General features: G+C 46.2%; 59 protein-coding genes and 1 other annotated feature (2 of these 60 only partly in view). Of the genes, 35 read left to right on the top strand and 24 right to left on the bottom strand.

Going from position 1 to position 56,206, the window contains the following annotated elements:
* The 3 genes from cydD to NSQ83_RS20385 all read left to right on the top strand — a co-directional run.
* Positions 1-1,336, top strand: the 3' portion of a protein-coding gene (gene cydD / locus NSQ83_RS20395; protein WP_198878392.1) for a thiol reductant ABC exporter subunit CydD. 368 nt of this gene lie to the left of the window's left edge; the window shows 1,336 of its 1,704 coding nt (coding positions 369-1,704); the start codon falls outside the window, past its left edge; its stop codon occupies positions 1,334-1,336.
* Positions 1,333-3,060 (top strand): thiol reductant ABC exporter subunit CydC, encoded by a 1,728-nt coding sequence (gene cydC, locus NSQ83_RS20390; protein WP_038428019.1) that lies wholly within the window; start codon positions 1,333-1,335, stop codon positions 3,058-3,060. The genes cydD and cydC overlap by 4 nt, the downstream gene beginning before the upstream one ends.
* An 85-nt stretch (positions 3,061-3,145) precedes the next feature.
* Positions 3,146-3,976 (top strand): NAD(P)H-hydrate dehydratase, encoded by an 831-nt coding sequence (locus NSQ83_RS20385; protein ID WP_038428017.1) that lies wholly within the window; start codon positions 3,146-3,148, stop codon positions 3,974-3,976.
* A gap of 14 nt (positions 3,977-3,990) precedes the next feature.
* Here NSQ83_RS20385 and NSQ83_RS20380 read toward each other — a convergent pair whose 3' ends face one another.
* Positions 3,991-5,364: a cytosine permease gene (locus tag NSQ83_RS20380; protein WP_198878393.1), complete on the bottom strand. Its 1,374-nt coding sequence runs from the start codon at positions 5,362-5,364 to the stop codon at positions 3,991-3,993.
* 211 nt (positions 5,365-5,575) lie between these two features.
* Here NSQ83_RS20380 and sigY point away from each other — a divergent pair, with 211 nt between their 5' ends.
* From sigY to NSQ83_RS20350, 6 genes are read left to right on the top strand one after another with little or no spacing between them, the layout of a single operon-like run.
* A complete protein-coding gene (sigY, locus tag NSQ83_RS20375; protein WP_015250905.1) occupies positions 5,576-6,112 on the top strand; it encodes an RNA polymerase sigma factor SigY in 537 nt (178 codons plus the stop codon).
* Complete coding sequence (locus NSQ83_RS20370) at positions 6,105-6,425, top strand: YxlC family protein (RefSeq protein WP_003227289.1); 321 nt, start codon at positions 6,105-6,107, stop codon at positions 6,423-6,425. The genes sigY and NSQ83_RS20370 overlap by 8 nt, the downstream gene beginning before the upstream one ends.
* A complete protein-coding gene (gene yxlD / locus NSQ83_RS20365) occupies positions 6,422-6,628 on the top strand; it encodes a sigma Y negative regulator YxlD (protein ID WP_003227291.1) in 207 nt (68 codons plus the stop codon). Before NSQ83_RS20370 ends, yxlD begins: the two co-directional genes overlap by 4 nt.
* Entirely contained in the window at positions 6,625-6,813 is a 189-nt protein-coding gene (gene yxlE, locus NSQ83_RS20360) for a sigma Y negative regulator YxlE (protein ID WP_003227293.1), read from the top strand. The genes yxlD and yxlE overlap by 4 nt, the downstream gene beginning before the upstream one ends.
* 6 nt (positions 6,814-6,819) lie before the next feature.
* The gene (locus NSQ83_RS20355) at positions 6,820-7,707 is read left to right on the top strand and encodes an ABC transporter ATP-binding protein (RefSeq protein WP_015250906.1); all 888 of its coding nucleotides are present in this window, start codon (positions 6,820-6,822) and stop codon (positions 7,705-7,707) included.
* The gene (locus tag NSQ83_RS20350; protein ID WP_198878394.1) at positions 7,704-8,480 is read left to right on the top strand and encodes an ABC transporter permease subunit; all 777 of its coding nucleotides are present in this window, start codon (positions 7,704-7,706) and stop codon (positions 8,478-8,480) included. Before NSQ83_RS20355 ends, NSQ83_RS20350 begins: the two co-directional genes overlap by 4 nt.
* On the opposite strand, the gene NSQ83_RS20345 is transcribed toward NSQ83_RS20350, so the two are convergent.
* A complete protein-coding gene (locus tag NSQ83_RS20345) occupies positions 8,477-9,679 on the bottom strand; it encodes an MFS transporter (protein ID WP_198878395.1) in 1,203 nt (400 codons plus the stop codon). The genes NSQ83_RS20350 and NSQ83_RS20345 overlap by 4 nt on opposite strands.
* Positions 9,680-9,783: 104 nt before the next feature.
* Positions 9,784-11,427 (bottom strand): catalase KatX, encoded by a 1,644-nt coding sequence (gene katX / locus NSQ83_RS20340; RefSeq protein ID WP_198878396.1) that lies wholly within the window; start codon positions 11,425-11,427, stop codon positions 9,784-9,786.
* Between the two features lie 128 nt (positions 11,428-11,555).
* On the opposite strand from katX, the gene NSQ83_RS20335 reads away from it, so the two are divergent.
* The 7 genes from NSQ83_RS20335 to licH all read left to right on the top strand — a co-directional run bounded on the left by NSQ83_RS20335 (position 11,556) and on the right by licH (position 17,908).
* A complete protein-coding gene (locus NSQ83_RS20335; protein WP_003227303.1) occupies positions 11,556-12,146 on the top strand; it encodes a DNA-3-methyladenine glycosylase in 591 nt (196 codons plus the stop codon).
* A gap of 28 nt (positions 12,147-12,174) precedes the next feature.
* Positions 12,175-12,333, top strand: a complete 159-nt coding sequence (locus NSQ83_RS20330) for a hypothetical protein (RefSeq protein ID WP_009968374.1) — start codon at positions 12,175-12,177, stop codon at positions 12,331-12,333.
* Between the two features lie 162 nt (positions 12,334-12,495).
* Complete coding sequence (gene licR, locus NSQ83_RS20325) at positions 12,496-14,421, top strand: transcriptional regulator LicR (protein ID WP_198878397.1); 1,926 nt, start codon at positions 12,496-12,498, stop codon at positions 14,419-14,421.
* Positions 14,422-14,549: 128 nt separating this feature from the next.
* The gene (gene licB, locus NSQ83_RS20320; protein WP_003218755.1) at positions 14,550-14,858 is read left to right on the top strand and encodes a PTS lichenan transporter subunit IIB; all 309 of its coding nucleotides are present in this window, start codon (positions 14,550-14,552) and stop codon (positions 14,856-14,858) included.
* Between the two features lie 15 nt (positions 14,859-14,873).
* Positions 14,874-16,232, top strand: coding sequence for a PTS lichenan transporter subunit IIC (gene licC, locus NSQ83_RS20315; protein WP_015250911.1), 1,359 nt, complete (start codon positions 14,874-14,876; stop codon positions 16,230-16,232).
* An 18-nt stretch (positions 16,233-16,250) separates the two neighbouring features.
* The gene (gene licA / locus NSQ83_RS20310) at positions 16,251-16,583 is read left to right on the top strand and encodes a PTS lichenan transporter subunit IIA (protein ID WP_014478379.1); all 333 of its coding nucleotides are present in this window, start codon (positions 16,251-16,253) and stop codon (positions 16,581-16,583) included.
* Positions 16,580-17,908, top strand: a complete 1,329-nt coding sequence (gene licH, locus NSQ83_RS20305) for a 6-phospho-beta-glucosidase LicH (RefSeq protein ID WP_198878398.1) — start codon at positions 16,580-16,582, stop codon at positions 17,906-17,908. Before licA ends, licH begins: the two co-directional genes overlap by 4 nt.
* A 32-nt stretch (positions 17,909-17,940) precedes the next feature.
* Here licH and NSQ83_RS20300 read toward each other — a convergent pair whose 3' ends face one another.
* The 7 genes from NSQ83_RS20300 to NSQ83_RS20270 form a co-directional block, all read right to left on the bottom strand.
* On the bottom strand, positions 17,941-19,032 hold the full coding sequence (locus NSQ83_RS20300) for a branched-chain amino acid aminotransferase (RefSeq protein ID WP_106073262.1): 1,092 nt from the start codon (positions 19,030-19,032) through the stop codon (positions 17,941-17,943).
* Between the two features lie 140 nt (positions 19,033-19,172).
* Complete coding sequence (locus NSQ83_RS20295; protein WP_106073263.1) at positions 19,173-19,931, bottom strand: SDR family oxidoreductase; 759 nt, start codon at positions 19,929-19,931, stop codon at positions 19,173-19,175.
* A gap of 90 nt (positions 19,932-20,021) precedes the next feature.
* Positions 20,022-21,200, bottom strand: a complete 1,179-nt coding sequence (gene dltD / locus NSQ83_RS20290) for a D-alanyl-lipoteichoic acid biosynthesis protein DltD (protein ID WP_003227323.1) — start codon at positions 21,198-21,200, stop codon at positions 20,022-20,024.
* Positions 21,200-21,436, bottom strand: coding sequence for a D-alanine--poly(phosphoribitol) ligase subunit DltC (dltC, locus tag NSQ83_RS20285; protein ID WP_003227325.1), 237 nt, complete (start codon positions 21,434-21,436; stop codon positions 21,200-21,202). The genes dltD and dltC overlap by 1 nt, the downstream gene beginning before the upstream one ends.
* Positions 21,437-21,452: 16 nt before the next feature.
* Entirely contained in the window at positions 21,453-22,640 is a 1,188-nt protein-coding gene (dltB, locus tag NSQ83_RS20280) for a D-alanyl-lipoteichoic acid biosynthesis protein DltB (protein ID WP_003227327.1), read from the bottom strand.
* Positions 22,637-24,148, bottom strand: a complete 1,512-nt coding sequence (gene dltA / locus NSQ83_RS20275) for a D-alanine--poly(phosphoribitol) ligase subunit DltA (protein ID WP_003227329.1) — start codon at positions 24,146-24,148, stop codon at positions 22,637-22,639. The genes dltB and dltA overlap by 4 nt, the downstream gene beginning before the upstream one ends.
* Before the next feature lie 17 nt (positions 24,149-24,165).
* Positions 24,166-24,315 carry a teichoic acid D-Ala incorporation-associated protein DltX gene (locus NSQ83_RS20270; protein WP_003227330.1) on the bottom strand — a complete coding sequence of 50 codons (150 nt, stop codon included), beginning with the start codon at positions 24,313-24,315 and terminating at the stop codon, positions 24,166-24,168.
* A gap of 149 nt (positions 24,316-24,464) precedes the next feature.
* On the opposite strand from NSQ83_RS20270, the gene NSQ83_RS20265 reads away from it, so the two are divergent.
* The 3 genes from NSQ83_RS20265 (at position 24,465) to ywaC (ending at position 26,470) form a co-directional block, all read left to right on the top strand.
* Complete coding sequence (locus NSQ83_RS20265) at positions 24,465-24,599, top strand: hypothetical protein (RefSeq protein WP_003227332.1); 135 nt, start codon at positions 24,465-24,467, stop codon at positions 24,597-24,599.
* Between the two features lie 161 nt (positions 24,600-24,760).
* Positions 24,761-25,696: a 1,4-dihydroxy-2-naphthoate polyprenyltransferase gene (locus tag NSQ83_RS20260; protein WP_015250916.1), complete on the top strand. Its 936-nt coding sequence runs from the start codon at positions 24,761-24,763 to the stop codon at positions 25,694-25,696.
* Positions 25,697-25,837: 141 nt separating this feature from the next.
* Positions 25,838-26,470 (top strand): GTP pyrophosphokinase YwaC, encoded by a 633-nt coding sequence (ywaC, locus tag NSQ83_RS20255; RefSeq protein WP_003244564.1) that lies wholly within the window; start codon positions 25,838-25,840, stop codon positions 26,468-26,470.
* A 29-nt stretch (positions 26,471-26,499) separates the two neighbouring features.
* Here ywaC and ywaD read toward each other — a convergent pair whose 3' ends face one another.
* From ywaD to ywaE, 3 genes are all read right to left on the bottom strand, one after another.
* Positions 26,500-27,867 (bottom strand): aminopeptidase YwaD, encoded by a 1,368-nt coding sequence (gene ywaD, locus NSQ83_RS20250; protein ID WP_198878399.1) that lies wholly within the window; start codon positions 27,865-27,867, stop codon positions 26,500-26,502.
* A gap of 155 nt (positions 27,868-28,022) precedes the next feature.
* Positions 28,023-29,264, bottom strand: coding sequence for a tyrosine--tRNA ligase (tyrS, locus tag NSQ83_RS20245; protein WP_114523607.1), 1,242 nt, complete (start codon positions 29,262-29,264; stop codon positions 28,023-28,025).
* Positions 29,265-29,305: 41 nt separating this feature from the next.
* Positions 29,306-29,520: a binding site (T-box leader), on the bottom strand.
* Complete coding sequence (ywaE, locus tag NSQ83_RS20240) at positions 29,515-30,030, bottom strand: tyrZ transcriptional regulator YwaE (RefSeq protein ID WP_003227345.1); 516 nt, start codon at positions 30,028-30,030, stop codon at positions 29,515-29,517. Its footprint overlaps the feature before it by 6 nt.
* A gap of 150 nt (positions 30,031-30,180) precedes the next feature.
* Here ywaE and NSQ83_RS20235 point away from each other — a divergent pair, with 150 nt between their 5' ends.
* Positions 30,181-30,894, top strand: a complete 714-nt coding sequence (locus tag NSQ83_RS20235) for a TIGR02206 family membrane protein (RefSeq protein ID WP_198878400.1) — start codon at positions 30,181-30,183, stop codon at positions 30,892-30,894.
* Between the two features lie 109 nt (positions 30,895-31,003).
* Entirely contained in the window at positions 31,004-31,864 is an 861-nt protein-coding gene (locus NSQ83_RS20230; protein WP_033882896.1) for a glycosyltransferase family 8 protein, read from the top strand.
* Between the two features lie 52 nt (positions 31,865-31,916).
* On the opposite strand, the gene sacY is transcribed toward NSQ83_RS20230, so the two are convergent.
* The 3 genes from sacY to epr form a co-directional block, all read right to left on the bottom strand.
* Positions 31,917-32,759 (bottom strand): transcription antiterminator SacY, encoded by an 843-nt coding sequence (sacY, locus tag NSQ83_RS20225; protein ID WP_003244589.1) that lies wholly within the window; start codon positions 32,757-32,759, stop codon positions 31,917-31,919.
* Positions 32,760-32,812: 53 nt separating this feature from the next.
* Positions 32,813-34,192: a SacY negative regulator SacX gene (sacX, locus tag NSQ83_RS20220; RefSeq protein WP_003243800.1), complete on the bottom strand. Its 1,380-nt coding sequence runs from the start codon at positions 34,190-34,192 to the stop codon at positions 32,813-32,815.
* A gap of 432 nt (positions 34,193-34,624) precedes the next feature.
* The gene (epr, locus tag NSQ83_RS20215) at positions 34,625-36,562 is read right to left on the bottom strand and encodes a minor protease Epr (RefSeq protein ID WP_198878401.1); all 1,938 of its coding nucleotides are present in this window, start codon (positions 36,560-36,562) and stop codon (positions 34,625-34,627) included.
* Between the two features lie 226 nt (positions 36,563-36,788).
* On the opposite strand from epr, the gene celB reads away from it, so the two are divergent.
* Together celB and NSQ83_RS20205 are read left to right on the top strand one after the other, a co-directional pair.
* Entirely contained in the window at positions 36,789-38,123 is a 1,335-nt protein-coding gene (gene celB / locus NSQ83_RS20210) for a PTS cellobiose transporter subunit IIC (protein WP_198878402.1), read from the top strand.
* Between the two features lie 77 nt (positions 38,124-38,200).
* Positions 38,201-38,878 carry a DUF2711 domain-containing protein gene (locus NSQ83_RS20205; protein WP_204551396.1) on the top strand — a complete coding sequence of 226 codons (678 nt, stop codon included), beginning with the start codon at positions 38,201-38,203 and terminating at the stop codon, positions 38,876-38,878.
* Positions 38,879-38,916: 38 nt separating this feature from the next.
* Here NSQ83_RS20205 and glxA read toward each other — a convergent pair whose 3' ends face one another.
* On the bottom strand, positions 38,917-39,297 hold the full coding sequence (gene glxA / locus NSQ83_RS20200; RefSeq protein WP_003243380.1) for a glyoxalase GlxA: 381 nt from the start codon (positions 39,295-39,297) through the stop codon (positions 38,917-38,919).
* A 120-nt stretch (positions 39,298-39,417) separates the two neighbouring features.
* Here glxA and NSQ83_RS20195 point away from each other — a divergent pair, with 120 nt between their 5' ends.
* Positions 39,418-40,605: a class I SAM-dependent rRNA methyltransferase gene (locus NSQ83_RS20195; RefSeq protein ID WP_198878404.1), complete on the top strand. Its 1,188-nt coding sequence runs from the start codon at positions 39,418-39,420 to the stop codon at positions 40,603-40,605.
* Between the two features lie 34 nt (positions 40,606-40,639).
* On the opposite strand, the gene NSQ83_RS20190 is transcribed toward NSQ83_RS20195, so the two are convergent.
* The 4 genes from NSQ83_RS20190 to NSQ83_RS20175 form a co-directional block, all read right to left on the bottom strand.
* Positions 40,640-40,837 carry a YwbE family protein gene (locus tag NSQ83_RS20190; protein WP_015385004.1) on the bottom strand — a complete coding sequence of 66 codons (198 nt, stop codon included), beginning with the start codon at positions 40,835-40,837 and terminating at the stop codon, positions 40,640-40,642.
* Positions 40,838-40,870: 33 nt separating this feature from the next.
* On the bottom strand, positions 40,871-42,073 hold the full coding sequence (locus tag NSQ83_RS20185; protein ID WP_198878405.1) for a major facilitator superfamily domain-containing protein 6: 1,203 nt from the start codon (positions 42,071-42,073) through the stop codon (positions 40,871-40,873).
* Between the two features lie 103 nt (positions 42,074-42,176).
* Entirely contained in the window at positions 42,177-42,854 is a 678-nt protein-coding gene (locus NSQ83_RS20180) for a CidB/LrgB family autolysis modulator (RefSeq protein WP_198878406.1), read from the bottom strand.
* Positions 42,836-43,222 carry a CidA/LrgA family holin-like protein gene (locus tag NSQ83_RS20175; protein WP_015714922.1) on the bottom strand — a complete coding sequence of 129 codons (387 nt, stop codon included), beginning with the start codon at positions 43,220-43,222 and terminating at the stop codon, positions 42,836-42,838. Before NSQ83_RS20175 ends, NSQ83_RS20180 begins: the two co-directional genes overlap by 19 nt.
* A 105-nt stretch (positions 43,223-43,327) precedes the next feature.
* On the opposite strand from NSQ83_RS20175, the gene NSQ83_RS20170 reads away from it, so the two are divergent.
* From NSQ83_RS20170 to NSQ83_RS20140, 7 genes are all read left to right on the top strand, one after another.
* Positions 43,328-44,233: a LysR family transcriptional regulator gene (locus NSQ83_RS20170; protein ID WP_003227377.1), complete on the top strand. Its 906-nt coding sequence runs from the start codon at positions 43,328-43,330 to the stop codon at positions 44,231-44,233.
* Positions 44,234-44,240: 7 nt separating this feature from the next.
* Complete coding sequence (thiM, locus tag NSQ83_RS20165) at positions 44,241-45,059, top strand: hydroxyethylthiazole kinase (protein ID WP_088327226.1); 819 nt, start codon at positions 44,241-44,243, stop codon at positions 45,057-45,059.
* Positions 45,056-45,724: a thiamine phosphate synthase gene (thiE, locus tag NSQ83_RS20160; RefSeq protein ID WP_198878407.1), complete on the top strand. Its 669-nt coding sequence runs from the start codon at positions 45,056-45,058 to the stop codon at positions 45,722-45,724. The genes thiM and thiE overlap by 4 nt, the downstream gene beginning before the upstream one ends.
* Before the next feature lie 156 nt (positions 45,725-45,880).
* Positions 45,881-47,326, top strand: a complete 1,446-nt coding sequence (gene efeU, locus NSQ83_RS20155; protein ID WP_198878408.1) for a ferrous ion permease EfeU — start codon at positions 45,881-45,883, stop codon at positions 47,324-47,326.
* Positions 47,323-48,480 (top strand): iron uptake system lipoprotein EfeM, encoded by a 1,158-nt coding sequence (gene efeM, locus NSQ83_RS20150; RefSeq protein WP_042975377.1) that lies wholly within the window; start codon positions 47,323-47,325, stop codon positions 48,478-48,480. The genes efeU and efeM overlap by 4 nt, the downstream gene beginning before the upstream one ends.
* A gap of 18 nt (positions 48,481-48,498) precedes the next feature.
* Positions 48,499-49,749, top strand: a complete 1,251-nt coding sequence (efeB, locus tag NSQ83_RS20145) for an iron uptake transporter deferrochelatase/peroxidase subunit (RefSeq protein WP_198878409.1) — start codon at positions 48,499-48,501, stop codon at positions 49,747-49,749.
* Between the two features lie 283 nt (positions 49,750-50,032).
* Positions 50,033-50,653 carry a DsbA family protein gene (locus NSQ83_RS20140; protein ID WP_021480940.1) on the top strand — a complete coding sequence of 207 codons (621 nt, stop codon included), beginning with the start codon at positions 50,033-50,035 and terminating at the stop codon, positions 50,651-50,653.
* 12 nt (positions 50,654-50,665) lie between these two features.
* Here the strand turns inward: NSQ83_RS20140 and NSQ83_RS20135 are convergent, their stop codons facing one another.
* From NSQ83_RS20135 to slrA, 3 genes are all read right to left on the bottom strand, one after another.
* Entirely contained in the window at positions 50,666-52,207 is a 1,542-nt protein-coding gene (locus NSQ83_RS20135; protein ID WP_110109522.1) for a cation acetate symporter, read from the bottom strand.
* Positions 52,204-52,512: a DUF485 domain-containing protein gene (locus tag NSQ83_RS20130; RefSeq protein ID WP_003227392.1), complete on the bottom strand. Its 309-nt coding sequence runs from the start codon at positions 52,510-52,512 to the stop codon at positions 52,204-52,206. Before NSQ83_RS20130 ends, NSQ83_RS20135 begins: the two co-directional genes overlap by 4 nt.
* 442 nt (positions 52,513-52,954) lie before the next feature.
* Positions 52,955-53,113 carry a transcriptional regulator SlrA gene (gene slrA / locus NSQ83_RS20125; RefSeq protein WP_003243648.1) on the bottom strand — a complete coding sequence of 53 codons (159 nt, stop codon included), beginning with the start codon at positions 53,111-53,113 and terminating at the stop codon, positions 52,955-52,957.
* A 354-nt stretch (positions 53,114-53,467) separates the two neighbouring features.
* Between slrA and slrC the strand changes: the two genes are divergently transcribed.
* From slrC to galT, 4 genes are all read left to right on the top strand, one after another.
* Entirely contained in the window at positions 53,468-54,139 is a 672-nt protein-coding gene (slrC, locus tag NSQ83_RS20120) for a transcriptional regulator SlrC (protein WP_198878410.1), read from the top strand.
* Positions 54,140-54,156: 17 nt separating this feature from the next.
* Entirely contained in the window at positions 54,157-54,540 is a 384-nt protein-coding gene (locus tag NSQ83_RS20115; RefSeq protein WP_198878411.1) for a GtrA family protein, read from the top strand.
* A gap of 82 nt (positions 54,541-54,622) precedes the next feature.
* Positions 54,623-55,795, top strand: coding sequence for a galactokinase (locus tag NSQ83_RS20110; RefSeq protein WP_198878412.1), 1,173 nt, complete (start codon positions 54,623-54,625; stop codon positions 55,793-55,795).
* A 3-nt stretch (positions 55,796-55,798) separates the two neighbouring features.
* Positions 55,799-56,206: the 5' portion of a UDP-glucose--hexose-1-phosphate uridylyltransferase gene (galT, locus tag NSQ83_RS20105; protein WP_198878413.1), read on the top strand. It continues 1,134 nt past the right edge of the window; 408 of the gene's 1,542 nt are visible here — the first part of the coding sequence; the start codon lies at positions 55,799-55,801; the stop codon falls past the right edge of the window.

The raw sequence follows: 56,206 nt of genomic DNA, 5'->3' as shown, positions 1-56,206 counted from the left end.
CCGCCGCTACCTGGAGCTGTTTCTGCCGAAAATGGTCAGCATGGCGATTGTGCCTGCGGCAGTTGTCATTTATGTGTTTTTTCAGGATCGGACATCAGCCATCATTTTAGTCGCTGCTATGCCGATTCTGATCATCTTTATGATTCTCCTCGGCCTTGTCGCGCAGAGAAAAGCGGATCGTCAGTGGAAATCCTATCAGAGACTTTCCAATCATTTTGTTGATTCTCTTCGCGGGCTGGAGACATTGCGTTTCCTAGGTTTGAGCAAGTCACACAGCAAAAATATTTTCTATGTGAGTGAGCGGTATCGCAAGGCAACGATGAGCACACTCCGGGTGGCGTTTTTGTCATCATTCGCCCTCGATTTTTTCACGATGCTGTCGGTGGCGACAGTCGCAGTATTTCTGGGCCTGCGCCTCATTGACGGCGATATTTTGCTTGGCCCTGCTTTAACGGCGCTTATTCTGGCGCCTGAGTATTTTTTGCCGGTGCGGGAAGTGGGGAATGATTATCATGCAACGCTGAACGGCCAGGAAGCAGGAAAAACCATTCAAGAGATTTTGTCACAGCCTGGTTTTAAAGAAGAGACGCCGCTTCAGCTCGAGGATTGGTCCGATCAGGATGAGCTGAAGCTGTCAGGCGTGTCAGTCGGCCGTTCGGTGTTTGATATTCATCTCTCATTTAAGGGCAAGAAAAAAATCGGCATTATCGGTGCAAGCGGCGCCGGAAAATCAACATTAATTGATATTCTCGGCGGATTTTTGGAGCCGGATGGCGGGATGATTGAGGTTAATGGTACAAGCCGGTCCCATTTGCAGGACGGCAGCTGGCAGAAGAACCTTCTGTACATCCCCCAGCATCCGTACATTTTTGATGATACGTTGGGGAACAACATTCGCTTCTACCATCCAAGCGCTTCGGCAGAGGATACAGCCCGTGCTGCTGCGGCGGCGGGACTGGCGGAGCTGGTGGATAATCTTCCTGAAGGATTAGAGGGGCGGATCGGGGAAGGCGGCCGGGCGCTCAGCGGCGGCCAGGCACAGCGTGTCGCGCTGGCCCGCGCCTTTTTGGGAAACCGTCCGATCCTGCTGCTGGATGAGCCGACCGCTCATCTTGATATCGAAACAGAATATGAAATAAAAGAAACGATGCTGGATTTATTTGAGGATAAGCTCGTCTTTCTCGCGACTCACCGCCTTCACTGGATGCTCGATATGGACGAAATTATCGTGCTGGACAGAGGCAGGGTTGCGGAAATCGGGACTCACAATGAACTGCTGGAGAAAAACGGTGTGTATACCAAACTCGTGAAGGCACAACTGGGGGAAAGAGCATGAAGAAAGAAGAATGGATTTTGCCGTATATCAAGCAAAATGCCCGCCTGTTTGTTCTGGTTATCTTTTTGGGCGCGGTGACGATTTTTTCTGCTGCTTTTCTCATGTTCACCTCAGGGTTTTTGATTTCTAAAGCGGCGACAAGGCCGGAAAACATTCTGCTCATTTATGTGCCGATTGTCGCAGTGCGCACCTTTGGGATTGCGCGCTCTGTATCGCGATATGTGGAACGGCTCGTCGGGCATCACATCATTTTGAAAATCGTATCCGACATGCGCGTCCGCCTTTACAATATGCTTGAGCCGGGTGCTTTGATGCTGCGTTCCCGTTTTCGCACGGGGGATATGCTCGGCATTTTGTCTGAGGATATTGAGCATTTGCAGGATGCATTCTTAAAAACGATTTTTCCTGCGATCTCAGCCTTGCTCCTGTATGCTGTGTCAGTGATAGCGCTCGGCTTCTTCTCTTGGCCGTTTGCCATATTGCTTGCGCTGTATTTGTTTGTTCTTGTTGTATTGTTTCCGGTTGTGTCTTTGCTCGTGACGAGAGCGAAGAATGCGAAGCTGAAAAGCGGACGGAATGTGCTGTACAGCCGTCTGACAGATGCCGTGATGGGTGTCAGCGACTGGATGTTCAGCGGACGCCGGCATGCTTTTATTGATGCTTATGAAAAAGAGGAACGTGATTGGTTTGAGCTTGAACGGAAAAAACAACGTTTTACGAGATGGCGGGACTTTGCTGCGCAATGCTTTGTCGCCGGCCTTATTTTGCTGATGCTGTTTTGGACAGCGGGACAGCAAGCGGACGGCGAGCTCGCTAAAACGATGATTGCCGCTTTTGTGCTAGTGGTATTTCCGTTGACGGAAGCCTTTTTGCCGCTTTCGGATGCCTTAGGCGAAGTGCCGGGCTATCAGGATTCTATCAGACGCATGAACAAGGTGGCTCCTCAGCCGGAGGCGTCACAAACAGAATCAGGGGCTCAAATGCTCGATCTTCAAGATGTCACCCTGGCCTTTCGTGATGTGACGTTTTCTTATGACAACAGCAGCCAAGTGCTGCACAACTTTTCCTTTACGCTGCGCCAAGGAGAAAAAATGGCGCTGCTCGGCCGAAGCGGCTCTGGGAAATCAACATCGCTTGCATTAATCGAAGGCGCCTTGAAACCGGACTCCGGTTCTGTAACGTTAAACGGAGTGGAGACAGCGCTGTTAAAGGATCAGATTGCGGATGCGGTGGCCGTGTTAAATCAAAAACCGCACCTGTTTGATACAAGTATTCTGAACAACATCAGGCTCGGAAACGGAGAAGCAAGCGACGAAGATGTGCGCCGCGCCGCAAAGCAGGTCAAGCTGCATGACTACATTGAGTCATTGCCTGACGGATATCATACCTCTGTACAGGAAACGGGCATCCGTTTTTCCGGTGGAGAGCGCCAGCGGATCGCACTTGCGAGGATTTTGCTGCAGGACACACCGATCATCATCCTCGATGAGCCAACAGTCGGCCTCGATCCTATTACCGAACGTGAATTGATGGAAACGGTGTTTGAGGTGCTGAAAGGAAAAACGATTTTATGGATTACCCACCATCTCGCGGGAGTGGAAGCTGCTGATAAAATCGTATTTCTCGAAAACGGCAAAACAGAAATGGAAGGAACCCATGAGGAGCTTCTGGCGGCAAACGAACGGTACAGCCGCCTGTATCACCTTGATGTTCCTGTAAAATAGAAGACAGCCCTAAAAGGCTGTCTTTTTTGTTTGAAAAAGAAAAGGGACAGGAAAAATAGGAAAAGAAAGCAGAGGAGGGATAGAGATGAATGTTCCATATTGGACGGAAGAGCATGTAAGGGCCACGCTTCCTGAAAGAGGTGCGGAGAGCCATAAAGGCACGTACGGTACGGCTTTGCTTCTGGCTGGAAGTGACGACATGCCGGGGGCAGCGCTGCTTGCAGGGCTTGGGGCCATGCGGAGCGGTTTAGGCAAGCTTGTCATCGGTACATCAGAAAGCGTAATCCCGCTAATTGTTCCTGTTTTGCCCGAGGCGACCTATTGGCGTGACGGCTGGAAAAAGGCGGCGGATGCTCAGCTTGAAGAGACGTACCGGGCCATTGCCATCGGACCGGGCCTTCCGCAAACGGAAAGCGTACAGCAGGCAGTCGATCATGTGCTTGCTGCTGATTGTCCTGTTATTTTGGATGCCGGAGCGCTGGCGAAGCGCACATATCCGAAACGGGAGGCTCCCGTCATCCTCACGCCGCACCCGGGCGAGTTTTCCCGAATGACAGGGGTGCCCGTGAACGAATTGCAGAAAAAAAGAGCGGAATATGCAAAGGAATGGGCGGCTCAGCTGCAGACTGTCATTGTGTTAAAAGGAAACCAAACCGTCATCGCGTTTCCTGATGGAGACTGCTGGCTCAATCCAACCGGAAACGGGGCGCTCGCCAAGGGCGGAACCGGTGACACGCTGACGGGCATGATATTGGGGATGCTCTGCTGCCATGAAGATCCAAAGCACGCCATATTAAACGCGGTCTATTTGCATGGTGCGTGCGCCGAGCTCTGGACGGACGAGCACTCCGCTCATACGTTGCTCGCTCATGAGCTATCTGACATCCTGCCCCGCGTGTGGAAACGATTTGAATGATAAAAAAGCTGTCTTCAGAGAGAAGACAGCTTTTCTTGATACCCCGCCCGTTTTTTCAGACGCGGTTTCATTAATACATAGTAAAGCACAGAAGGCACGGCCAAGCCGATAATCCATGCGATGTCTCCGCCGCCAAACATTTTGGCAAGCGGTCCGATGTAAAAGCTTGTGTTGATAAACGGAATTTCCAGCAAGATAGACAGAACGAACGCAATTGTGGTGATCCAATTGACCTTTCCATAAGGCCCGTTTACGTCGAACATGGCTTTGACTTGATACTTTCCGTGGCGAACGAAGTAGTAATCGACTAAATTGATTGCCGTCCACGGAATTAAGAAATAACTGATGAAAAAGATAAAATTCAAAAACAGCTCCATAAAATTGCTCTGTCCCAGTAGGCTTAAGACTGTGCCGACAAGCGTGACACCCAGGATCATGATGATTCTGACTTTGGGCGTGACTTTTAATTTCAGAAACGGCTCCAGCGTTGTTGTCGTGGACATGAAGGCCCCATACAGGTTAAAAACATTAATTGCCATTTGTCCAAATAGCACAATGATCAGCATAATAAACGAGAAGGGACTGAACAATTGGACAATCTGGCTGCCTGAGTTTGCCGTAAAGTCAGGAAGTGAGGTTGTCAGCAATGCGCCGAGCAGCATCATCCAGATGGAGCTGACAGATGTACCTGCATAGCTGTACCAAAATGTTTTTGAAGCCGGTGTTTTAACTGGCAGATATCTTGAATAATCGGCAACATACGGCGCGTAGGCAAGCTGCCACGTCGCAACTGCGCTGACTGCCACCAAGAAAATTGGCAGATCAATCGCTCCGGGAATCCAGCTGCCTGCCGGAATCGGCAATTGAAAAATGAGAATCGTTGCAGCAAAAAATACAGCAAAAGAGGTCCAAGAAAGGATTTTTTGCATTTTGTGAATCAAATCATGGCCGAAAATGGTGAGTAAAAAACATACGGCGCTTAAGCCTATAATGCTCCATGATCCCGGGATGGGAACAAAGCTGCTTAAGGTTCCGGCCGCCAGAATCGTACTGCTTGCGAAGAAACCAAGGTAGATAAACATGACTAAGAAGAGGGGAAGAATCGCTCCGATTACGCCGAATTGGGCACGGCTTTGAATCATTTGCGGGATGCCTAGCTGAGGGCCTTGCGCGGAATGAGACGCCATAAATATGGCACCGATTAAGGTTCCGCAAATAATAGCGGCAACACTCCAAAACAGATTAAGTCCCATTGCAACGGGAATCGTGCCGGTCACTAACGTGGTGATATGCATATTAGCCCCGAACCATACGGGAAATAAATCTTTCGCTTTACCATGTCTTTCTTCATTCGGAATATATTCAATCGTTCGCCTTTCTACTTTCAATGCATCGTCCTCCATATTGGATGTTTTTTTGAAATCGACATAAAGTCATAGCTTAACAGACTATAAGAGGGTTTACAAATAAGGATATGCAGCCAAACGGCCGGGAAGCCTGATCTGTCAATGGCTGAAAAGAATTGTAAAAAAGATGAACGCTTTTGAATCCGGTGTCGTCTCATAAGGCAGAAAAACAAAAAAGGGGGGATCACGGTCATTGGATACACATGAAGAACAGCGGCTGATCCAGCAGGCGAAAGAGGGAAACGACGAGGCGTTTACAGCCCTTTTCCACTATCACTATTCTTTCTTATATAAATACTTGTTAAAGCTTTCCCTTCACCCCGATCTCAGCGAGGAACTTGTTCAGGAAACCTTTCTGAAAGGGTACATCCATTTAAGAAGCTTTCAGGGCCGTTCAAAATTCTCCACATGGCTGATCTCCATTGCATCGCGGCTCTATCTCGATCACCAGAAAAAGAGAAAGAGAGAATGGAAACGGAATCAGACAGTTACGGAGGAAACAATCCGCAAGATCAAGTGGGACGTGTCGGCGAAAGGGGCAGAGTGGAGCGAAACGCTCGATCTGTTTTCAAAGCTGGACCCTAAACTGCGCACACCGGTTTTATTAAGGCATTACTACGGCTATACCTACGCTGAAATCGGGGTGATGCTTCAAATCAAAGAAGGCACTGTAAAGTCCAGAGTTCATAAAGGGCTCCAGCAAATCAGAAAGGAGTGGGATGATGAATAAAGAAAAGCTTTCTGATCATTTAAAGTCAGAATGGAAAAAAATTGATCAAACAGCCAATCCCTCTATACCGAATCAAAAAGAACTGCTTCACCAGCTGTCACAAATGAAAGCTGAATACAGAAAAAAACTTCTTCAAGAGATCATTTTATTTGTATTCTGCGCGCTGATGGTTGTGAGTGCTGCAATCTTAGCTTTCACTCAAGCTCCTGCTGTGTTTATTGTGCTTCAGGTTTGTGTGCTTGCGGTGCTGCCGATTTTGATTGCGGCTGAGAAAAAAAGGCATCTCGGCGAATGCGAGGTGAAACGCGGATGACACAAACAGAAATTATCATAACGGTTGCGGCTTGTCTCATCGTATTGGCGCAGGGAATCTTTTTATTTATTGATGCGAAAAAACGTAATCGCATGGCATGGGTTTGGGGGATTGTCGGATTGATTCAAGCACCGATGCCTCTGATTTGTTATTACTTTTTTGTCATTAGGCCGGATCGGAAGAAAAGGGGGATCAAGCAATGAATATTTCTTGGGAAATGATTTTGCCGCTGATTGTATTACAGCTGGCTTTGGCGGTGTTTGCCCTTATCAGCTGTATAAAAGAAGAGCGGACAAACGGGCCAAAGTGGATGTGGGCTGCAATCATTGTATGTATCAATATTATTGGGCCGATTTTGTTTTTTACCGTCGGCAGAAAGCAAAGGTAAGCCGATATGCTGTCTATTGAATCATTATGCAAATCGTACAGGCATCATGAAGCTGTAAAGAATGTCAGTTTTCACGTGAATGAAAATGAGTGTGTCGCACTATTAGGACCTAATGGAGCCGGCAAAACCACAACTCTGCAAATGCTGGCCGGACTGCTTTCGCCAACCTCCGGAAACATTAAGCTGTTAGGAGAAAAAAAGCCGGATCGGCGTTTGATTGGGTACCTCCCGCAGTATCCAGCTTTTTATTCCTGGATGACCGCAAATGAATTTTTGACATTTGCGGGGAGACTGTCCGGCCTTTCGAAGAGAAAATGCCAAGAGGAAATCGGCGAGATGCTGGAATTTGTGGGTTTGCATGAAGCGGAGCACAAAAGGATCGGGGGCTATTCAGGAGGCATGAAACAAAGACTCGGTCTGGCACAGGCACTGCTCCATAAACCGCAGTTTTTGATATTGGATGAACCGGTGTCTGCTCTTGATCCGACAGGGCGGTTCGAGGTGCTGGACATAATGCGGGAGCTGAAAAAGCATATGGCCGTTCTGTTTTCTACACATGTTTTGCACGATGCAGAGCAGGTGTGTGATCAAGTGGTGATTATGAAAAACGGTGAAATTTCATGGAAAGGCGAGTTACAGGAGCTGAAACAACAGCAGCAAACGAACGTTTTTACCCTTTCAGTGAAAGAGAAGCTGGAAGGTTGGCTTGAAGAGAAGCCTTACGTCTCAGCTATTGTCTATAAGAATCCGTCCCAAGCGGTTTTCGAGCTGCCTGATATACACGCTGGCCGGTCATTATTAAGTGACTGTATCCGAAAGGGATTGACCGTCACCCGCTTTGAACAGAAAACGGAGTCTCTAGAAGACGTCTATCTAAAGGTGGTGCACGCATGAAGGTGATGATGGCGCTATTGCAGAAGGAGTGGCTGGAAGGATGGAAAAGCGGCAAGCTGATTTGGCTGCCGATTGCGATGATGATCGTCGGGCTGACACAGCCGCTGACCATTTATTATATGCCGGATATCATCGCACATGGAGGGAACCTTCCTGACGGCATGAAAATCAGTTTTACGATGCCCTCCGGGTCTGAAGTGATGGTCAGCACGCTTTCTCAATTCAACACGCTTGGCATGGCTCTGGTCATCTTTAGCGTGATGGGCAGTGTAGCCAATGAAAGAAATCAAGGGGTAACAGCGCTGATTATGTCGCGGCCTGTGACGGCAGCCCATTATATCGTGAGTAAATGGCTCATCCAAAGCGTGATCGGCATTATGTCGTTTGCAGCTGGATACGGGCTTGCTTACTATTACGTCCGGCTGCTGTTTGAGGACGCATCATTCAGCCGCTTTGCCGCAAGCCTTGGCCTTTACGCTCTTTGGGTGATATTTATTGTGACCGCCGGCCTTGCCGGAAGTACGATATTCCGGTCTGTCGGAGCAGCTGCGGCTTGCGGGATCGGGCTCACAGCAGCCGTTTCCTTTGCTGTTTCACTATTTCCAGATGGTGCGAAGTGGCTTCCGGCTGAGATTTGCAAGCAGGCGGAGCATATCCTTCTTCATGGAGAGCGGGCAGATTTTTTCGGATGGTCACTCACTTTCTCCATTCTGTGCATCATGCTTCTGGCCGTGTTTTCTGTGTGGCGCTTCCGGCGGTATGAAAGCTATTAATTGATCATGTTACGTTTTTGCGCGAGCATCACAAAAAAGGCGGCAAATGCCAGAGACCCGGCTCCATAAAAAACTCCCGCAAGCCCGACAAGCTGTGCGACTTTTCCGGCAAGAAGGGGCCCGAGGAAGATGCCTAGCGCATAAAATGATTGATAAAACCCCATCACTGACATTTTTAAACGGGCAGAACTGATTTCGACGACATGGCTTAGCAGCAGAGGAAAAACGAAGCCGAGCGCCAGCCCAATACAGGCGTGTGTGATGCAAACCGTGAACAATGCAGCTGAAAAAGGAACGTATAGCAAGCAGACCCCGGTGACAGCGAAACTAATGAGCATCACGGAGTAAGCGATACGGCTTGTAAAGCGCAGAAACACAAAGCTTAATGTGGCGGCTGCGTGTGGGAGGAAAAAGGCGGTCATCACCCAAAGAAGCTCCGCGTCGCCCATTCCGAGCTGATTCATGTAAAGCGGCGTAAAACCAAACACTGTGATAAATAATACGGCATGGGCCGTCATAGACAGGATGGTGAAAAGCTTCAGCTTTGGCAGCCGCAATGTATCTTTGATGTACTGATTGACACGAATGGTGTCACGGTTTGCGGGAGGAGCAGACGGATCCTTAATAAAGCAGCAGAACACCAGACCTGCGACAGAAGCTGCCAGCGCCATCCAAAACGGGACCTGCCTGCCTAAATGGGCTGCGGCGAGCCCGCAGAACACAATGCTGGCAAACTGGGGCATGACGGTAAAAAACTGCATGATGCCCATTGCTTTTGATGCATTGCAATTGTTGAAATAATGTGCGTATAAAATGGTCGCCATCACCCACATAGAAGCAGTGATTCCCGCGAACAGCCGGGCGGCCAGCACGAAGAAGAAAGAATCAAACATCAGAAAAAGCAGGCTGCTGAGGACGGAAAAGCCGAACCCGGCAATTAACAATTGCTTGCGCAAGGAAAACAGGATGTCTGACAAAAGGCCGAGCGGGAATCGCAGAAGGATTTGCGTGACCCCGTAGCTGCCGAGAATGATGCCGATTGCGCCATATGAAAAGTGCAGATCCTCCAAATACAGACTGAATACAGGAACGTAAATATAGCCTGAAAACCAGAAACAAAATACCATGCATAAAAAAACGGCGTGATCTAAGGCGCCGATTGTTTTTTTCTGAGGAATCAAGTCCTGCTGTAATTCCATCGTATCTCTCCACCCCTTTCCTTCCAAGTACAACACAATTATTGAAAGCGTTTCAATAGAAAAATAAAAAAACAGGGCTTCAAAAAAAGCCCTGTTCGCTGTTGTTAATACGGATCAGATGGGTGGCTCTCCTGTTCAGCCTGCTTTGCAGCCTGTTCCGTTTCAGTTGTGCCGATCGGCCCGTTGCTGTTGTTTTCGGAAACCTTTTTTAGCTCTTCTGCTACGCGTTTTCCGTAGTCAGGATCAGCTTTTGAGAAATTCTCAATCATTTGATCCTGAATTTCTTTTCGGCACGTAGAAAGCGTATTCACCAAATTCGTAATCAATTCGTTCCGCTCAAATTCAGTAAATCTCCGGTACGTTTCTCCAGCCTGTCCGAAGTTGTTTGTTCTGTCAATCGCTTCACGCTTTACATCACCTTCGACATGCGGCGTATGGTCTTTTCCGTCCTGCTTCGCTTCCATCAGCCCGCCCATAATGGATGGCTCATAGTTGACGTGCGGGTTTTGTCCTTCTGCTCTATCGACCCGATATTGCATTTGCCCGCCTTCCTGGTTGGTGGCGACATGCTTTTTCGGCGAGTTGATCGGAAGCTGCAGGTAATTTGCGCCTACACGGTAGCGCTGCGTATCAGAGTAGGCAAACGTACGCCCCTGGAGCAATTTGTCGTCTGAAAAATCAAGCCCGTCGACAAGCACTCCCGTTCCAAATGAAGCTTGCTCCACTTCCGCATGGTAGTTTTCCGGATTTTTGTTCAGAACCAATTTGCCGATCGGTTTCCATGGGAAATCGTCTTTATACCACAGTTTTGTCGGATCAAGAGGATCAAAGTCCAGTTCAGGATGCTCATCATCGCTCATGATTTGTGCATACACTTCCCACTCTGGATAATCGCCATTTTCAATCGCGTCATATAAATCCTGTGTGGCATGGTTAAAGTTTTTCCCTTGAATCTCTTCTGCTTCCTTTTGTGTCAGGTTGCGGATGCCCTGCTTCGGTTCAAAATGGTATTTCACGAGAACGGCCTTGCCCTCCTCATTCACCCATTTATAGGCATGTACGCCTGAACCCTGCATTTGCCGGTAGTTGGCCGGAATGCCCCAAGGCGAAAACAAGAAGGTGATCATGTGTGTCGCTTCAGGAGATTGAGAAATGAAATCGAAAATACGTTCACCATCCTGGATGTTGGTCACTGGATCAGGCTGAAATGCGTGTACAAGATCCGGAAATTTCAGCGGGTCGCGGATAAAAAAGATTTTCAGGTTGTTTCCGACCAAATCCCAGTTTCCGTCTTCTGTATATAGCTTTACAGCAAAACCGCGCGGGTCTCTCAATGTTTCAGGCGAGTGTTTTCCATGATTCACAGTTGAAAAACGGACAAATGCCGGTGTTTTCTTGCCTTTTTCCTGAAAGAGCTTGGCCCGTGTGTATGTTGAAATCGGTTCGTCTCCGAAGCTTCCGTACGCTTCAAAATATCCATGTGCACCTGCTCCCCTGGCATGAACAACCCGCTCTGGGATGCGTTCCCGGTCGAAGTGGCTGATCTTTTCGAGAAAATCATAGTTCTCAAGTGTTGTAGGCCCTCTATTCCCGACGGTTCTCACATTCTGGTTGTCAGTAACAGGATGCCCCTGCCTATTCGTTAAGGTATCCTCTGACTCGTTTTTCCCGGATGTCTTATGGGAAAGCGCTTCCTCGCTTCCTTGGGCATTTGTTTGGTGCTGCTTGTTTTGATGATCATCTTTCAATGGTTGGCCCTCCTTTTTTGAACGGTAACAATATTCCCTGAATGGAAAGATTTTAAAACAGCCGTTTTTTTTGATCTGCTTCGGGAATGGTACAATGTACAAAAATCGGTAAAAGGAGAGGTCGATTCGTGACGAGAGAAAAAAATCCGCTGCCCATCACGTTTTATCAAAAAACCGCTCTTGAGCTTGCCCCATCGCTTCTGGGCTGCCTTCTTGTAAAAGAAACAGACGAAGGCACAGCGTCAGGCTATATTGTGGAAACAGAGGCCTATATGGGGGCTGGAGACAGAGCGGCCCACAGCTTTAACAACCGCCGGACGAAGCGGACTGAGATCATGTTTGCAGAAGCTGGGCGGGTATATACATACGTGATGCACACCCATACATTGCTGAATGTCGTTGCCGCGGAAGAGGATGTCCCGCAAGCGGTATTAATCAGGGCGATTGAGCCGCATGAAGGCCAGCTGTTAATGGAGGAGAGAAGGCCGGGCAGGAGTCCGAGGGAATGGACAAACGGACCAGGAAAGCTGACGAAAGCGCTTGGCGTCACGATGAATGACTACGGACGCTGGATCACGGAACAGCCGCTTTACATCGAAAGCGGGTACACACCGGAAGCAATTTCAACCGGCCCGCGCATCGGCATTGACAACAGCGGGGAGGCACGCGATTATCCATGGCGTTTCTGGGTGACGGGAAACAGGTACGTGTCGCGTTAGCATGTTTAAGGAAGAGGCAATCAGGGGAATGGTTGAGAAAAAAGAAGGGAGAATCGGAGCTTTGAAAAAGATGATCAAAACCGTTATCAAATGGGCGCCGGTCATTTACCCGATTGTTCGAAAAATCATGAAGGATCGCAAGGCGTCTAAACAAAAGAATATGTCCGCATCTAGAACAGCCGGCTGATCCCGGCTGTTTTTTTATAGGTCAGTTTTCCCTCTAGTCCTCCGGATGTTCATTGACTTGCCATTCTCTCCATTATAGAATTTATATACATTTCGCATCCCTTCATCATCCTTTCTGCCTATTCACTGAATCCCTGCATCTACTAGTTAGGAGGTTTTTCTCATGCTTCATGGGCGACTACGTGATATTCTGCGCTTGCTGATGGCGGCTGAAGCCCCGGTGACAAGTTCGTTTTTTGCCGCGCAATTAAACGTAACGACGCGGACAGTCCGCAATGATATAAAGGAACTTCAAGGTGTGCTAAGCGGTCACGGTGCCTTTGTACAATCTGTAAGAGGCTCCGGCTACAAGCTCCGCATTGATGACGAGCAAGTATTCAGAACACTGCTGCAAGATGAATTTCAGCAAAAAAAGGGCCTGCCGGTATTGCCGGAGGAGAGAATGGCCTATCTTATGAAACGTCTGCTGCTGGCGGACCATTATCTCAAGCTCGATGAACTTGCTGAAGAACTATTTATCTCAAAATCTACACTCCAAACGGATTTAAAGGAAGTAAAGAAACGTCTGCTGCCTTACCGCATCGTCATGGAAACACGTCCGAATTACGGCTTCAAGCTGCGCGGGGACGAGGTGCAGATGAGGTACTGCATGGCGGAGTACATTGTTGATGAAAGAGAAACGGAGATAGATGTTTTAAATGAAAAGGCTGATATTTTGCCAAAAGAAGAAATTGAGATCATCCGTTCCGCCATCTTGAAAAAAATGAAAAACGACCGCATCCCTCTGTCCAACATGGGACTGAATAACCTCATTATCCATATCGCTATCGCCTGTAAACGGATCAGAACGGAAAACTATGTTTCTCTTTTCCCGAAAGATATGGATCATATCCTGCATCAAAAGGAGTACCAGGCTGCAGAAGCCATCGTAAAAGAGCTGGAATCAAAGCTTGCCGTTACGTTTCCGAAAGACGAGACGGCCTACATCACCATGCATCTCCTTGGCACAAAACGAATGACACAATCACAATGCGGAGAGGACACATTTTCAATAGAAGAGGAAACCGATCAGCTGACACTTGCCATGATCAAAGCTGTTGATCGTGAACTGAAGCTTGGCATCCTGCATGACAAAGAGCTGAAAATCGGCTTGGCACTGCATATGAAGCCGGCGATCACCCGCAACCGATACGGCATGAATCTTCGAAATCCGATGCTGGCAGCGATCAAGGAACATTATCCACTCGCTTTTGAAGCCGGGATCATTGCCGGAATCGTGATAAAGGAACAAACGGGTATTGAGATTCATGAAAACGAAATTGGATATTTGGCTCTCCACTTTGGCGCCGCGATTGAACGAAAAAAAACAGAAAGCCCGCCGAAACGCTGTATCATTGTATGCGCATCGGGAGCCGGAAGCGCCCAGCTTCTGCGCGAAAAACTGCGTTCCCATTTCGGCAAGCGGCTCGATATTCTTGGAACGGCTGAGTATTATAGTCTTGATCAAATGTCCTACGAATCAATTGATTTTGTCATCAGCACCATTCCGATTAAAAAAGAGCTCCCTGTACCAGTACTGAAGGTTAACACCATCTTAGGCGGAACTGACTTTACAAAAATAGAATCTATTCTGAGTGATGAAAAGGAAAAAGCCAATCGCTACCTAAAAAAAGAACTTGTTTTTTTTCAGGAGGATCTGCGCTCAAAAGAAGAAGTGATTCAATTTTTAGGGCAGAAAGCGGTCGAATGCGGCTTTGCCGATGAAGAAATAATAGATTCCATTTTTGAAAGAGAAGACATGTCGCCAACGTGTTTTGGCAATCTTGTTGCCATCCCGCACCCGCTTGTTCCGCAGACGAAAACAACGTTTTGGGCCGTTTGTACGCTCAAAAAACCGATCGATTGGGAGAGTCAGCGAGTTCAATTTGTCTGTCTGCTTTGTGTCGAAAAGGAGAACAAAGCGGATTTGCAAAGCATGTATAAACTGCTTGGCAGCATTTTGGATGACCCGGCGGCGGTGAACCAGCTGGTCAAATGCCGTTCATTTCAAGAGCTTTCGGATGTGTTTGACCAAAAAATGCTGAGCTGACAGCCTGTATATACCTTTTTTCCGTTGCCTGCGGAAAAACCCTGAGTGTTTATGAAAGCGATTTCATAATATGATGATAGCAACAGCAGGACATTACAAAATTGATCAAACTCTAGGGGGTCTTTTACATGAATATATTACTCGTTTGTGCAGCAGGCATGTCTACTAGCTTACTGGTGAGCAAGATGGAAAAAAGTGCGCAGGAACAGGGAAAAGACTATACCATTTGGGCAGTTTCAGGCGATTCTGTACAAAATCATATCGATAAAGCGGATGTATTGCTTCTCGGTCCGCAAGTCCGTTACATGCTTCCGCAGCTCAAAAAATTAGGAGAGTCAAAGGGGGTTCCGGTAGACGTCATTAATACCGTCCATTATGGCACGTGCAACGGGGCGGAAGTGCTGAAATCAGCTGAACAGCTTGGACATGTGTCATAGAGAGGGGCGGGCTATGTGAATAAAGTCAATCAGATCTTAGAAGAAAAGGTCATGCCTATAGCGGGAAGAATTGCGGGACAGCGTCATTTGCAGGCGCTGCGTGATGGTATCATCCTCACGATGCCCCTGATTATCATCGGTTCCTTTTTCCTCATCATTGGCAACCTCCCGATCCCGGGATACGCTGAGTTTATGGCAAAAACGTTTGGCAGCTCCTGGTCTGAAAAACTGGCCTACCCAGTCGACGCGACTTTTGAAATTATGGGTCTTGTCGCCGCGTTCGGCATCGCCTACCGGCTCGCCGAGAAATACGGCGTTGATGCCTTGTCGGCCGGAGCCATTTCCCTTGCGGCATTTTTATTAGCAACACCTTATCAAGTGCCGTTTATGCCGGATGGCGCGACGAAAGAAATCATGGTTGGCGGCGGGATTCCGCTTTCGCTCATGGGAAGCAAAGGCCTGTTTGTCGCCATGATTATCGCAATGGTGTCCACAGAGATTTACCGCCTCATTATCCAGCGCAATTTAGTCTTCAAAATGCCGGACGGTGTTCCGCCGGCGGTAAGCAAGTCATTTGTCGCGTTAATTCCCGGCTTTGCCGTCATCTTCCTGATTTGGGCAGCTCGGCTGATTGTTGAAGCGACACCGTTTGAAAGCCTTCATAATATTGTAAGCGTTTTATTGGGGACTCCGCTTTCCATTCTGGGAGGAAGCCTTGGAGGAAGCCTTGTCGCCGAAGCCGTCAAAATGCTTTTATGGGCCTGTGGCCTTCACGGTGCAAACATTGTCGGCGGCGTCATGGCACCGATTTGGTACGGCGCAATGGATGCCAACCGGATCGCATTCCAAGCCGGTGAGGAGCTTCCTAAGATTTTCACCCAGCAATTTTTCGATATCTGGGTCAATATCGGCGGAAGCGGCGCCACATTGGCACTGGTTGTCACGATGTTCCTGCGCGCCCGAAGCAAACAAATGAAGCAGCTCGGCAAGCTTGCGGTCGGCCCGGCCATCTTCAATATTAACGAACCGATTATATTCGGAATGCCGATCGTCATGAACCCAATGCTCTTACTTCCGTTTATCATCACGCCGCTTGTCACAGTGACACTCACGTACATCGGAATGAGCACCGGCCTTGTCGCCAAACCGGCGGGTATCGCAGTGCCGTGGACCATGCCGCCGATCTTTTCAGGCTACTTGGCGACAGGAGGAAAAGTCTCAGGTGCGGTCATGCAAGCCATTAATATTGCCGTGTCCTTTGTTGTCTACTATCCATTCTTCAGAATGTGGGATAAGCAGAAGCTGAAAGAAGAAAACGATCTGGAGCTGGTCCAAACGCCTGCAGCATCAGATGACAAAGAAGCGGCTCTGTAGAGAAAGGAAGTGAATCGCGTGAATGAGGAAATGGAACAAATCATTTTTCAAATCATCCTTCACGGAGGAAACGGTAGGAGCTCCGCAATGGAGGCCATTGCCGCTGCGAAAAGCGGTGACGCAGAAGAAGCGCGGAAAAAGCTTCAAGACGCTGCTGAAGAATTGTCAAAAGCCCATCATTATCAGACAGAGCTGATCCAAAATGAAGCGAGCGGAGAAAAGACGGAAATGACGCTTCTGATGGTTCATGCACAGGATCATTTAATGAATGCAATGACAGTGAAGGATATGGCTGCAGAGATCATTGAGTTATATGAAAAAATCACCGAGCAAAGGGGAGCAAGCATATGACAAAAGGATTGAAGATTGTAACGATTGGCGGAGGTTCAAGCTATACGCCCGAGCTAGTGGAAGGGTTTATTAAACGGTATGATGAGCTGCCTGTGCGCGAATTATGGCTCGTCGATATCCCCGAGGGCGAAGAAAAGCTGAATATTGTCGGCACACTCGCCAAACGGATGGTTGAAAAAGCTGGCGTCCCGATCGACATTCATCTTACGCTCGACCGGAGAAAAGCGCTGAAAGACGCAGACTTTGTCACGACCCAATTCCGTGTCGGACTTTTGCAGGCAAGAGCAAAGGATGAGCGCATTCCGCTAAAATACGGAGTGATTGGCCAGGAAACAAACGGCCCGGGAGGCCTGTTTAAAGGATTGCGCACAATTCCGGTCATCCTTGAGATCGCAAAGGACATAGAAGAGCTTTGCCCGAACGCTTGGCTTGTTAACTTCACAAACCCTGCCGGCATGGTAACAGAAGCCTTGCTTCGCTACTCCAACCTGAAGAAAGTCGTCGGTCTCTGTAATGTTCCAATCGGCATCAAAATGGGCGTAGCCAAAGCGCTTGATGTAGATGTGGACCGCGTAGAAGTCCAATTCGCCGGACTGAACCATATGGTATTTGGGCTGGATGTTTTCTTGGACGGCGTAAGTGTGAAGGAGCAAGTCATCGAGGCGATGGGCGACCCGAAAAACGCGATGACAATGAAAAATATCTCAGGCGCCGAATGGGAACCGGATTTCTTAAAAGCGCTCAATGTCATCCCTTGCGGCTATCACCGTTACTATTTCAAAACAAAAGAGATGCTGGAGCACGAACTGGAAGCATCACAAACGGAGGGCACCCGCGCAGAAGTCGTACAGAAGGTCGAAAAAGAGCTGTTCGAGCTTTATAAAGATCCGAACCTTGCGATCAAACCGCCGCAGCTGGAAAAACGGGGCGGAGCTTACTACAGTGATGCAGCATGTAACTTAATCAGCTCCATTTATAATGATAAACATGACATTCAGCCGGTGAACACAATCAATAATGGTGCAATAGCGAGCATTCCAGACGATTCCGCAGTTGAAGTGAACTGTGTGATGACGAAAACCGGCCCTAAGCCAATTGCTGTCGGCGACCTGCCGGTGTCTGTCCGCGGCCTCGTCCAGCAAATCAAATCCTTTGAACGTGTCGCGGCAGAAGCGGCAGTTACAGGTGACTATCAAACTGTGCTCCTTGCCATGACGATTAACCCTCTTGTCCCGTCCGATACTGTGGCCAAACAGATTTTAGATGAAATGCTGGAGGCGCACAAAGCGTATCTGCCGCAGTTTTTCAACAAAATTGAAGCGTAAAAAAAGCCGGCCTGTACTGGGCCGGCTTTTTCTTACTTGCTTTCAGTCAGCGCTGCAACTTCGGTCGTCCATCCGAATTCGTCTGCGACAGCGCCTTTTTGAATGCCTGTAATCGTGTCATATAGTTTTTTTGCGATTTCCCCTGTTTCACCGTTGTTGATCGAAAGTGTTTCATCCTGCCAGATCAGCTCGCCTACTGGGGAAATAACAGCTGCTGTACCTGTTCCGAAGGCTTCTTCCAGGATGCCGTCTTTATGGGCTTGGATGACCTCATCGATCGCAATTTTTCGTTCTGAAACTTGGAGGCCCCAATGCTTAAGCAAGGCGATGACTGAATTGCGCGTAATGCCTTCCAGGATGCTTCCGTTCAGCATCGGCGTTACGATTTCACCGTTGATTTTGAAGAAGATATTCATGCTTCCAACTTCTTCGATGTATTTCTTTTCGATTCCGTCCAGCCAAAGGACTTGGGAAAATCCTTTCTCTTCGGCTACCTGCTGCGCTTTTAAGCTTGAAGCGTAGTTCCCTGCGGTTTTGGCATTTCCCGTTCCGCCTTTTACTGCACGGACAAATTCACTTTCAACAGCAATTTTGACAGGCTTAATGCCTTCTTTGTAATAAGAGCCGACCGGAGAAAGAATGATCAAGAGCTTATACGTATGAGATGCCGCAACACCAAGGAAAGGCTCGGTTGCGATGATGAACGGACGGATGTAAAGGGACGTGCCCTCCACATTTGGAATCCAGTCTTTATCAATTGCGACAAGCTGCTTTAAGCCTTCAAGAACCTGTTCTTCATCAATTTGCGGGATGCAGAGGCGGTCGTTTGATTGATTCAGACGTTCCATATTTTTTTCCGGTCTGAAAAGCAGGACATGGTCATCCTCTGACACGTAAGCCTTTAACCCTTCAAACACGGTTTGGCCGTAGTGATAGACCATTGCGGCCGGATCCATTGATAAGGGCTGATAAGGAATGATTCTTGGATCGTGCCAACCTTTATCTGCCGCATAGTCCATTACAAACATGTGGTCTGTAAACACTCTTCCGAACGAAAGCTGATTTGGGTCTGGTTTCGGTTTTTTTGTTGATGTCAATTCAACGCGAATCGTTTGTTTAGTCATGGTCAATCTCCCTGCTGTTAAATTGTTTATATTATCAAACTTATTTGAAAATAATTATATTCTATTGTATACCTTCAACAAATAATCGCAATAGGTTTGCTCAAATTTGTAAGAAATTCATATGAAAAAAGCAGGAGAAATTAATTCTCCTGCGTGTTCATTTGCTCGAATAACCTGTCATAATCGGCGCGAGTGGCATCCCGAAGACCTTCAACCCGTTCATTTGTAATCTCCTGTTTGCCTTCCTTCAAGCCGTCCAAGAAATATTGAACATATTCTTCAGTTGAAATGCCCCGGTACGTCAGGCCTTGTTTATCGCGTGATTTTTGGTTTAAGCCCGTGTCCACCATAGGCGGTGCCATTTCAATCACTTCCACGCTCGTGTCGCGGAGCTGGTGTCTGAGCGTAAGCGAGAACGAGTGAAGTGCTGCTTTTGTTGCGCAGTACACCGGATAAACAGCTAACGGGTTAAACGCAAGCCCGGATGTGACCTGAACGATTGCCGCCTCGGGCTGCTTCATCAAATGAGGTGTGAAAAGGGCGGATAAATGGACAGGCGCTTGGAAATTAAGTTCAATTTCATCACCGTCCACAAAAAGCTCCTCTGTCCCTTTTTTAAAGTCAATTTCCTTTTGAATGCCGGCGTTGTTGACGAGAACATTCAAGTTCGGATATTCCTTTAAAGCCCATTCATACAATGCTTCCCGCTGCGAACGGTCTGCAACATCACATTGCTTTGTATGGATGTTTGGGAGCTGCTGCTTCGCTTCTGCAAGACGTGCTTCGCTGCGTCCGCAAATGATAACTTCATTGCCGAGCTCCAGCAGGCGCTTGGCAAGTTCAAGCCCGATGCCAGCAGAACCCCCTGTGATTAAAACCGTATTGCCTGTCATCTTCATTGGATGTAACACCTCTTAATTAAGTTGGCTGTGATTCCTTTACTATTTCAAATCTTAGCAGGAAATATGCAGCCGCGTCCTATGAGATGCTCAGGATGAAGTGACTTTTCCGGTTTTATAAAATTCGTCAATTGCTTTATCGACATACACCCAGCCTTTCCAGCCGATGTGAATGGTGTCTTTCATGAAATACGGGTCATATTCATGCCCTGAGAAATCAGCAACCTGGAAGCCCTTCGCTCTGATTTGTTTATTTACCTTTTTGTAATAGTCAGTGCGTCCTTTTTTCGGGAAGCCCGTGTAATCGTACCATTTCCCGTTGACAGGAATGGTGACAAACATAGGCTCTGCGCCCGCATCCTTCAGGATATCGAGCATCATTTCAAAGTCGCCATATTCCGGTGACACCGCATACGATCTTCCTTTGTTTTTCCCTTTCAGCTTAGGCACTTTCGGCTTCAGCTTTTTATAGACAGGGTTGTCGATGTGAAAATCGTTAGAACCGGAGTGGCGTTTGCCTGATTGATCCGCCAGTTTATTCAATTCAGACCATGACTTATCCTTTACTGACTGCGAGATATAGCGCTTTGGCCCGGATGATTCTGTCGTTGAATAATACAGATCTTTCTTTTCCAGCATGCTGTAATACACTTTGGCCGCCGGCTTCAGCGCGTTCACTTTCCACGTCTGGCCGTTTACCATTGCTTTGTACAGTTCAGAAAGAATGGCATCGTTTTGCACAGCCTTGAAGCGCAGCATGCGTTTCATCATTTTCTTTTTAATTTCAGGATCGATCTGATCGTTAAATGCCAAATCAAGCCCTTGCAGCGCAGAATAGTTCGGCGCGAAATGCTGTTCATCAGACCCGCGCTTAATAAACCATTGCGGAGACACGATGAATACGATTTTTTTGCCCTTCAGCTGATCCATATGGGCAGCGAAGTTTAAAGAATGAATCAATGACTGGGATCCGCCTTTGCCGACAAGGTATGGCGTGAATCCCTCATTGTTTACCTGAAAATAATTAGATGGGTGGAACTCGTCCAGCCGAGAAAGCTCAGAGGACCCGTAAATCGGAAGATATGTCGGATCTTTGAGCATCTGATCTTGTAAATATAGCCCTTGAAACATACTCGGATTCAAGGCTGTTGCTGACTCTTTCACACGCTTATCGGTGATGAAGCCTGTCAGCCATGAAGATGGAATTGCGATGGCGCCTGCGAATAGAATAAACGCCAAAATAATTGGACCGAAAAAACGCTTTTTCATTATTTCAACTCAGACAGCTGATTTACAATGTTGTTAGGTGTATTCCAAACGTCCCGGTCAAATTCAGTGATCGGCACTAAAATATCAAAACGGTTTTCAATCGCAAGCAGCAATTCTACTGTTCCAAAAGAATCAAGCAAACCTTCTTCAAAAATTTCAATATCAGGATTTTCCTTTACGATGTCATCCTGGCAAACCTCTGCTAAAACGTCTAATACCTCTTGTTTAAAATCCATAGCTTTCTAATCTCCTTTAATGGTGGTGATGAAATGGTTTTCCTGAGAAAATATAAAACCCGAAGCAAACGAAATGGAATGTGATCACAATCGCCAGAATGGTTGTCCAGCGGTTGGACGGCAGCCATTTATATTTCTTATTCCACTTCTCGAAAAAGTTGTAACATGTCATTAGAACGGCATGATAGAGGCCGTAAATGATATATTGCGGCGCGAGCCCGTGCCAAACCCCCATCAGCATAAACAGCAGGAAATACCCGATGTTTGAGACGGCCATACGGTTTTTGATCCACTTTTTCTTAGTCATCCAAAATACGAATCTCATAAACACATAATCTCTGAACCAAAATGACAGAGACATATGCCAGCGATTCCAGAAATCTTTAATATTTTTACTGATAAACGGTTTATTAAAGTTTTCCGGTGATTTAATGCCCATAATGTAGCTGACCCCGACGGCAAACATCGTGTAGCCGGCGAAATCAAAGAATAAATACATGCTGTAGCCGTACATGTACAGCAGGTTCCCAAGAATCTTATTGTGCGTGATTGCGGGAAGATTCATGATGAAGTACGTATTGATCGCGTAGCCGATAATAAATTTATACAGGAAACCGATGAAGATTTTATGGATTCCCGTATACAGCAGGTCGGCGTATTCTTCTTTCGTCCAAGCCTTCTGTTCATCCTTGACGAACCGGCGATATCTGTCGATCGGGCCGGAGGAAATCGTCGGGAAAAACAGGATGAAATACAGCAGGCGGTGCAATGGCAGCTGTTCTTTCAGCAGTCCGTCTCTTGCTTCCATAATCAGCTGAACGCCTTTAAAGGTTAAATATGAAATCCCTAAAAAGCTGATCAGGTTATGCGGCGGATGATGCGGCTGCGGGTGTGAAAGAAACGGCCATATTTTTGACAGAAATAAAGGCAGAATAGACGCGATAACAGCCCCGCAAAAGACAAAGCCGCTGTTCGCTTTCTGCCGGTATGCCAGATAGCCGCTGATCAGGAGCACCTGCCATATTGTAAACAGGCACAGCGCGATGACCCCGTGTAAGTCGTGCGAAAAAATTAAAGCCAATATAATGATAGATATGAACATGTTGTATGCTTGAAATCTTTTTCCGTTTAAGCCGAGAATGATCGTCGGCAGAAGAAGAATGCCAAGCAGTATAAAGAATAAAAACGAGCTGTAAGGCGTCATACAAGAACCTCTTCGCCAATGCGTTTTCGGTCAATTTTGCCGTTAGCCGTCATTTGAATGTGATCCTGATAGATAAATTTTCTTGGGATCATATATGCCGGAAGAGAAGCGGCAAGCTCTTTTTTAATAGCGCTTGTCAGCTGGAATTCCTTCTCGAACTCATGCTCCTCAGGCACAATAGCAGCGATCAGGTACTCAACTGTTCCGTTTGGCTGATAAGGAATCACGACAGCAGAACGAACGTACTGTGACTGTCTGACATGGAACTCGATTTCCTCCAGCTCCATTCGATAGCCGTGAAGTTTAATCTGAAAATCCAAACGTCCTTGGCAGAAAATCTGACCGTCTTGAATAAAGCCGGCATCGCCAGTTCGGTATGCCCACTGGCCTTCATGAGAGAAAAACGCTTTTTCCGTCAGCTCTGGCTCACCAAGGTAGCCTCGGCTTACACTCGGCCCTGCAATGACGATTTCTCCTTTTTCTCCATCAGGAAGCGGCTGTCCCTGTTCATCCATAATGAAAATGTTCATATCTGGTTTGGCGAAGCCCACTGGAAGCGATTCGCTGCGGCTGATGACGTCATCCGTAATTTCAACCGATGTGACAGCCACTGTCGCTTCAGTCGGGCCGTACGTATTAAAAATCTTCGCTTTCGGGAAACGCTCAAGCAGCGCTTTGGCCACAGAAACCGGAAGAACCTCTCCGCAAAACATAAATGTGTCCGCATGAGGCAGCAGATCCTGTGAAAAACCCGGATCCATCAGGCACATTTGCACAAAGGAAGGTGTTGATGTCCACACATTTAGCCCGGACTTCTTCAGCTCTTCAAATAAGACTTTCGGCTTATTCACAGCATCCTTTGTCACGCAATGTAATGTCCCGCCTGATTGAAGGCACGGATATAGGTCCATGACAGACAAATCAAATGAGAACGGCGCTTGGTTTAAAAATATTTTTCCTCCGCTGACTGGAAAGTCTGCACAAATCCAGTCTGTGAAGCTTTGAAGATTCGCAGCGGAAATCTGCACGCCTTTCGGATTTCCTGTGCTTCCGGAAGTGTAAATGATATAAAACGTTTCGTGTTCTTTGACCCATTGATCTTGGCTGACAGAGCCGCCTTCGTTTTCCAGCAGTTCTTCCGCAGAAACTGTCTGAATCTGCTGGCCGACTGCATCAATTGAGAGTCCTGCTGCATGGATCAGCAATTCTGCTCCAGAGCTTTCGATAATTTTCGCAATCCGTTCGGACGGAATAGAAAGGTCAACCGGAATATAAGGATGTCCCGCTTTGACACTTCCCAAGAAGGAAACGATCATGTGCGGCTCCATGTGGCCGTACACAAGGATAGGAGATTTCTTTTCCCCAGAAATGCGTTTTTGGATCGCGGCAGCCGCGCGGTCAGACTGCTCCCATAATTCCTGATACGTGAGCGACTGGCCTTGAGAGCGGAAGGCATCGGTTTGCGGATAAGTTTCCGCATGTGTTTGAATAGCATGTAAAAGTTTCATAGTTATTCTCTCTCCAATTAGAAATCGTTATAAATATATGAACCGGTATTCGCGGTGTGAAAACCATACATAAAAAACAAAACAAGCAGTATCATCAAATAAAAGCCTGTATGACATGTCCACTTGACAGCGGGTTTTTCATACAGCTGTTTCATTAATTGCAGCATATCAAAAATTCCCTTCCCGTTTTTTCGACAATCACATGAGTATTTGACGATCAGATGCTCAAAAAGTTTCATTTTTTCCCTAATCTCCCTCAAATTAATATATCGGCGTATGTTTTTGAAAATGAATCTTTATACCTGCAAGGGCAAGAATGGAATGTTTCGAGCTGATTCATAATAAAGGAAAAGATACCTGGAGTCAAAAGATCTTTTTAACTTTTAAAAAGTGTAATGTACTTAAAAAAATTTTTCTGTACCTGTTCGTTCAAGTGAAAGCAGAAACCTAATGAAATCGGGGCGGAAGCGTATAATAAGAAAGAAAACGCCTTCTTGCGGTATCTTGTGAAATAAGGGAGAAGTCATTATGATAGATAAGGAAGCAAAAGGAGTTTTTTATTAAGCTGCCGGCTGAAAAAAAGTAAGCCTTTTAATAGAAAGGAAGAGGAAGATGAACCAAACAAATAAGGGTGAGGGTCAGACAGCGCCGCAAAAAGAAAGCATGGGGCAGATCCTTTGGCAGTTAACCCGTCCTCATACGTTAACCGCATCGTTTGTGCCTGTGCTGCTCGGAACCGTTTTGGCGATGTTTTATGTGAAGGTTGATCTGCTGCTGTTTTTGGCTATGCTGTTTTCTTGCCTATGGATCCAGATCGCGACGAACTTATTTAATGAATACTATGATTTTAAACGCGGGTTAGATACAGCAGAATCAGTCGGAATCGGAGGGGCAATTGTACGCCACGGAATGAAGCCTAAAACGATTTTGCAATTAGCTCTCGCCTCATACGGGATTGCCATTTTGCTCGGTGTCTATATTTGTGCGAGCAGCAGCTGGTGGCTTGCGCTGATCGGCCTTGTCGGCATGGCGATCGGCTACCTGTATACAGGCGGGCCGCTGCCGATTGCGTACACGCCGTTCGGTGAATTATTCTCAGGCATTTGCATGGGTTCGGTGTTTGTGCTGATTTCGTTTTTCATTCAGACAGATATGATCAACACGCAAAGCATTTTGATTTCCATCCCGATTGCGATTCTTGTCGGCGCGATTAACCTGTCGAACAACATTCGTGATATTGAAGAGGACAAAAAAGGCGGACGCAAAACATTGGCGATTTTGATGGGGCATAAGGGAGCTGTTACTCTGTTAGCTGCGTCGTTTGCCGTCGCTTATATCTGGGTTGTCGGCTTGGTTATTACCGGTGCCGCAAGCCCATGGCTGTTTGTCGTCTTTTTAAGCGTGCCTAAGCCGGTTCAAGCAGTGAAGGGCTTCGTCCAAAAAGAAATGCCGATGAATATGATTGTCGCAATGAAATCAACAGCCCAAACAAATACATTTTTCGGATTCCTGCTCTCGATCGGATTATTGATCAGCTATTTCCGATAATAAAAAAGACCGCTCGTTTCGTGCGGTCTTTTTTTGTTACAATCGACCGCATTTTGTAAAAAAATTCATAGAACCTTGCAGCAGACAGGGACGTCTAGTACATGGACAGCGGATAAAGTTCCGTTAAAGGAGATGACGAACATGGATTTATCTGTAACACATATGGACGATTTAAAAACAGTAATGGAAGATTGGAAAAATGAATTATTAGTTTATAAATTTGCGCTAGATGCGCTCGATACAAAGTTCTCAATTATCAGCCAGGAATATAACCTCATTCACGGTCACAACCCGATTGAACATACAAAATCCCGTGTCAAAAGCTTTGAAAGCATCGTGAATAAGTTAATGAGAAAGGGCTGTGAGATTACGACGAAGGAAATGAAGGAGCATATTCACGACATTGCCGGCGTGCGCATCATCTGTTCCTTTATTTCTGACATTTATAACGTCGTGAATGTGTTGAAGCAGCATGAAGATTTGAGAATCGTAAAGGTAAAGGATTATATCCAGACACCCAAACCGAATGGCTATCGAAGCCTGCATTTGATCATTGAGATGCCTGTGAATTTAACGAACCGTGTGGAATACGTCAAAGCAGAAATTCAAATCCGGACAATCGCGATGGATTTCTGGGCGAGCCTTGAACATAAAATTTATTATAAATTGAACAATGACGTTCCTAAGCAATTAACAGATGAGCTGAAAGAAGCCGCGGAGATTGCCCATTACCTAGATGAGAAAATGCTGGGGATTAAGAAAGAAGTGGATTAAAAAAGACGGCAACCAAGTGCCGTCTTTTTTTATTTGATATCTTCAAAAATGTCAGTTGCTTTGGCCTTCATTTGTTTCTTAATGGTTTTCGGTTTCTTCTCTTTTTTCACAGCCTCATAGACAGCGGCTGTCACAAGATCGCCTGCTTGCTGGAGGCGTTCTTTGCTGATATGTTCGATCGAGTCTTCAGGGGTATGATACCACGGCTCAACTTCTTCTGTTTCCGGGTCTCCCCAAATAAAGTTGGCGGAATCAATGCCGGCTTCGTGGAATGGCACATGATCAGATGATCCTCCCTGTGTCAGAGACAGGCAGTCAAACCCAATTTTTTCAGCAGCCGTACGGCTGGATTCCCAAACATAGTTAGATTGGCCATCCAATGTGTTGACATACAGCTCAGACGCTTTTTCCCAGCTTGTGCCTACCATATCTAAGTTGAAGTTCACTTCGCTTCGTTTCAGCTCTTTTTCCGATAGATGATCTACATAGTGAGAGGAGCCGAGCAGGCCGAGCTCTTCGGCGCCGAAAGCGATAAAGCGGATTTCTTTATCAGATGGAACGCTTTTTAAGACACGCGCCATCTCCAGCATAACAGAGGTTCCTGAGCCGTTGTCATTTGCCCCGGGTGAAAAAGGAACACTGTCGTAATGGGCCGTCACGTACACAATGTCTGGATGTTTGATGTTCTTTGGTTTTTTGATTCCGATGATATTCTGGGAGGTTTGGTTTGTGAATGCTTTTAGTTTTAAGGTGGCTTCTTTTTGCTGGGTAAGTGCTTCGCCGTCTTCTTTCTTAATGCCGACGACCGGAATGCCGACTTTATTTCCCGACAGGTTTGGCGTCATAGGCACGAGGCTTTCTTTGTTGTTATAAATGATGACAGCTTTTGCTCCGGCGGCTTCGGCATTTTTGGCTTTCTCGTAATAAGTCAGGTCTCCTCTGGAAATCAAGGCGATTTTGCCCTTGACGTCAGCGGTAAAGTCCTTTTGATAGCCCAATCCCGCATTGTAAAGCGGGGCCGTCAGCCCTTGTTCCTCAGTCGGAGCTGAGCCGGACGCCGCTTGGAGAAGAATATCGCGTCCTGCTGAAGACAGTGTTCCCTCAAGCCGGTCAGGAATGTTGAATCGTTGAACCTTCACATCAAGCTTTAATTTTCTCAAGGATGAGGCGATCAATAGGGCGCTCTTTTTTTCAGCTGCAGTTCCGGCTATTCTGGGGCCGATTGCTTCACTTAGCTGAGAAATGGTAGAGTACGCATGCTTTGCTTTGAATGGAAGCTCGCGCTCGCTATTTGATATTTGTAAAGCGTGCGCGGCAGGGGTGACACTCTGTGCCGGCAAGAGCAGTGTGCCGGCAGTTAAAACAGCCATCGTCATGACAGTCAAAAGCTTTTTCATCAAAAATAAACCTCCCCTAAATGTATGGTTGGGGAATATTTCGGGATGCTAAAGGAGTTTCCTGCAAGATGAAGAGCGTTTTTGAAAAGACAGTGCTTTATACCTGCAAAAAAACGCTTATGAATGAAGGGTCATAAGCGTTTCGGAATATCAAACTATTGGAGCTTTAAAAACTTGCGTTTGCCGACTTGGATGATCATATTCTCTCTTATCTCTGCTTTGGCGTGAATATCTGTTATTTTCTCTCCGTCGATGCGTACACCGCCGTTTTGAATCATGCGGCGCGCCTCGCTCTTTGAAGAGAGGAGCTTCAATGTAACGAGCAGATCGACAATCGCGATTGTTTTCTCGCCTTCCCATTGGACAGACGGAATATCATCAGGAAGGCTGTTTTCCTGAAAGACTGTTTTAAACGAGTGTTCGGCAGCTTCTGCTGCTTTCTCTCCGTGATACATTCGGACGATTGTTTTGGCTAAAAGCATTTTGGCATCACGCGGATGAACGGCGCCGGTTTCTAAGTCTTTTACGAGCTGTTTTTTCTCTTCAAGCTCTAAGTCTGTCGCCAAGTGGATGTATTTTTTCATCAGGCTGTCGGGCAGTGACATCGTTTTTCCGTACATGTCGTTTGGATGTTCGTTAATGCCAATGTAGTTGTGTTTCGACTTTGACATTTTTTCGACGCCATCCAAGCCTTCCAAGAGCGGCATCAGGATGACGACTTGTTTTTCTTTGTTGTATCTTTCTTGGAAATGCCGTCCCATGAGGACATTGAAATGCTGATCCGTTCCGCCTAATTCAATATCACTTTCGAGAACGACAGAATCATAGCCCTGCATCAATGGGTAAAAGAATTCATGCAGTGAGATTGGTTTTTGCATGGCGATGCGTTCTTCAAAGTCGTCGCGCTCCATCAGGCGGGCTACCGTTATTTTCCCTGCTAATTCAATGACATCTTCCAGATTCAATGTTTTCAGCCATTTTGAGTTATAGTGAAGCTCGACTTTTTCTGGATCAAGCACTTTTCCGAATTGCTCAAAGTAGGTTTTGGCATTGTGCTGAACTTCTTCATCAGTCAGTTGCTTTCTGGCTGCCGATTTTCCGGTCGGATCACCAATTTTTCCTGTGAAATCCCCAATTAACAGCTGGACAATGTGGCCGTTTTCTTGAAATTGGCGAAGCTTATTTAACACAACCGTATGGCCCAAATGTACATCCGGTGCAGACGGATCTAATCCGAGCTTAATTTTAAGCGGCGTGCCCGTGGAAATTGATTTCACGAGCTTTGCCTTTAATTCCTCCGGCGGTATGACTTCGTGGGCGCCTGTCATGTATAGCTGAAGCTGTCTTTCTACCTCTTTTTGCTGTGACGCTGTGAGCTGCTCAAATGTTCTCATCATTTTTCCTCCTTTTTTACAAACACAAAAAAGAGCCCATCCCGATAAGGGACGTGGCTCAATGCACGCGGTACCACCCTGGTTGAAGACATCGTCTTCCGCTCATTCGAATAACGGTTTCCCGTTCTTTGCTACCTTTAAGGTTCACAAAGAAAGCTCGGGGAGGTAATTCACGTTTGCTGTGTGCCGGCTCGCACCTTCCGCCGACTCTCTGAAACAGGGAGACAAACCGCTACTGGATTCCCGTCAAAGCTTATGTTGTATGAAGATTGTCAGCTACCTTTCTAAGCAGCCCTGTCAATATTTTCTGTTCGTCCTTCGTCATTCCCGCAATGAGCTCTGTTTCCCCTTTGTGAAACTCCGGGTAGAGTTCTTCGATCGCTTGTTTGCCGGAATCGGTGATAGAGACAAATACGAGTCGCCGATCTCTTGTGTCGATGCTTTTACGGCAAAAACTCTTTTTTTCGAGCGTTTTGATCACGTTGCTTGCTGTAGCTGTAGATATCCCTGACAGCTCAGCGATTTTTCTCGTTTCGAGCGCTCCCCATACCCATAGATCATAAAGAATGGAGAAAGCGGTCCAAGAAAGGTTATAGGAAGAAAGAACCTCAGTCTCCATTTTGACACGGAGCCTTTGTGCAGACCGATACAGATTCGTAGCGATCGAAATGGCTTCCAGGTTAAGTGACTCGACGGGCATTTGTTTGAGCTTAGAAAGTGTATCGTGTTCTTCCTTCCGAAGCTGCTGATGTTGATGTGAACGTTCCATTTTTTAGGCCTGCCTTAAATTATCAGAATCATTAGCTGTGAAACGAATTGTAGCAGAGTCTGGTGTGAACTTCAAGCCCATATATCGGTTGAATAAAAAAAGCCCAAACAACGCCAAAATAAACAAAAAACCGCAAACGGGGGTGCAGTTTTGCAAAAATATGTTCAATCCGTCTATAAGCATGATCCGTTTCATCTGTTTTCGACAGAGCATGTAGTGACGTTAGCGATTATCGCCCTTTTGGCCATTCTGTTGTTTTTGTTCCAAGAGAGGGTCAAGCAGCCGAGGGCCAGCCGGTTTTTGCGTTCTCTGTTTGTGTTTCTTTTGCTTGGTTCGCAAATCGGCTATCAAATATGGATGGTCGCCACGGGCAGGTGGTCGGTGCGCACTTCATTGCCTCTCCAGCTTAGTGACCTGTCGGTGTATTTGTCAGCTATTATGTTAGTGACAAAAAGCAGAAAGCTGTTTGTGTTTTTGTTTTTTGTCGGCATCGGCAGTTCGATTCAGGCTCTTGCCACTCCTGACCTCGGTATGTTTTCATTTCCGCATATCCGATATATCCTCTTTTTTATTTCTCACGGATCTGTGTTTTTATCCTGTCTGCTGATGGCTGTGATTGGCACCTACAGAATGGGCCAGCGCTCGTTATGGGTGATAGTCCTGCTTGTTAATGTGTACGGCGTCTGTATTTTTCTGATTGATCGCTGGCTTGGCGCGAATTATATGTATTTGACGAAAAAACCGGGCGGTTCCTCTCTCTTAGATGTTCTCGGGCCATGGCCTTGGTATATCGTCTCGGCTGAAGCCATCACGATCGCCAGCTTTTTCATTCTTTATTGGCTTTATCGCATCTTCAAAAAATGACACCTTTTTTGTTGTATCACACATTCTGTTTAAAAAAATGTCGGAGAACGTGTTTATTTTTTTGAAAAAGGGTATGTAACTTGTACAACAAAAAGGGAGATGAATACCATTGAGGAAAGATGAAATCATGCATATCGTATCATGCGCAGATGATAATTATGCTCGTCATTTAGGTGGGATGTTCGTTTCTTTATTGACTAACATGGATCAGGAGAGAGAGGTAAAATTATACGTCATTGATGGCGGAATTAAGCCTGATAACAAAAAAAGACTGGAAGAAACCACTTTGAATTTCGGAGTGCCGATTGAGTTTTTAGAAGTGGATACCAAAATGTATGAACATGCGGTAGAGAGCAGCCATATTACAAAAGCCGCGTATTACCGCATTTCGATTCCCGACTTAATTAAGGATGAAAGCATCAAACGAATGATTTACATCGATTGTGATGCGCTTGTCCTAGAGGATATTTCTAAGCTATGGGACTTAGACATTGCGCCATACACCGTAGCCGCTGTTGAGGATGCGGGGCAGCATGAACGCCTGAAAGAAATGAACGTCACTGATACAGGGAAGTATTTTAACTCAGGTATCATGATTATTGATTTTGAGTCTTGGAGAAAGCAAAACATCACAGAAAAAGTCATCAACTTTATCAATGAACACCCAGACGAAGACTTTCTTGTGCTGCATGACCAAGATGCACTGAATGCGATTTTATATGATCAGTGGTATGAACTTCATCCGCGCTGGAACGCTCAAACCTATATCATGTTAAAGCTGAAAACCCCATCTACTCTGTTAGGGCGGAAGCAATATAATGAAACAAGAGAAAACCCGGCAATCGTGCACTTCTGCGGCGGAGAAAAGCCTTGGAACTCCAATACAAAACATCCGTATCGCGATGAGTATTTCCATTACATGTCCTATACGAAGTGGAATACGATTGGGAATCCGGCGATCAACCAATAATACAGATATAAAAAAACGCTTTTGAGATGATCAAAAGCGTTTTTTGTTTGTCTCAGCGTGCGACTGACCGTTGGTAGAACCGCTGAATATGCATGGCGATGTAGCACAATTCTTTTTCAGGAAACTCAAAGCCGTATTCCTTCTTCACAAAGGTGCCGATGCTTAGGGCACACAGGAAGGCATCCTTAAACTTCTCTTTAATGATGTCGATCATTTCTGCGTCCAGCTCGTAAATGGATTCGCCTGCTTTGATATGCTGAATGGCAAAGCGGAGATGGGTCACGAGCCTTTCATAAGAGATGGTATCTTCAACGATATTAATAGACAATTGAATTTCGATAATCTCGATAATATCACGGATCATTGTTGTAATATCAAGCGTTTGTGTCATATCGCCGGCATTGTTTCTTGCTGTGTGGATATGCATGGCGATATTGCCGATTTCATCATCAGGAATGTGAATCCCCAGTTTATCTTTAATCAGTGCTCTGGCCCATAAGCCGATCTGGAACTCCTTTGGATAAAGGACTTTGATTTCATTCAGCAGCGGATTTTTGATAACCATCCCATTGCTCAGGCGTTCAATTGCAAAAGAAAGATGGTCTGAAAAAGCGACATGAATGCGCTCGTTGATTTTGATGTTCAGCTCTTTTTCGGCATGAGAGATAATTTGCTCAGAAATCTGAATGTGGTCTTCAGGCAATGTTTCTAAAATCTCTTCGAACTGCTTATAGTCAGGTGTATCTTTTCTGATAAAGGTTTTTTCTATTTTTGACGGATCGACAATATCATTCTTCTTTTTGTTAAACGCAATTCCTGCACCTAAGAGAATCTTCTCTTCATTTTGATCCTTTACGACGATAGCATTATGATTTAAGATTCTTTTAATTTTCATAGCTTTTTTGTCCTTTCATCCCCCGTTTTATGAATGAAATCGAATAAATCCAGTTATTCTGTCTCTTCTTTAAACCCGAGAAACAATGTAGCTATAAAAGCAGAGACGGCTGCGATCAAGAAACCGATCATATAATGAACAAAATTAGCGGCGCCAAACGGCAGCACGATTGAAATCATCGGAATGCCTGTCAGCCCGTAGGAATTTGCCACAACTTGTACCGCAACCACGTATGCTCCGCCAATAGCACCGCCGATGGCTGCTCCGATAAAGGGACGGATCAATTTGAGATTTACCCCGAATACAATCGGCTCAACAATGCCTAAAAACGCGGTCAGAGAAGCGGGGAGCGCAATTTTTTTCAGGCTTGATTGTTTCGTTTTGAGGAATACCGCAAGCCCCGCTCCGCCTTGGGCCACATTCGCCATCGACCATATCGGCACTAAAAAGTTGACACCGACATGCGGATTAGCAAGCAGCGTTGCCTCAATTGCATAAAAGCTATGATGCAATCCAGATAGGACGATGGTGGAGTAGATGCCGCCGAAAAGAGCTCCGGCGGCAATGCCGGCGTGATCATAAATATAGACGATCGATTGTGTCATGATCTGGCCGATGATGGACGCGGCGGGATTCATCACAATCAGCGCGAGGCATCCTGTCACCATGACCGTAATAAAGGGAATGATCACGACATCAAGTGACTTCGGCACAATCGATTTTAATAGCTTCTCAATTTTGCTCATGACAAAAACGGAGAGAAGAATCGGTATCATGGAACCCTGATACCCCATCATCGGGATATGAAGCCCCCATATGTCTAAAGAAGACGGGGTTTTGCTGCCGAGCATAGACGGGTCCAGCAGATCAGGATGCGTCAAAAGCCCCGCGATCACTGCCCCTAGGTATGGGTTGCTGCCAAATTGCCGTGCGGCACTGAAGCCGACTAAAATCGGCAGTAAAATAAAGGCTGTGCTGGATACGAGGTCGAGCATTTTAATCCATGGGCTGCCGGCAGCGAACCAGTGAAACACCTTAATCATGCCGATCAGCCCCATGAGCAGGCCGCTTGCTGTTATTGCCGGAATAATCGGCACAAAAATATCGGACAGTGTTTTCGCAAAAGCTGCGGCAGGGTTCAGCTTCCGGCTGGCTTTTTTCTGGTGGACAGGTTCTTCAGAAGGCGCGGTCTCCCATACATGAACGACTTCTTTATATATTTTGTTGACGACGCCTGCTCCGAAGATAATCTGGAAAAGCCCATAACGGAAAAAGGTGCCCTGCACACCTTGCAGGTTCTCAATGGCATGTATATCAATTTTCGTCTCGTCCTTTACATCAAAACGAAGACGGGTCGTACAATGGCTGATGCTGATAATATTGTTTTTTCCTCCTGCGAGCAGCAGTAATTCTTTTGCAATCTCTTTATGCAAGCAATCAAAACCTCCTTTGCTGAAGAAAAGTCGGCTTGTTCATCGTATCAAATGAAAAGTTGACAATCAAAATGAAAAAAGTGAGAAATATCGGCTGAAAATGACAAAAATGCCCGCGTCGACGCGACGACGGAGCATGAGAATAGGGGGTTGTCCAAGGCGCCGTTATGAGCCCAACACGAAAAGAAGAGTTAAAATGCCCTGCTTTTTAGGCATTAATACTCCCTTTGCATCATTGGGTCTTGCCTGCCTGCCCAGTCACAATCCCGCCATATGTGGTGATAACTGTAATAACGTTCATTTTATGCTGTTCATGGCTGTATAGCAATAGTATGAAAAGCCTGTGAGGAGGATGGGAAAAAGGTTGTGTACGATTTTCTTAGAATGTAAAAAACCTTTAAGACCTGGAATGCAAGTCTTAAAGGTTTTTGGTTACTTTTTCGGTTTGACGGCGTTCAGCCGTTTTTGCAGCTTTGTTTTTTCATTGGATGCTTTTAATTGATTCACTGCAGACTGAGTGGATGTCTTTGATTTCTTTGTTTTGTCTTTTTCCGCTTTCTTCACTTTTGCCTTGGCAGTTTCGACTTTTTTTGCTTCAGCCGCCGCCACCTTTTTCTTCACTTTGTCTAACCGTTTTTGCAATGCCGTTTTGTCCTTGCCTGCTTGAAGCTGATTGACGGCTGATTGTGCTTTTGCCGCATTTGCATCAGTTGATTTCTTTTCAGCCGCAGATACGGATTGCTGTGCCGTCTTCAAATTGGTGCTCTTCACTTTGTTAAGGCGTTTCTGCAGGGACGTTTTTTCTGAACTTGCCGGCAGCTTGCCAATTGCTGATTGTGCGCTGTCCACATCTGTTTTCTTTTTGCTTTTCTCCGCTTTCGCAACTTTGTCTTTCGCTTGCTTTGACGCGATGTAGCGTTTTACTTGGTCTAAGCGTTTTTGCAGGTTCTTTTTGTCTGTTCCGTTTGGCAGCTTGTTGATGGCAGTTTCTGCTGTATCAACGGTTTGCTGTGTTTTATATTTTTCTGCCTTTGCGACTTTGTCTTTCGCATCTTTTACATTTCTGTATGACTGTACTTTATCCAGTCTTTTTTGCAGGGCAGTTTTGGCGTCGGAGCCCGGCAGCTGGCTGATGAGTTCTCGCGCTTTGTTGATATCGGTTTGTGCTTTTGTTTGTTCCGCTTTTTTCACCGCTTGCTCTGCTGCCGCGTACGCTGAATCTGTTGCCTGTGCTTTATACTGGATTAAGCCGTAGCCAAATTGCTGATCGCGGCCTGCGGTACCAAGATCAACGATATTTCTCCGCATTTCCTCGCGAAGCTGGACGTTTGTCTCGGCAGGATCACGCTGTTTTAACAAAGCAAACATGGCTGCGGCGTGCGGTGTCGCTTGGGATGTTCCGCTTCCCGTTGCATAATACTGGTTTAAGTAAGTGCTTGTGATGTTTGTCCCCGGTGCTGAAAATTCAACTTCATCTCCAGTTGTTGAGAAGGAGGCAAGCTGATTCTTTTCGTTTGTTGCTGAAACCGCAACGACACTGCTGTATGCCGCCGGATAATTCACTGGCTTGCCGTTTCCGTCGTTACCGCTTGCGGCAACAAGCAGAACACCTTGTTCATATGCTTTGTTCACGGCGTCATGAAGGATTTTGCTGTCTGACGTCGTTCCAAGGCTCATATTGACGATGTCCATCCCGTTTGCGATCGACCAGTCAATTCCTTGGAGAAGGCTTTGAAGATCCCCCGAGCCGTTCTGATCAAGCGCTTTAACCGCGTATATTTGTGCTTCCGGTGCGATGCCGTCAATTCCGTAGCCGTTATGCTTGGCTCCGATAATCCCTGCGACATGTGTTCCGTGGCCGTTATCATCTTTGTAAGAAGAGGTATAACTGACAGCTGAATACCCGCCGGCAATCGACAGGTCATCGTGGGGGGAGATCCCGCTGTCAATGACGGCAATTTTGATATATTTTCCTGTCAGTCCTGCCTTCCAAGCCTGTTTCACCTGAATGGGCTCAAGGTTCCATTGCTCAAAGTTGTCAGAGGTGTCAGTGCCGTCTGACAGCACTTTGAAATCCGTGCTGTCTGCTGCGGTAAATGATACGTTGTTTTCTACATACAAAATATCAGGATCCTGCTTTAATTCTTTTACTGTCTCCTGGTCTGCTGTGACCGCTACCGCGGGAAGATGCTTATACTGCTGTTCAACATCAGCATCACTATCCAGGATGGTTTCCTTTCCGGCCTTGTTTTTATAAACCACAATAACCTCTTTCTCGCTGCTGTTTTGCGCATGAGCGAGAGGGCCTACGGCGAGAAAACTGAAAAACAGAGTGACTGATACAACAAGTTTGCAAGACATGTTTTTCATGATTCATCTCCTTTTTCTATGATGTTTGATATATATATCGGAGAAAAAAGAGAGATTAATAGTTAGAAGGAAAAAATTTTTCATAGGCAGGATTGTTTGGCAAAATGCAGATTTTTTCCGCAGGAAGAGGAAATTTTCCAAATGAATTTGTAAGCGTTTTCAAAATAAGATAAAGAAAACATTGCGGAGGTTGTTCACAAAGCAATGAGAAAAGGGGGCTTTTAAGATGAGCACATTCACTCGGGTAATGGAAGAAAAAATAATGCCTGTCGCCGGGAAAATTGCCGGACAGCGGCATCTCAGCGCTTTGCGTGACGGAATTATCCTGACCATGCCGCTGATTATTATCGGATCTGTCTTCTTGATTTTAACGAGCCTGCCGATTCCGGGGTATGCTGATTTCATGGCGAGTGTGTTTGGGAAAGAGTGGGCTGATAAGCTCGGATATCCCGTCAATGCTTCGTTTGATATTATGGCGATGATTGCCGCTTTTGGGATCGCCTATCGGCTGGCAGAAAGCTATGGTGTCGATGCCCTTTCTGCCGGAGCGATTTCAATTGCCGCATTTCTGCTGGCAACGCCGTTTGAGGTGCCGTTTACACCGCATGGCTCAACGGAGTCCATCATGGTAGGGGGCGGAATCCCGATCACGCTGCTTGGCAGCAAGGGCTTATTTGTCGCCATGCTGATCGCCTTGTTTTCAACCGAAATCTATCGGTACATTATTCAAAAAAATATCGTCTTCAAAATGCCAGACGGTGTGCCGCCTGCGGTAAGCAAATCGTTTGTCGCGCTGATTCCCGGCTTTATCATTGTGTTTCTCGTGTGGCTGGCGCGCCTTCTGATTGAAATGACACCTTTTCAGAGTCTGCACAATGTCGTAGGAGACCTGCTTGGCACACCGCTTTCCATCCTAGGCGGCAGTCTCGGCGGAAGCCTGATCGCTGAATTTGTGCAGATGCTGCTTTGGTCGTGCGGGATTCACGGGGCTTCCATCATTGGCGGAATCATGGCGCCGATTTGGTACGGCGCGATGGATGCCAACCGTCTTGCCTTCCAAGCGGGCGAGGCGCTGCCGAGTATTTTTACGACTCAGTTCTTTCAAATTTGGATCAATGTCGGCGGGAGCGGGGCGACGCTGGCGCTTGTCCTGACGATGCTTGTGCGCTCCCGGAGTAAACAAATGAAGCAGCTTGGACGATTAGGAATCGGCCCTGCGCTATTTAATATCAACGAGCCGATCATTTTCGGCATGCCGATTGTCATGAATCCGCTCCTTATTGTCCCATTTATCATCGCACCGCTCCTCACGATTACCGCGACTTATATCGGCATGAGCACCGGGCTGGTGGCAAGACCGGCCGGAATCGCGGTGCCGTGGACGATGCCGCCGCTCATATCAGGCTACCTGGCGACAGGCGGAAAGGTGTCGGGCGCCGTTATGCAGCTGGTAAATCTGCTGATCACCTGTGCCATCTACTATCCGTTTTTCAGAATATGGGATCATCAAAAATGGCGGGAAGAGAGTGTGGTTGAATCTGGGGATAAAAATGTGATGTGATAGATGATCAGCCTGTCATAGGGCTGATCATCTCCTTTAAACGAAAGAGAATGTTAGAATATGTAAAGGAGGTGCGCATGCTAGATTATATATGGTTCGATGATGAATCACCAATCATACAACAAGTACCAGTTGAATACTCATCTGCTGCACTTATCTTTTCTCCTTTTATCCAAATGCCTGAAGGATGGGAGAATGCAAAAAGAAAAAATGATTACGAGCATATTTATCCAAACGATGATGAAATAAGAGGAATAGGCAAGGCTGTTTCCTGGAAGAAGGTTATGTCTTCTTGCGGCTTTCAAACACATGCTGAGCTGGCGCTGGCTTTAATGACGTCGATAGGTGCTTTAAGGGACGAGTTCGCGAGAGAGGATTTGGCTGAGGTGTTACATGAAAACATAAATGGAGACCTCTATTATCCAAGTGAGGATCATATTTCAAATTTTCATATTCCGAGTTTGGTAAAGGTATTAGGTGCGAACGGATCCAATCGGTTTTATTACGCAGAACCGATTGTGGAAAACCGCGGCGTTTTGGACATAACTGAGGCCAACTTGCGGACGGTTCTTGATGAAGCCGCAGCAGAGCTCTTTTTAACTGATGAGAAAATGGATTTTGTGTTTATGAGTGTATATGACTCATTCATTAATGTCTTTTTAGCAAAAGATAAAAACATCAATGACCTGGTTCAGCGTATGGGCTGGGAAGCGATGGTTTGCGATGAGTCAACGTATATCAGTTGGTATAGATAAAAAAAGAACGTACATCACAAAATGTACGTTCTTTTTTTTTATCGCTGAAAGAACTCAATCCACTCACCGTCAGGGCCTTCGATATAGAAATAACGGTATCCGTTTGGAAGTGTTGTGATCTCCTCGTCGATAAATTTTGCGTTCATTTTTTCCGCTTTTGTATATTCAGCCGCGATGTCATCAGTCAGCAGGGCAATGTGGTGCACTTTTCCTTCAGCGGGAAGCTCGCTGCTGTAGCCTTGAATCAGTTCAATTTCTGTTTCCGGGCCGTCTTCAAAGCCAAGAAATGCAAGCTCGATTACACCGTTCGTGTGTGTGATGCGATCCTTCAATTTCATGCCGAGTACCTCTTCATAAAATGTGATGGACGCGTTAATATCTCTTACCATGATGCCTGTATGGTCAATTCGTTTTGCCATGCTGCTCCTCCTCGTAACTCTTTTTGTCTATCGTAGAAAAACCTTTCCTTTCTGTCAATGCAGACATCTTGGCGTTTTGTGGTACGATAAGAGAAAGCAAACGGAAAGAGGACGACATATATGAAGCTACTCACCCTAAAAAAAGCACACGCTGCCAAAATCAAAAAAGGCTATCCCCTTATTGAAAAAGAAGCTCTCGCAGGGACTGCGGGGCACATGAAAGAAGGAGACCTCGTTGATATCGTGTCTGAGAGCGGCGAGTTTCTCGCGCGGGGCTATTATGGCCTGCAAAACAAAGGGGTCGGCTGGACGCTTACCCGCAATAAACATGAACAGGTTGACCAGGCATTTTTTCTCACCAAATTAACAAAAGCGGCCCAAGCGCGCGCCAAACTATTTGAGGCTCAAGATACAACAGCTTTCCGCCTGTTCAACGGTGAGGGCGACGGTGTCGGCGGCGTCACCATCGACTATTATGACGGCTACCTGCTGATTCAATGGTACAGCAAGGGGATTTACACCTTTAAAGACATGCTGATTTCCGCATTGGATGAGATGGATCTTGATTATAAAGCGATTTACGAGAAGAAACGCTTCGACACGGCTGGACAATACGTTGAAGATGATGACTTCGTGAAAGGGAGAAGGGGCGAGTTCCCGATCATCATCCAGGAGAATGGCATTCAATACGCGGTGGATCTGAATGAAGGCGCCATGACGGGCATCTTTTTGGATCAAAGACACGTGCGCAAGGCGATCAGAGACCGCTATGCAAAAGGGAAAACCGTTTTAAATACATTTTCTTATACGGGTGCATTCTCCGTGGCAGCGGCGCTTGGCGGAGCGGAGAAAACAACAAGCGTCGACGTGGCAAACCGAAGTCTGGCCAAAACGATCGAGCAATTCAGCGTGAACAAGCTGGATTACGAAGCGCACGACATTAAAGTGATGGACGTGTTTAACTATTTTTCATATGCTGCAAAAAAGGATTTGCGCTTTGATCTGATTATTCTCGATCCGCCTTCCTTTGCGCGCACAAAAAAACGCACCTTCAGCGCGGTCAAGGATTATAAAAACCTGCTGAAGGAAACGATCGCCATCACTGCTGACAAGGGTGTCATTGTTGCCTCTACAAACAGCAGCGCCTTTGGCATGAAGAAATTCAAAGGCTTTATCGATGCCGCCTTTAAAGAAAAAAACGAACGCTACACCATCATTGAGGAATTTACGCTGCCGGAGGATTTCAAAACGATTTCGGCATTTCCGGAAGGCAACTACCTGAAAGTGGTCCTTCTGCAGAAAAAATAATGAAAAAGCTGCCCTGTTCAGGGGCAGCTTTTTTTTATGTAGAAATGATCTGCTGGACGCGGCCGATGCGGCCATCTTCAAGCCGGACTTTAATGCCATGCGGATGAAAGCTTGATTTCGTCAAAATATCCTTCACTGTCCCTCGCGTCAGTTTTCCTGTTTTTTGATCTGCTTTCAATACAATATCAACCTGCAACCCTTTCGAAATGCTGTTTCGCTCTTGCCCGTTCATAACGCACATCCTTTCTTTTGTTCATTATAGTCATTATGGTTTAAAAGTAACAGCCGGCTGATGAAGTGTATGTTTGTTTTTTTCAGCCTTCATTAAATATAATGTCAGGCCAAAGCCTGCTATGCTCAGAATGCCAAAAAGCAAATAGACCGCGAAAATCGACACGTAGTCAAAAATGTACCCGCCTGCAAATGTGCAGAACCAGTTGCCGAATCCATTGCCAATGGCGGCGTACATGGTCAGCGCCGTCGCTTCAACGTGTCTTGGGGTAATCTTTTTCACATATTGAAGCGCCGCCGGGATAAATAAACCGATGGCCACTCCCTGAAGAAAGACCGTCGCATATATGATCCATAGTGAAGGCGCCGTGAAATAGAGCGCCCACCTGAATAATGAGACTCCGCCTGACAGCATAATGACGTTGAGCAGCCCCATTTTATCTATAAATGTTTGGGCAAACCGCATAAATGGTATTTCTGAAATCACGCCGATGAAAAATAAAATGCCGATAGCGGAAAGAGACGCGCCGCTTTTGTCCAGAAAAAGACTGAAATACGTATTGTTCGCTAAGTTTGGAGCAAATGTCGTAAAGGTGATGATCATAAAGATGAGGAAAGTTTTGTTGCTGATAAGCTCCCGGAATCCTTTGCGGATATTGACCTTTGTTTTTGTTTTCTGCTTGCCGGGCATTTGTGAAGCCAATATGGCGGCAATGCACAGAAAGGCACAGCCAAAGATAAAGATCACGTGAATGGGGTACAGCTGGTTCGTCACCTGTCCCATGGCAAACACCGCGACACCGAAGCCGAGAGAACCAAACAGGCGGATTCCGCCATAATTGCCGTTTGTTTCTTGTGTGTACCTTAGTGAAATGCTGTCCGAAAGTGGAATAATCGTGCTTTGAAAGGCTGCAAAACAGGCCGCAATCAAAATAAACAGAGGGAAACTGTCAAATGCAATATAGGCTAATCCAATGATGCCTGTGATTGATGTGCAAACCGCCAGCAGGCCTTTCGTTTTTTGCGTATAGTCGCTCAGCATGCCCCAAAACGGCTGAAAGAAAATCATCACAATCGGGCCCAGTGACATGATCAAGCCGACCTGTGATCCGCTTAAATGCTGTTCCTTCGTTAAATACATACTGAGTAAGGGAATTATGCTGCCCGTACCGAGAAAAGCAAACAAATAAAATCCTTTTAACGCGGCATAATGCCGTCTCACCTGCAAGTTGTGCATCAAGGTGCCTCCTTTGGTATCCACAAATTACATTATATTGTAATTTGCGAGCTTTTCAATAAGGGGAAGCACATAAAAAAACTGCCCTCGAGAGGACAGTTTTTTACATAAATGAAAGTAAAAACGGCGCCGCGCAAAGCGTCATAATCGCAGCTAAGATCATCGATACGCTTGAAATCGTGCCGGACACAGAGCTGAGCTCAAATGCCTTTGACGTTCCCGCTCCGTGTGCGCTTGTGCCGAGCAGCACGCCCCGCGCGATTTCGTTATCAATACGGAAATAGCGGATGACCATCGGGCCGATCACTGTGCCGAGCAAAGCGGTTAAAATCACAAACACGGCTGTGACGGCAGGCATTCCGCCGATCATTTCAGATACGTTCATCGCGATCGGCGTTGTCACTGATCTCGGGACGAGGCTGTCAATTAAGCCGGTGCCGAGGTGAAGCCATTTCGCAATAAGAGCGGTAGAAATAATCGCGATGCATGAACCGACGGCCACATTCAAAATAATTTCCACTGCGTATTTCTTTAAAACAGGGAAATATTTATATAGCGGGATCGCGAATGCCACGGTGGCCGGCTGTAGCATATCGGTCAGCAATCCGCCGCCGAGATTATAGGACTCGTACGGGACATTCACCAGCAGCAGCAGACCGACTAACACAGCGGGCGTCACCAATAGCGGCGACGTATAAACACGCGGAAAACGTTGATATATCTTTTTTGCTCCTAAATACACCAAAACCGTTAAAAACAAACTTACAATTCCGATGAACACGTATGCTTTTTCTCCTTTCTTTTTGCAATGATTTGTGTAAGCGTTCCTGTAGACACCATCACGACAAACGTGCTGATGATGACAACAAGCAGAATGCTGACACCGAATTTCGACATAATGTCTCCGTATTCAATCACTCCGACGGCAGACGGGATAAAAAATAAAAGCAGCTCCCCGAGAAGCCACGCCGCGCCAAGCTCGATCCATTCAAGCTTGATAATGTTAAAGTGTAATAATGTGAAAAGAATCACAATCCCAATTATACTGCCGGGAATATTTATATGAAGAAGGGCTGTCACCCAATTAATCAGCCGAGCAAATATAAATAACAGAGCGATTTGAATAACGGTTAGCAACAGTTTTTTCATATTGATGCCTCCCTTATATTCATATTGTACATAAGCTAGCGCTATAGGTAAAATATATATAAAGAATAATAAGTATTCCTTTTGTCTATAGAAAGGGTGAAGCGCATGGATATCCGCCATTTAACATATTTCTTGGAAGTCGCCCGTTTAAAAAGTTTTACGAAGGCTTCCCAATCCCTTTATGTTTCTCAGCCGACGATATCAAAAATGATCAAAAATTTAGAAGAAGAGCTCGGAATTGAACTGTTTTACCGAAACGGCAGGCAAGTGGAACTGACTGATGCCGGTCATAGCATGTATGTGCAGGCGCAGGAAATCATTAAATCATTTCAAAACCTGACGTCAGAATTAAATGATATTATGGAAGTCAAGAAAGGGCACGTACGGATTGGACTGCCGCCGATGATCGGATCGGGGTTTTTCCCGAGAGTGCTCGGCGATTTCCGTGAAAACTATCCGAATGTCACCTTTCAGCTAGTCGAAGACGGTTCTATAAAAGTCCAAGAAGGTGTCGGGGACGGCTCTCTTGATATCGGCGTTGTGGTCCTTCCCGCAAACGAAGATATCTTTCATTCGTTTACAATCGTAAAAGAAACCTTAATGCTTGTCGTTCACCCTTCCCACCGGCTGGCTGATGAGAAAGAATGTCAGCTGCGTGAGTTGAAGGACGAGCCTTTTATTTTCTTCAGAGAGGATTTTGTCCTGCACAACCGAATTATGACGGAATGTATCAAGGCTGGGTTCCGGCCCCATATCATTTATGAAACATCACAATGGGATTTTATCAGTGAGATGGTATCAGCAAACCTTGGGATCGGGCTTTTGCCGGAACGGATCTGCCGCGGCCTTGACCCGGAAAAAGTGAAAGTCATTCCGCTTGTCGATCCGGTCATCCCTTGGCACCTCGCCATTATTTGGAGAAAGGACCGGTACTTGTCGTTTGCGGCCAGAGCTTGGCTCGAACATACGAAATCGTATTTATGGGACCCGAAAAAAGATAGTAAAGGATGATGCAAACATGGATGCACAATCAGCAGCAAAATGTCTTACGGCTGTCCGCCGGCATAGCCCACTGGTGCATAGCATAACCAACAATGTCGTAACGAATTTCACAGCAAACGGCCTGCTCGCCCTCGGCGCATCGCCCGTTATGGCGTACGCAAAAGAAGAGGTCGCCGATATGGCGAAGATTGCGGGTGCACTCGTTTTAAATATCGGAACGCTGAGCAAGGAGTCAGTCGAAGCGATGATCATCGCGGGGAAATCAGCTAATGAACATGGCGTTCCCGTCATTCTTGATCCTGTCGGTGCCGGAGCAACACCGTTCCGCACTGAATCGGCACGTGACATCATTCGTGAGGTGCGCCTTGCTGCAATCAGAGGAAATGCGGCGGAAATTGCCCATACCGTCGGCGTGACCGATTGGCTGATCAAAGGTGTTGATGCGGGTGAAGGTGGAGGCGACATCATCCGGCTGGCTCAGCAGGCGGCACAAAAGCTAAACACGGTCATTGCGATAACTGGTGAAGTTGATGTCATAGCCGACACGTCACATGTATACACCCTTCATAACGGCCACAAGCTGCTGACAAAAGTGACAGGCGCCGGTTGCCTGCTGACTTCCGTCGTCGGTGCGTTTTGCGCTGTGGAAGAAAATCCATTGTTTGCTGCTATTGCGGCTATTTCTTCGTATGGGGTCGCCGCTCAGCTTGCCGCACAGCAGACGGTTGACAAAGGCCCTGGAAGCTTTCAGATTGAATTGCTGAACAAGCTTTCAACTGTTACTGAACAAGACGTCCAAGAATGGGCGACTATAGAAAGGGTGACTGTCTCGTGACTCGTATTTCTCGGGAAATGATGAAAGAGTTATTATCTGTATACTTCATTATGGGGTCAAACAATACGAAAGCCGATCCTGTTACAGTTGTACAAAAAGCGTTAAAAGGCGGTGCCACCCTGTACCAGTTCCGTGAAAAAGGCGGGGATGCGCTGACAGGAGAGGCTCGGATTGAATTTGCTGAAAAAGCGCAGGCAGCCTGCCGTGAAGCTGGTGTTCCGTTCATTGTCAATGATGATGTGAAATTGGCTCTGAAGCTGAAAGCTGACGGTATCCACATCGGCCAGGAAGACGCAAATGCGAAAGAGGTAAGAGCTGCCATAGGTGATATGATTCTCGGCGTTTCCGCTCATACGATGTCTGAGGTAAAGCAAGCCGAAGAAGACGGAGCGGATTATGTCGGGCTTGGGCCGATCTATCCGACTGAAACGAAAAAAGATACGAGAGCGGTACAAGGGGTATCTCTTATCGAAGCAGTGCGCCGTCAAGGCATCAGCATTCCAATTGTCGGCATCGGCGGCATCACAATAGATAATGCCGCACCTGTTATCCAAGCGGGGGCCGATGGTGTCAGTATGATCAGCGCCATCAGTCAGGCGGAGGATCCTGAGAGTGCTGCATTCAAGTTTCATGAAGAAATTCAAACGTATAAAACAAGAAGATAAACGTTCTTCTTCCTTCAAAAGGCTGTTCTGTAAAAGGACAGCTTTTTTGCTTTCCATCAAGGTTTTCAGACCTTCAAATTTTAATTGACAAAGGACAGGAACTGGCTATGATTATGTTATACAATGATAATCATTTTCAATTATAGGAGGAACATGATGGCTCGGGGGCTGGCACTTATTCTATTCAGCTTGTTGATGGTTTTCGGTTCTGCGGCACATGCGGAAGATGATCCGATCGCCGCATTAATTCAATTAAACAAGCAAATGATCAAATCCGTAAAAGACGGGGATATGGATTCGGCACAACAAACGTTTGAAACCTTCAAAGCGAAGTGGAAAAAAGAAGAACCTTCTATTAAGAAAGAAAACCTTTCTTCTCACAGTGAAATGGACGCGAATATCGCGATGATTTCTCTTTCTTTTATCAATCAAGACGCAGGTAAGCTCAAAACACAGCTTGAAGAGCTTGCGTCTCATTTAGAAACCTATCAGCAGGCTGTCGTGCTGAAAAAGACATCCTCAGGTCAATCAAGGACGTCCTTAACAGCCTATATACAAAGCTTGAAAGACACAAAACAGTTCATAGAAAAAAAACAATTGGATGAAGCGTCATCCGCAATCGACACTTTAGTTACATCCTGGCTCGCCGTTGAGGGAGACGTCGTTTCCCAATCGAAAGAAGCCTATACGACATCGGAGGAAAATCTGGCGCTGATGAAGGCGGAGATCGGCAGCCATCCTGAAAAGGTATCAAAGCAAATTGACGAAATGATTCAATTGCTCGAGCCAATCGCTTCAAGCAGCTACAGCTGGTGGGATGCGGCGCTGATCCCGATTCGTGAAGGAATGGAGGCCCTCCTTGTCATCGGAGCGCTATTAACCATGACAAAAAAAGCGCGTGTCACACGTTCCTCGACATGGATCTGGGGCGGAGCGTCCGCCGGCATGGCTGTTTCCTTAGCAGCTGGCATCGGTGTCACGGTTCTGTTCTCCTCCAGTGTATTCGGAGAAAACAATTTCTTGCTTGGCGGCGTTACCGGCGTACTGTCCGCTGTCATGCTTTTGTATGTCGGGGTGTGGCTGCACAGAAATGCCTCAATGGATAAATGGAGAGAAAAAATCAATATCCAGAAGTCACAGGCACTAAAAAAACGAAGCCTGCTTTCCTTTGCGCTCATTGCATTTCTGGCAGTTGTAAGAGAAGGTCTCGAAACGGTCATCTTTTTCATCGGGCTTGTCGGGAAGCTCCCGCTCACTGAACTGATCGGCGGAACTGCCGCAGGGCTTATCGTTCTCATCATCGTCGGTGTTCTGATGATCAAGCTCGGAATGCGCATTCCATTGAAGCCGTTTTTTCTTCTATCAATGGCGGTTGTCCTGTATATGTGCGTGAAATTTCTCGGAACCGGCGTTCACAGCCTTCAGCTGGCGGGCATTCTTCCGTCTGATGCAGAAAGCTGGCTGCCGTCTGTATCGGTGCTAGGAATTTATCCGTCTGTGTACAGCACGATTCCGCAAATGTTGATTTTACTCTTTTTACTGATTGCGCTTGTTTCAGAAGCGGCAAAACATTTTACAAACGGAAAGGAACTGACAAAATGAATTTCACAAAAATCGCTGTATCAGCCGGATGCATCCTTGCGCTGTGCGCAGGCTGCGGAGCCAATGACACATCTTCAACCAAAGAAAAAGCTTCATCTGAAAAAAGCGGGGTCACTAAAGAAATCACCGCATCCGTAAATAAAATGGAAACCATCATTTCTAAGCTGAATGACTCAGCGGAAAAAGGAGACCAAAAAGAGATTGAAAAGAAGGGGAAAGAGTTAAACAGCTACTGGCTTTCCTTTGAAAATGATATTCGCAGCGACTATCCATTCGAATATACAGAAATCGAAAAGCATCTTCAGCCAATCTACACAGAAGCGCAAAAAGACAAACCGGATACAGCAAAAATCAAGACAGAATCCGAGTCACTGAAAGCGTCCTTAGAAGACCTGACAGAAGCGAAGAAGAGCGGCAAAAAGGCTAGCGATCAGCTGGCAAAAGCAGCGGATGAGTATAAAGGCTATGTCAAAGAGCAGAGTGACCAGCTTGTCAAAGCGACTGAAGCATTTACGGGTGCTGTGAAATCCGGCGATATCGAAAAGTCCAAAACGTTATATGCGAAAGCGCGTGTTTATTACGAGCGAATCGAACCGATCGCTGAAAGCCTTGGAGATCTTGACCCGAAAATTGATGCACGAGAAAACGATGTTGAAGAAGGAGACAAATGGACAGGCTTCCATAAGCTTGAGAAGGCCATTTGGAAGGATCAAGATATTTCCGGGGAAAAGGCAACAGCTGACCAGCTTCTCAAAGATGTAAAAGAGCTTGACGGTTCAATTCAATCACTGAAATTAACCCCTGAACAAATTGTAGCAGGCGCGATGGAGCTTCTGAACGAAGCCGGGATTTCGAAAATCACGGGAGAAGAAGAGCGCTACTCACGAATCGATTTAGTCGACCTTATGGCAAATGTGGAAGGCTCCGAAGCCGTTTATCAAACAGTGAAAAGCGCGCTTGTAAAAGATCACTCCGACTTGACGGAAAAACTGGATACGGAGTTCAGCGAATTTGAAGTTTTAATGGCAAAATACAAAACAAATGATCAGTCCTATACGTCTTATGATAAATTAAGTGAAAAGCAAATCAGAGAGCTGAGCACTAAGCTGACGACTCTTTCTGAAACCATGTCGAAGATTGCGAATGTGCTATAAAAGGAGTTTTGTAACATCATGAGCGATGAACAAAAAAAGCCAGAACAAATTCACAGACGGGACATTTTAAAATGGGGAGCAATGGCGGGGGCAGCCGTTGCGATCGGTGCCAGCGGACTCGGCGGACTCGCTCCGCTTGTTCAGACCGCGGCTAAGCCATCGAAAAAGGATGAAAAAGAGGATGATCAGGTTGTTCCGTTTTACGGAAAGCATCAGGCCGGAATCACAACTGCCCATCAGACGTATGTCTATTTTGCTGCACTGGATGTAACAGCAAAAGACAAAAGCGACATCATTACGTTATTTAGAAACTGGACAAGTCTCACACAGATGCTGACGTCTGGCAAGAAAATGTCAGCGGAGCAGAGAAATCAGTATCTGCCGCCGCAGGATACAGGTGAGTCTGCTGATTTATCCCCTTCCAACTTAACGGTCACATTCGGATTCGGGCCTGGCTTTTTTGAAAAAGACGGAAAGGACCGCTTCGGACTGAAAAGCAAAAAACCGAAGCACCTAGCCGCTCTTCCAGCGATGCCCAATGACAACCTGGATGAAAAGCAGGGAGGCGGGGACATCTGCATTCAAGTGTGTGCAGACGACGAGCAAGTGGCGTTTCACGCGCTGCGTAACCTGCTAAATCAAGCGGTCGGCACTTGTGAGGTCCGTTTTGTGAACAAAGGCTTTCTAAGCGGTGGAAAAAATGGTGAAACACCGCGCAACCTCTTCGGGTTTAAAGATGGAACAGGCAACCAGAGCACGAAGGATGACACGTTGATGAACTCGATCGTGTGGATTCAGTCTGGTGAGCCTGACTGGATGACGGGCGGCACCTATATGGCTTTTCGGAAAATCAAAATGTTCCTTGAGATATGGGACCGCTCTTCCCTCAAGGACCAAGAGGATACCTTCGGCCGCAGAAAAAGCTCGGGGGCGCCTTTTGGGCAGAAAAAGGAAACAGATCCCGTGAAGCTGAATCAAATTCCGTCTAATTCACACGTCAGTCTAGCGAAATCTACGGGAAAACAAATTTTGAGAAGAGCTTTCTCTTACACAGAAGGACTTGATCCGAAAACCGGCTATATGGATGCAGGTCTTCTGTTTATCAGTTTTCAAAAAAATCCCGACAATCAGTTTATCCCGATGCTGAAGGCTCTTTCAGCAAAGGATGCGTTAAACGAATATACACAAACAATCGGTTCTGCTTTATATGCATGCCCAGGCGGCTGCAAAAAAGGAGAATATATTGCCCAGCGTTTGCTGGAATCATAAAAGAAGCCTTTACAGGCTTCTTTCAGCGTGTCGACAAACCCTCGCATTCGTTGTCAAGCCTGTGCGTTGGTGCTCACGAATTAGAGCATTCGCTCCGCTCCAATGCTCGGCTTTCCTAGACTTCAAGTGTTTTCAATCACGCTGAAAGGATGACAAAATCCTAAAACTTTTTAGGATTTTGTCATCAATCTGAAAGAAGCCTAAATCGGCTTCTTTATTTAAAAAACAGTTGTAACTTTAATTGTTACAGTTTAAAATCAATTTAGTATGAAAGGAGATTATCATGACAGTACACATTAAAGTTTATTCAGATTACGTCTGCCCATTTTGTTTTGTTGGAAAAGCCGCTTTTGAAGAAGCGATAAAAGGAAAGGATGTTGAAGTCGAGTGGATGCCGTTTGAACTGCGCCCAAGTCCATCTCCTCAGCTTGATCCGGTCAATGATCCTTCCAAACAGTACATGTGGCAGACATCTATTCAGCCAATGGCGGAGAAATTAGGAGTCGAGATCAATTTTCCAAACGTCTCGCCCCATCCGTATACAGACCTCGCGTTTGAAGGCTTCCATTTTGCGAAGGAATACAATAAAGGACATGAATACAACACCCGTGTCTTTCAGGCGTTTTTCCAGGAGGGCCAAAATATTGGCGATATTGACATCTTGACGAAGCTCGCCGAGGAAGTGGGATTAGACGGTGCATCATTCAAATCAGCACTGGAAACAAGAACATATCAGGACGTGCAGCGCCAAGCCTTGAAGCACGCTTATGAAGAGGCTGACATCACAGCCGTTCCAACCTTTATTATTGGCGACACTGTAATTCCAGGTGCTGCCGGCAAGGATGTATTTGAAAAAGCGATTTCTGAAGAACAGAAGAAAAGACAAGGAAAAAGCTCTCTATAAAGAGAGCTTTTTTTATTCCTGTTCCATATGGACGCCAGTATGCGCCTTCACCTGAATTTCTGCAAACGTATCTTCATCAATTGTTTTATCAGATGACAGCACCGTTCCGAGCCACGCGCCGAGAAAGCCGAGCGGGATGGAAATAATTCCTGGATTAGACAGCGGAATGAGCGGATCACCGGTAAAAATAGCACCTCCGGCCGGGTCCCACACACTAGGGCTCATCGATACCAGCACAAGCGCGCTGATCAGGCCTGTCAGGCTGCCCCATAAAGCGCCTGAGGCATTGAATCGTTTCCAGAAGACTGTAAACACAATCAGCGGAAGGTTTGCGCTGGCGGCTACTGCAAACGCGAGTGCAACAAGGAACGCCACATTTAAGGATTGTGCAAAAATCGCAAGGAGAATCGAGAGTACTGACACAGCGACAGAAGCCCATCTGGCCGCTTTCATCTGTTCTTTTTCAGTTGCTTCTCCCTTTCTGATGATCTGGCTGTAAATATCATGGGCAAATGCTGAGGCGGCAGACAGCACCAACCCTGTCACGACAGCCAAAATGGTGGCAAAGGCGATGGCTGATACAAACGCGAACAGAAAGTCTCCTCCGAGCGCTTTTGCTAAAAGCGGAGCCGCCATATTTCCCGCTTGATCAGCCGCTGTAATCGCGTCAAAACCGACAAATGCTGCGGCACCAAAGCCGAGAAACACCGTCATAATATAAAACACACCGATAATCCATGTCGCTGACACAACGGATGTACGGGCCGTCTTGGCATCCTTAACGGTATAAAACCGGATCAATATATGCGGAAGCCCGGCGGTTCCCAGCACGAGTGCCAAGTTTAACGACAAGGTCTCAAGCGGCACCTTGTATTTATTTCCGGGATTCAAAAAATCAGCGCCCAGCGGAGTAGCCGTTTTCATCTGTTCAAACATGGTATTAAGGCTAAAGCCGAATTTCGAAAACACGATAATCGAAATCACGAGTGTGCCGGCCATCAGCAAAACGGCTTTAATAATTTGAACCCAGCTTGTCGCGATCATGCCGCCAAACACGACATAAATGGTCATCAGCACTCCGACGATGAGGACAGCCGCGGTATAATCCAGCCCTAGAAGCAGTTTGATCAGCGCGCCCGCCCCCACGAGCTGGGCAATCATATAAAAAGTAGAGATGGCAATGGTATTGAGAGCCGCGACACCGCGGATTTTCTTTTCTTTAAAGCGAGCGGCAATCATGTCTGCCATCGTGTACTTTCCAAGATTCCGAAGCGGCTCCGCCACGATGTACAAGACAACGAGATAAGCCACCAGAAAACCGATGCTGTAAAAGAAGCCATCAAATCCATATAACGCAATCATTCCGGCAATCCCGAGAAACGAGGCGGCAGACATGTAGTCACCGGCAATTGCCAGTCCATTCTGAACGCCGGTGAGCCCGCCGCCCGCCGTATAAAACTCACTCGTCGTTTTCGTCTTCTTCGCGGCAAAATACGTGATAATAAGCGTCAGGCCAACAATCGCCAAAAATAATAAAAAAGCAGTCATATTCATGTCTGTTCACCCTTCAGATCCTCTTTTAAAGCGCTTACATACTTATCGAAATGGGCGGCTCTCCGGGAATACACAGTACTCAGTATCCAGGTCATAGCGAATTGGGCGATGGCGAACAGCCAAGCCCATGAAACAGCTCCAATGGCCGGTGCATTCAAAAAGGTGAAATAAGATGTCAAAACAGGGAGTGAAAAATAAAAAACAAAAAAGAAAATCGCAGAAGGAACAATAAAAGCGCGTTTCTGCTTTAAAAAAGCTTGAAAAGACGGCGTTGCAGCAATCTGTTTATAATCAGCTTTGTACATGGCTTTCCTCCTTTTATTCGCTAAACGTAAGCAAAAAGGTACACCAATAGGTATGTACTGAAAGTCCGATTTATGCGTTGAACAATATCTGGAGGATGAAAAAAGAAGGAAGTCGTGAAGAGGTGAACACAGTGGTCTAAAGACAGGCGAAGATTTTCAAGCTCGGCCGTGTATAAACGAGTTTGCTTTCAAAACCTCACCGAATGCAGCTTGTTCTCAGCAAAGCTGCTGTTTACCAGAGCACGGTTATCATGTTCGCATCACCTCTTTATGACAATGCATGTGCCAAGAGGTGATCGCATCACCGGCTGTCTGTCGTAGTTAGCTGACACACCGTTTGTCCTCAAGCTCAGCGCAGCGATTTGCTTTTGAATAGAGGATATGGTGAAAACTCAGATCAGGTGATAGAAAAGCCAGAGGTAAATAGATCCGCCTGTTCGGACTAGTCTTGCCGGACGGTTTTTTTGTGGTTTTTCTTTCTCGATGCTGTCTCAGATTCTAAAAACTGCCTCACATCATGAATGCCTAATCCAATGGATCTAGCTTCTTGAATTAACATATGCCAACCTTTGTCCAAATCTTTTTTAACATGAGTTTTCATAGTAACCTCCAATTGTATAAAATGTTTTCCTGCAACATGCGGGCAATAAAAGACAAGCCAGCGCGATGATGAGGCGAGTACAACAAATTTCACACATAGTTGCTCGGTGTTCACAAACTGAAGGAAAAACCACCTACCTATTCCCTAAAAAAATGACTAATATAACCAATGGACCTTATTTATAATAATAAACAATTAAATACTGACTGGATAGTATGTAAATGAAAATAAATCATTTAGCCTATTAAAAATGACCCCTGGGAAACCGAATAGCATAACCGTTCAAAGAAATAAATACCGCTAAAGATTGATCCGGTGTAAGATAAGGGTAATCATTACCGCCAGGAGAAAAATATGAAAAAAAACAAATTTCAAATTAAAAGAGAAGCAACATTTGAAAGTTTTATAGACGCTGGCGTGAATTTGTTGATTGACCGAGCGTATGATCCGGTTTCTGTAGAAGATATCAGCAGAGCCGCCGGGTACAGCAAAGGAGCATTTTATGTTCATTTTGTCAGCAAGGACGATTTTCTGCTGTACCTTCTCGAAAAACGTCAGATGAAAAAAAAGATCATTATAGGGTATCTTGATCAAATGGAGCGGGAGTCAGTGAAATCGCTGACATTGGACGAGGCTGCAAAACACGCTGCAGAACTGCTTTATTCCTATTACATAAATAAGCCGTCGTGGGACATCACCTCGTTTGCCATGAACATGCCGACGTATAAAGTCTTAAAGAAATGCAAGGCCTATGTCCGGCTGTACGAATTGTGGGTGGAAGAAAATGTGTTATATATTAAGTGGCTGAAGGAGAGAAAGCTGATTGACGCCTGTATTGATCCTGAATATACGGCTAAAATAATATGTGCAGTCCTCGACGGAATCATCAAACAATCATATGTATTGGGCCAGCCAGCCGCCTTCCGCAGCTTTTTAGACGCACTCTCGGTATTTTTCACTTTAGACAGAGAGCACGAGACGCCAAGAATTTTGAAAAGTTTTTCAGAAAGCGAGGAACATCAGTGAAGTATAGAGAAATAATTATGTATATCATTATGGGGGTTTTCACAACCATTGTGAATATCGCCAGCTTTTATATATTCGTAGAGATCATGAATGTGGATTACAAAGCCGCCACTGTCGCCGCTTGGATTTTGTCCGTGCTGTTTGCTTACATAACAAATAAATTATATGTGTTTCAGCAAAAAACACATGATCTGCAGAGCCTGCTGAAAGAGCTCACTGCTTTTTTCAGCGTTCGGGTCCTGTCTCTCGGCATAGATTTAGGCATGATGATCATTCTTGTCAGCCAGTTCAATACAAATGAAACCTTGGCCAAAATACTCGACAACGCGGTCATTGTTGTCGTCAACTATGTTGCGAGCAAATGGCTCGTCTTTAAAAAAACAAAAGAAGAAGGGGTATGACAGAGGACAGCAGCATATGATCTGCCGTTTTCTATGGAGAAATAAGGGGAATAAAAAATAAAAACCAGAAAGGTGATTGCACATGCGGGAAGAGCTAAAGGGGATATTTGCAAGTGTATTCGGAGAAAAAGAGGGGTTACGGTTTTTTTTCGCACCTGGAAGAGTGAATCTGATTGGAGAACATACAGACTATAACGGCGGGCATGTCTTTCCGTGCGCGCTGACAATGGGTACATATGCTGCTGTTGCAGAAAGAAAAGACGGGGTTGTCCGGATGTATTCAGACAACTTTAAAGACGCGGGGATCAAGGAATGCAGCCTTGACGATATTCGCTATCAAAAAGAAGACGACTGGGCGAACTACCCAAAAGGCGTGATTTATGAATTTCAACAGAGGGGATATGCAGTTCCCCATGGCTTTGACATTGTATTTTCAGGGAATATTCCAAACGGGGCGGGGCTGTCGTCTTCCGCTTCTATTGAACTGCTGATGGGGGTCGTGCTCCAAAGCTATTTTCATCCTGAAGTAGATGCGCTTGAGCTTGTGAAAATGGCGCAGCATGCGGAAAACCATTTTATCGGCGTCAATTGCGGAATTATGGACCAATTTGCAATTGGAATGGGGAAAAAACATCATGCGATGCTGCTGAACTGCGACACGCTTGACTATGAATATAGCAAACTCAATGTCTCAGGCCTCGCGCTGGTCATCGCGAACACGAACAAAAAAAGGACATTGGCTGACTCAAGCTATAATACGAGACGCCAAGAATGCAATGATGCATTGCTTGATTTGAAAAAAGGCCTCGATATTGCCGCACTGGGCGACATCAAGCCTTCTGATTTCGATGCGCATTCCAGCCTGATCCAAAATGAAACGAACAGACGCCGGGCAAAGCACGCTGTATACGAAAATCATCGTGCTATTAAGACGGCCCATATGTTCAAAGAGAACAATATAGATGAAATCGGGCAGTTAATGAAGGAATCCCACCTTTCATTGAAGGATGACTATGAAGTAACATGCCCTGAACTTGATGAGCTTGTGTTTGCGGCATGGGATCACGAAGGTGTAATTGGATCAAGAATGACGGGAGCAGGCTTTGGCGGATGCACCATCAGCATTGTAAAAGATGAGTTCGTTGATGATTTTATTCAGAAGGTTGGAGACAGATATCAAGCAAAAACAGGGCTCCGAGCGGATTTTTATGTCGCGGATATCGGAGAGGGAGCGAGAGAACTAAAGGGGGAGTGACATATGAGTATTTTTGAACATCTGGAACAGCTGCTTGAGTATGGCCTGGAACGAAAATTGATTTCGATCTGGGATCGGGAATATACGAGAAACCGTCTTTATGAAGCGCTGGACATCACACATCCCGAGCCGATCTCCAGCACCAGCATTAAGCAGTCACAAAGCCTGCCGGACTTGCTTGCTCCCATCTATAAATGGGCTGCGGAAACCGGCCGAATGGAAGCGGATACAGATACGTACCGTGACCTGCTCAGCGCAAAGCTGATGGGCTGTTTTGTACCTGCTCCGTCCGAGGTCATTCGCAAATTTGAAGAGACAAAAGCATTATACGGCCCAAAACAGGCGACAAAGGAATTCTATCAATATTCAGAGGATGTCTATTATATACGGACTGACAGAATCGCCAAAAAT

The organism is Bacillus sp. PS217 (assembly GCF_037963535.1).
Taxonomy (GTDB): Bacteria; Bacillota; Bacilli; order Bacillales; family Bacillaceae; genus Bacillus; species Bacillus subtilis.
The sequence above is the reverse complement of the archived record's forward strand: the minus strand, read 5'-3'. Positions and strand labels throughout refer to the sequence as shown.

Excerpts from the sequence above, each read along its gene's own strand:
- NSQ83_RS20185 (WP_198878405.1), bottom strand. The coding sequence starts at position 42,073 with ATGCACAACTTGCAGGTGAGACGGCATTATGCCGCGTTAAAAGGATTT.
- slrA (WP_003243648.1), bottom strand. The coding sequence starts at position 53,113 with ATGAAAACTCATGTTAAAAAAGATTTGGACAAAGGTTGGCATATGTTA.
- NSQ83_RS20130 (WP_003227392.1), bottom strand. The coding sequence starts at position 52,512 with ATGTACAAAGCTGATTATAAACAGATTGCTGCAACGCCGTCTTTTCAA.
- NSQ83_RS20355 (WP_015250906.1), top strand. The coding sequence starts at position 6,820 with ATGCTGTCTATTGAATCATTATGCAAATCGTACAGGCATCATGAAGCT.
- tyrS (WP_114523607.1), bottom strand. The coding sequence starts at position 29,264 with ATGATGAGAACATTTGAGCAGCTCACAGCGTCACAGCAAAAAGAGGTA.
- NSQ83_RS20260 (WP_015250916.1), top strand. The coding sequence starts at position 24,761 with ATGAACCAAACAAATAAGGGTGAGGGTCAGACAGCGCCGCAAAAAGAA.
- celB (WP_198878402.1), top strand. The coding sequence starts at position 36,789 with ATGAGCACATTCACTCGGGTAATGGAAGAAAAAATAATGCCTGTCGCC.
- NSQ83_RS20170 (WP_003227377.1), top strand. The coding sequence starts at position 43,328 with ATGGATATCCGCCATTTAACATATTTCTTGGAAGTCGCCCGTTTAAAA.
- sacY (WP_003244589.1), bottom strand. The coding sequence starts at position 32,759 with ATGAAAATTAAAAGAATCTTAAATCATAATGCTATCGTCGTAAAGGAT.
- dltB (WP_003227327.1), bottom strand. The coding sequence starts at position 22,640 with ATGACGCCTTACAGCTCGTTTTTATTCTTTATACTGCTTGGCATTCTT.
- yxlD (WP_003227291.1), top strand. The coding sequence starts at position 6,422 with ATGACACAAACAGAAATTATCATAACGGTTGCGGCTTGTCTCATCGTA.
- NSQ83_RS20295 (WP_106073263.1), bottom strand. The coding sequence starts at position 19,931 with ATGAAGATGACAGGCAATACGGTTTTAATCACAGGGGGTTCTGCTGGC.
- dltD (WP_003227323.1), bottom strand. The coding sequence starts at position 21,200 with ATGAAAAAGCGTTTTTTCGGTCCAATTATTTTGGCGTTTATTCTATTC.
- NSQ83_RS20330 (WP_009968374.1), top strand. The coding sequence starts at position 12,175 with ATGGTTGAGAAAAAAGAAGGGAGAATCGGAGCTTTGAAAAAGATGATC.
- slrC (WP_198878410.1), top strand. The coding sequence starts at position 53,468 with ATGAAAAAAAACAAATTTCAAATTAAAAGAGAAGCAACATTTGAAAGT.
- NSQ83_RS20370 (WP_003227289.1), top strand. The coding sequence starts at position 6,105 with ATGAATAAAGAAAAGCTTTCTGATCATTTAAAGTCAGAATGGAAAAAA.
- dltC (WP_003227325.1), bottom strand. The coding sequence starts at position 21,436 with ATGGATTTTAAACAAGAGGTATTAGACGTTTTAGCAGAGGTTTGCCAG.
- ywaD (WP_198878399.1), bottom strand. The coding sequence starts at position 27,867 with ATGAAAAAGCTTTTGACTGTCATGACGATGGCTGTTTTAACTGCCGGC.
- NSQ83_RS20195 (WP_198878404.1), top strand. The coding sequence starts at position 39,418 with ATGAAGCTACTCACCCTAAAAAAAGCACACGCTGCCAAAATCAAAAAA.
- NSQ83_RS20140 (WP_021480940.1), top strand. The coding sequence starts at position 50,033 with ATGACAGTACACATTAAAGTTTATTCAGATTACGTCTGCCCATTTTGT.
- cydC (WP_038428019.1), top strand. The coding sequence starts at position 1,333 with ATGAAGAAAGAAGAATGGATTTTGCCGTATATCAAGCAAAATGCCCGC.
- NSQ83_RS20345 (WP_198878395.1), bottom strand. The coding sequence starts at position 9,679 with ATGGAATTACAGCAGGACTTGATTCCTCAGAAAAAAACAATCGGCGCC.
- NSQ83_RS20175 (WP_015714922.1), bottom strand. The coding sequence starts at position 43,222 with ATGAAAAAACTGTTGCTAACCGTTATTCAAATCGCTCTGTTATTTATA.
- epr (WP_198878401.1), bottom strand. The coding sequence starts at position 36,562 with ATGAAAAACATGTCTTGCAAACTTGTTGTATCAGTCACTCTGTTTTTC.
- glxA (WP_003243380.1), bottom strand. The coding sequence starts at position 39,297 with ATGGCAAAACGAATTGACCATACAGGCATCATGGTAAGAGATATTAAC.
- ywaE (WP_003227345.1), bottom strand. The coding sequence starts at position 30,030 with ATGGAACGTTCACATCAACATCAGCAGCTTCGGAAGGAAGAACACGAT.
- NSQ83_RS20385 (WP_038428017.1), top strand. The coding sequence starts at position 3,146 with ATGAATGTTCCATATTGGACGGAAGAGCATGTAAGGGCCACGCTTCCT.
- NSQ83_RS20300 (WP_106073262.1), bottom strand. The coding sequence starts at position 19,032 with ATGACTAAACAAACGATTCGCGTTGAATTGACATCAACAAAAAAACCG.
- ywaC (WP_003244564.1), top strand. The coding sequence starts at position 25,838 with ATGGATTTATCTGTAACACATATGGACGATTTAAAAACAGTAATGGAA.
- NSQ83_RS20350 (WP_198878394.1), top strand. The coding sequence starts at position 7,704 with ATGAAGGTGATGATGGCGCTATTGCAGAAGGAGTGGCTGGAAGGATGG.
- efeM (WP_042975377.1), top strand. The coding sequence starts at position 47,323 with ATGAATTTCACAAAAATCGCTGTATCAGCCGGATGCATCCTTGCGCTG.
- licH (WP_198878398.1), top strand. The coding sequence starts at position 16,580 with ATGACAAAAGGATTGAAGATTGTAACGATTGGCGGAGGTTCAAGCTAT.
- NSQ83_RS20205 (WP_204551396.1), top strand. The coding sequence starts at position 38,201 with ATGCTAGATTATATATGGTTCGATGATGAATCACCAATCATACAACAA.
- NSQ83_RS20190 (WP_015385004.1), bottom strand. The coding sequence starts at position 40,837 with ATGAACGGGCAAGAGCGAAACAGCATTTCGAAAGGGTTGCAGGTTGAT.
- thiM (WP_088327226.1), top strand. The coding sequence starts at position 44,241 with ATGGATGCACAATCAGCAGCAAAATGTCTTACGGCTGTCCGCCGGCAT.
- dltA (WP_003227329.1), bottom strand. The coding sequence starts at position 24,148 with ATGAAACTTTTACATGCTATTCAAACACATGCGGAAACTTATCCGCAA.
- NSQ83_RS20115 (WP_198878411.1), top strand. The coding sequence starts at position 54,157 with ATGTATATCATTATGGGGGTTTTCACAACCATTGTGAATATCGCCAGC.
- NSQ83_RS20270 (WP_003227330.1), bottom strand. The coding sequence starts at position 24,315 with ATGCTGCAATTAATGAAACAGCTGTATGAAAAACCCGCTGTCAAGTGG.
- NSQ83_RS20110 (WP_198878412.1), top strand. The coding sequence starts at position 54,623 with ATGCGGGAAGAGCTAAAGGGGATATTTGCAAGTGTATTCGGAGAAAAA.
- licB (WP_003218755.1), top strand. The coding sequence starts at position 14,550 with ATGAATATATTACTCGTTTGTGCAGCAGGCATGTCTACTAGCTTACTG.
- licR (WP_198878397.1), top strand. The coding sequence starts at position 12,496 with ATGCTTCATGGGCGACTACGTGATATTCTGCGCTTGCTGATGGCGGCT.
- NSQ83_RS20265 (WP_003227332.1), top strand. The coding sequence starts at position 24,465 with ATGGAATGTTTCGAGCTGATTCATAATAAAGGAAAAGATACCTGGAGT.
- efeB (WP_198878409.1), top strand. The coding sequence starts at position 48,499 with ATGAGCGATGAACAAAAAAAGCCAGAACAAATTCACAGACGGGACATT.
- yxlE (WP_003227293.1), top strand. The coding sequence starts at position 6,625 with ATGAATATTTCTTGGGAAATGATTTTGCCGCTGATTGTATTACAGCTG.
- efeU (WP_198878408.1), top strand. The coding sequence starts at position 45,881 with ATGGCTCGGGGGCTGGCACTTATTCTATTCAGCTTGTTGATGGTTTTC.
- NSQ83_RS20135 (WP_110109522.1), bottom strand. The coding sequence starts at position 52,207 with ATGAATATGACTGCTTTTTTATTATTTTTGGCGATTGTTGGCCTGACG.